The sequence below is a fragment of the Streptomyces sp. NPDC044921 genome (assembly GCF_056432865.1).
Genome location: NZ_JBWKIF010000036.1, coordinates 1 through 52363, shown reverse-complemented (window position 1 = coordinate 52363; position 52363 = coordinate 1). Strand labels below are relative to the sequence as shown.

Sequence of the window (52363 nt, the reverse complement as noted above, 5' to 3'; positions counted from 1 at the left end):
CCGCCCACAGCCTGACATCAGCAAGGTCCCCACCCATAACCACACCAACGACCGACCTGGCCATCAGTCACGGCAAGGACCGTTGCAGTACTAGGACCAGCCTGCCGTCCGCCGCTCTCGGCAACGGCAGGCCGGCCAGGGTCCGACGGAGTCGGCCGAAGTCGATCCGCCCCTGGTTGAGCCCGGCGTACAGGGCTCCGTGACCCCGCCGGTGTTCTGGCGCGAGCGCGAGATCCACCAGCGTTTTGACCAGGCCCTCCGTGCAGAGGAGGGCGTCCGTCAGCTCGAACAACGCGTCCGAGCGACCCGTGAGACACCCATAGAAGTCCGCCCGGAACTGCGACAACATGGCCAGCGCCTCACCCCGGCCACCGGTCAGAGGACTCACTCCGCGCGGCCCTGCCCAACCTCGGCCTGGAGCAGGCGCGGAGAGGCTGCAAAGCCATGGCGGGAGTACGCCGAAACCGCCCGGTCGCTGGAGTGAACGGTCACCCGCTCAAGACCGAGATCCCTCGCCCATGCTAAGACTGCCTCGATCAGCTCGCCGCCGAGGCCGTGGCCGCGCTCATCGGGCAGGACATACGTGCACTGCACGTCACCCGACATCCGCTCGAACGCGCGCGGATGCGGCACACGCTGCGTGATCGCCAGCCAGGCCATGCCGATCACAACGTCGTCACGGGCCATCACCATGCACCGATGTGAGGACTCGGTCTCCCGGGCCCATGCCACGAACCGTGGAACGAACTCCTCCAGCGTGGTGTCGGGCGTTCCGTAGAACTCCTGCACCCACTGCCACCGCAACTCAGCTACGGCGGCTAACTCACGGGGCTGGGCAGGGCGGCACACGATGTCATCCACGGCTTCATCCTGGCGCAGAATCACCAGCACGACAGCCGCTTCCACCACTCCCGCACCAACAGAGCGGCGGCCCAGCGCCCCTCTTCGTTAAATGACAAGCTCAGGAGCTGGTCGTAGTGGGCCACCGACGGCAGCGGCCGGGTGTCGGGCGGGAGGTGGGACAGCCGCCAGTCGGACAGGAAGGTGACCGTGCCGCCGGTCCCCTCCTGCGGCTGGACGGGATGGGCCCGGGTGGGCTTCGGGGGCTCGGTGAAGTTCTCGCCTTCAGCTGCCTTGCGGGCCTCCAGCGTGACGGCGTCCGCGGTCAGGGCGCCGGCTCGGTGGGCCGCGGCGAGTCCGGCGACAACGTGTTCGTGTTCCATGTGGCGTCCCAGCAGCAGCACCTCGATCAGGGCTCTGGTGCCGGCCGCCTCGCCGTGGGCGGCGCGGGCCGCGGTCCACCAGGCTTCGTGGACGGGGGTGAACTTCCCTGCGGCTTTGGCCTGTTCCAAGGCGGTCGATCCGGGGAAGGCGCCCGGCTTGCGCAGGAGTGCTTCCAGGTAGTGGTCCAGGACCAGGCGGGATTCGCCCCGGCCGCTGAGGCGTTCGTGGTGGGCGACCACGGTGCGGCCGTCATAGACGACCAGGTCGTTGGCGTGCAGCAGCACCCGCAGCTGGCGGCCGATGAAACGGACCGGGACCGAGTAGGAGTTGCAGCGGACGGTGACCTGTCCGAAGCGGTTGACCCGCGGAGTGAACCAGCGTCCGGTCTCGAACACCTCGCGGGGCAGGGGCCGCAGCAGCGGCTGTTCCTGGGTGAAGTACTCGCCGATGGTGCGGGTCGTCGACCGCAGGCGGCGGCCTTCGTCAGTCACGCACATAACCAGACGGTGGAGATCGTCTTCGCTCTGGTGACTGCCGCCGTGCTGGCTGGGGTCGTTTTCGCTGTCGCCTGGACTCTCGTCCAGGCCCTTGACCTCTCCGGCTCGGCGGAGAAGCGCGTGCTGGTGGTGGGCGCACTGTGCTCGGAGCAGTTGCTGGAGTGTGGCGCCTGGTACGGGTGCTGCTCCGGTTCGACAGGCAACGCCGAATGGGGCACTGACTACGGAGCTAGCGCCTTGCGATCGGTAGCCTCCCGGCGTGGGGAGCGTTGAGCGGCTGGTGCCGGATGAGTTGTGGCAGTTGTTCCAGCGCGTGGTTCCGGAAGCGCCGTCGCGGCCGCAGGGCGGCGGCCGTAGGGCGGCGGCCGCAGGGCGCCACGGCGACCGCGAGGTGCTGGCGGCGATCGTGTTCGTGGCAACATCAAGCTGTACGTGGCAGCAGCTGCCCGCGGCCGCCTTCGGGCCGTCGGGCGCGACGGCCCACCGCCCGGTTCACCGAATAGACGAAGGCCCGGGTGTGGGCCAAGCTCCACCGCCTGGTCCTCGACGAACTCGGCTCCCGCAGCGACCTGGACTGGTCCCGTTGCGCGATCGAATCGGTGAACATGCGAGCCCTGAAAAGGGGGACCTGACAGGTCCGGAACCTGTCGACCGGGACAAGTACGGCTCAAAGATCCATCTGATCACCGAGCGGACCGGTCTGCCCCTGTCCGTCGGCATCTCCGGTGCCAACATCCACGACAGCCAGGCCCTGGTCCCGCTCGTGAAGGGCATACCCCCGATCCGGTCCCGCCGCGGACCCCGCCGACGCAAGCCTGGCAAGCTCCACGCCGACAAGGGCTACGACTACCACCACCTGCGGCGATTGCTGTCGTAGCGCGTCATCCGGCACCGCATCGGCCGCAAAAGTGTCGAGCCCTCGCAACGACTCGGGCGGCACCGATGGACCATCGAACGAACCATGGCCTGGCTCGCCGGCTGCCGACGACCCACCGTCGCTATGAGCGCAAGGCCGAGCACATCCTCGCCTTCACCAGCCTGAGCGGAAGGAGAACAGCCAGTCGGGGCTCGGTCCTAATTCCTGCGCCGGAACTGGACCAACACCGAAGCTGTTGCGATCACGCCTACGATACTAAGGACGAGGAGGCCCCAACGTTCAGCCGCAAGAGAGGTTCCTGAAGAAAGCACGCACAGAGCGAGTACCGTCCAAACGCAGGCTTTCCAGATTCGGCTCTCTCGCAAGTCCCCTGAGCCTCGCATACATACTCCTCTCGCTCTTACGACGTAAGGCTGCAACTCAGTGGGGTGGAGACGATCGTGCGCCGCCTCCACCCAATGGCTTTAGTCTGCGATGTGCCGCCCGACTACCACCCCGACTCCGAAGGCACCGCCGATGAAGCCGCCGATGCCGACGCCGACTCCGCAGGCCTGGGGGCCGAAGAAGCACGCGCCTCCCCCGAGACCGGCTCCAGCTCCGGCGGACCCACCGATGATGCTGATATCAGTCACCAGGTCGTCGATGCCGTACAGGCCGGTGGGGTCGCTGTTGTTGATGGGGTCGCCGGCGGCGTAGAGGTAGGCGTTCTTCTCCTGCCCCGACGGGTCCGGCTGGGTGAAGCGGCCGAGGGTGGGGTCGTAGTAGCGGTGGCCCATCTTGTACAGCCCGGTCGGGTCCAGATACGTGCCCGCGTAGCGGTACGGCTGGGAGACGGCCTCGGTCGGTGTCGTACGCGGGAGGCCGGTGGGGCCGTAGGCGTAGGTGTGCGTGCGCTTGCCGGTGTCGTCGACCAGGCCGAGGACGTTTCCCGTGGCGTCGGTGAGGTAGTAGTAGGACTTCCCCCCAGTCGTCATGGAGTTCAAGGTGCCCGCCGGTTCGCGGATGAATCCGGTGTCCACGCCGTTCGTTGTCGTGGAGGCCAGGCCGAGTGCGGTGTGGTGGAACCAGGTCGAACCCAGTTTGGTGCGCTCGGAGTTGTCTGTGCCGGCGTGGACCAGGTCGTAGCTCTTGCCGCCTGCGGTGATGGTGGAGAGCTGGCTGTGGTCGGTCCAGGTTTCGTTCGTGCGGGGGGTGGTGCTCGCAGCCGCCGTCTCGTTGCCGAGTTTGTCGTAGAACCAGCCGGTGGCGGAGCCGTTCCTGCCGGTCAGTTCGCTGGCGTCGTCGTAGGTGTAGGTGGTGGCGCCGGGGCAGGTGTTCTTGGTGCCGTCCTGGCTGGTGAGGTTGCCGGCTTTGTCCCAGCAGTACAGCCACGACGCCTTGCGGGCTCCGGCGGAGTCGGCTTCCAGGGCGTAGCGCAGGCGGTCCTGGGAGTCGTAGTCGTAGGTGGTTTTGTACTTGGTGAGGTTGTCGGTGCGGGTGCGGATCTTGGTGGTGTCCTTGCCCGCGGTGTTCTTGTAGTCGTAGGCCAGGTCGATCAGGGTGGTCGTGCCGGAGGTGGTCTTGACGGCCTGGGGGCGGCCGTTGTCGTCGATGCCGACGGCTTGGGTGGTGCCGCCGGGGTAGACGGTCTTGGTGCGCTTGTCGTTGTTGTCGTAGTCGAAGTCGGTCTTCTTGCCGTCCGGGGCAATCAGGTAGTCCAGGCGGCCGGCCTTGTCCCAGGTGTAGTCGGTCTTGCCGGTGGGGTCGGTGTAGTGGTCGACCTCGCCGCCCGGGGTGTAGGCCAGTGCTGTCTGGGCGCCGTTCTGCAGGGTGCGGACGCTTTCGCGGTTGAGCTTGTCGTAGGTCCAGATGGTGGTTCCGGAGGCGTCCGTACGGGACTTGACGTTGCCGTCGCCGTCGTAGGAGTAGGTGACCGTGGCGTTGGTGGAGGACACCTTCGTCACGCGGTCGCGGTTGTCGTGGACGTAGACGGTCTTGATGCCGCGTCCGTCGGTGACGGTCTGCACCCGGCCGAGTGCGTCGTAGGTGTAGGTCGTCGTGCCCAGCGGGGCGGGCGGGGTGACCTTCTTGAGGTTGCCCTTGGCGTCGTACTCGAAGGAGGTGACCTTGCCGCCTGCGTCCTTGGCGGTGCAGCGCTGGCCCTCGAAGCCGCCGCAGGCCGGGGTGTCCTTGTTGTAGGTGTACGCGCGGGTGCCGCCGGCCGTGCCGGAGGTGGTGACCGACATCGTGTTGCCGTTGGTGTCGTATTTGAAGGTGTCCTTGCGGCCGTCCGCGGTGGTGAAGTCGTTGGGCAGGTCGGTGCCGGCGATCGTCTGGTAGGCCGTCACGGACGCGGTGGCGCCGAGTGGGAGCTTCTGGGAGAGGGCGTTGTTGCGGCCGTCCCAGCCGTAGGTGGTGGTGTTGCCGCCGGTGCCGTCCGCGCCCGTGCCCATCGCGTCGGTGGCGGTCTGCAGAAGGTGGCCCGTGTACTTGGCGTGGCGGGAGTGATCCAGGGGGTCGGTGACCTTGGTGACCTCGCCGTCCGCGTTGTGCAGGTACTTGGTGGCGTCGCCGTCGGGGTCGGTGACCGTGGTGGTGCCCGCGTCGGAGGGGGTGGCGGCCGTGTAGTCGTAGCGCCAGGTCGGGCCGATGTGGCCGGTGCTGGTCACCTCGGTGGCCCGCTGCATGGACCTGACGCGGTTGTGGGCGTCGTAGGTGAACAGCGTGACGGTGCCCTCGGGGGTGGTCACCTTCGTCAGGCGGCGTGAGGAGTCGTACGCGTAGGCCGTGGCCTTGCCGTCGGTGTCGGTGACCTTCGCCAGGTTGCCCGCCGGGTCCAGGTCGAGCACGGCCGTGCGACCCGTGTGGTCCTTGGCCTGCCACTGGTTCGGGTAGGTCTTGACCAGGTCGATCCAGCGGCCCGAGCGGGTCTCGGTCAGCTTGAAGCCCTTGTGCTCGCCGCCCTCGTCGTGCTGGTCGACCGTGATCACGCCGTCGTTGTTGTCCGTGACCTTGGCCAGCGTACCGTGCGCGTCGTAGGTGTCCTTCGTACCCGACTTGCGGTCGGTCAGGGTGTAGGTGCCGTCCGCGTTCTTCTTCAGGTCCTTGGAGTAGCCCGTCGGCGTGGTGTAACCGCCGGTGGACGTCTGCTGGAACCGCAGCGCGTCGCCGGTGGCGTCGTAGACGATCACTTCCCCGTCACCGAACTGGAGGTAGCGCTCGTACGCCTGCCACCAGCGCTGCGACACCTTCCCCCAGGGCGCCTCCAGGGAGTTGTACGTCCGCGCCAGCTGGAGCTTCTGGCCCACGCCGGCGATGTCGAAGTCCGTCGCGGCGAGCATCAGGTTGCCGTTGGAGACGTTCACCCGTGCCACGAGCGCGTCGTTCAGGCGCGTGTCGGTGATCCGGTGCCAGGGCACCTCGCCCTGCCCCTCGGGAAGGAAGGGTGTGGACTCGGCTGCGGTCGCCGTGCGGGATGCGGGACTCTTGGCCTTCCCGCTGGTCGCGCGCGTCTTCTGCGCTGCCCGCCAGGCCGCGACTTCGGCGGACGGCCTGGCCTCAACCTCCGAGTCCGGCGCTTTGACCGACCCGGCCGGCGTCGCGGGAGCCTCCACCTTGGTCGGCTTCGTCCACGGACTCTCCGGCTCCGGCAGCTGCGGCTTCGGTGGAGCGGCCAGACCAGGGGCCGCGGCGATCGCCAGAGCGGCCGTGGTGATCGCAGCGACGAGAGCGGTTCTGTGCGTTCTCCGGGCACGCCGAGACGGCGTGCCTGCAGCACGTAAATGCATCAGCTTCCCCCCACAGGAAGTCAGACAGACAGGCAGAACCGGTGACCCACACGGTCACCTCAGCCACACAAGCTGTCACAAGACGCACACAAGCCGACCAGCCGTGCCCCGCAACACCCCTCTCATACGGGCTGGAATCAGCCCCACCACTTCGACCGGGCGAATCCGGACACGGTAGAGCAACCCACCATCCCTTGAACGGGGAACTTTGCATTCCGTGGTCAATTCCGGCGGACACACTGACCGAAATACTTCGACTGCATCTCAATCAGTGCATCCCGACCGGAAACTGGCTACTTTTCGGTCAGATTCAGACCGAGCCGAGAAGTGCGCAGAGAGCGCTTACCAGCTTCTGAATGCGAAACCGCACCGGCACAACTTGTCTCAGAGCCAGTGACTAGCTGGCGGGGGTGCTACGGGCACAACGGCACCCCCATGCACACTGACGGCGTCCGGCACCTTCCGACGCCGTCCACCCTCTTGTGAAGGACTCCCCCGCGATGAGCGAACCGGGCAGAACCCTGCCCTCCTCCCGCCCCCACTCCGCCTCCGGCCGGCTCACCCGAGGGGTCCGGAACGTCGGCCGCCTCACGTGCTGGAGCCTGGCCACCGGTATGGCAGCAGCCGCCACCGACCTCATCCTCGAACCGCAGAGCACCTGGTGGACCGCGCTCTGGCTGATGCCCTGGTACCTCGTAGGCCTCTCCCTCCCGCTCTGGGCGCTCCTGCGTGCCCGCGAGAAAGCCGCTCAGCAATCCGACCACGACGACGACCCACCCCGGCACTGAGACAAAGTCGGCTGACCCACCAGATCCGCCGGGGACCATGAGGACGCACAGATCGCGATACCGCGCCTCCCGCTCCACGGCTCCGCCTTCCTCACGGCGCCGCTCCTCTTCCCGGGCGGCCTGCCGTCGGCAGGCGATATCGGCGTACCTGCGGGCATTGCCGATGACGTAACGAAGTCGATGGACAGCCTCCGTCGCAAGCTGCCCGAACGCTGACCTCTTGCCGCTATTTGTGAGCAGTGGCTGGCCCATGGTAGGTCTGACCGATCCGGAGGAAGCCGCCGTACCAGGCAGCCGCCAGCCCCGACAGGCACGGGAAGCGCTATGAACAGCCAGACCATTGGGTCGACATCGAGCAGCCCTCGCCAGAATTCCATGCCCGTGAAGCAACCCGAAGCCGTCTGCGCAATCAGGATCGCCACCGATCGCCCTTGCAACGCTCCTTAATCTTCGAACAACTGCAGGCTCAGGCCAACGCCGACGGACCGACCACCCAGGACGTCCCGATGGAATTGACCGTCGCCCACACCCACCAGCATGCGGCCGGGCCCGCAAAGAGGGGATCCGCAGGTCAAGCGCCCGGTGGCGTGCCTTCACCGAGCTCGGCGATCACGGGCTCGGTGATTCCGAGGCGGATTGACCACCAAGCTCCATCTGGCAGTGACCAGGCTCAGCTTGTTCATTATCTACCAAGATCTTCCGGGCGGCTTGCCGATGGCCTTCAGGGTCTCGGGGCGTTTGACGGTCTTGCAGCGGTGCGATCAACGGCCGGTGAAACCATCCGATCTGAAACCCGCCCGCCTCTACCGCACGTCCGTTCCCCCTGTGGTCAAAGATGCGATTCGGCGGCCGCATAGGCCTGCCTGACGCTGCCTCAAACCCGTCCCACGCTGCCCTGGGGGAGTGCACACCCTGGCTCCGACTTGACCAGTCGTCCCCGAACGAATGGCAGCTTCCCGGATACCACCCAGAGGGTGACCTCCGTCCATCCGACGCACCCAACGCTTTTACCGAGAACTCGGCTGGGCCAAGCGACGGTTGAACCCGGTGGACGGCATTTCTCCACGACCAGGTCCTCTCGTCGGTGACGCTGCATGGCCCGCGGGGGATGCTTGGGACCCCGGAGCAGCCAGTGTCTCCGTTTCGCGGCAGCGGCTCAGAACGTGACGGGCAGCGATCTGGGACCGCGGATGGGGCCTTGACGCAGAAACTCGACCTCGTCGGCGGGGACGGCGAGATCGAGCCGTGGAAAGTGTGCCAGCAGTGTTTTGATCATGACCTCGGCTTGCATGCGGGCCAGCATGGCGGCCAGGCAGTAGTGCGGTCCATGGCCGAAGCTGAGGTGGGCGATGGCTTGCCGGTCGAAGTCCAGGGTGTCGGGATCGGGGAACACAGCGGGGTCGCGGTTAGCGGAGAGGTAGGAGTTGTAGACGACGTCACCGGCCCGGATCAGTTGCCCGCCGACCTCGACGTCCTCGGTGGCGACGCGGGGGATGCCGACGCCGTTGCGGTGGGGCACGTACCGGAACAGTTCCTCAAGAGCCTGCGGCAGCAGATGCGGTTCACGGCGCAACCGCCCCAGGTGCTCGGGGTGGGTGAGCAGCGCATACATCATGGAGCCGCTGTTGTTGCGGACGGCGTGCCCGCCGCTGACGTAGACGGCTGTGGCCAGTGAGGCGGCTTCGTCGTTTGTGATCTCGCCTGTGGCCGCGGCCTGGGCGAGCACGCTTGCCAGGTCTTCGTCCGGTTCTTCGCGCTTGTGCTCGAGCAGCGCCAGGAGGCGGGCCCGTGTCACCTCACGTGCCACCCGGCTGCGTTCCTTGTCCGGCCCTACCGACAGGGCGGTCTCGGAGGTCTTGGCCCACTCACGCCAGTCACCCTCGCGCGTGCCGAGCAGGAAACACATGACCGCGATGGGCAAGGGGCCGTGCAGGTGCTGCATGAGGTCGGCCGGGACGCCGGCCTCTCGCATGGCCTGGACCAGTTCGGTGGCGGTGTGTTCGGCCATCGGGCGCAGCCGGCGCATGCTCTGCGTGGTGAACGCCCTGGCGACGACTTTTCGCAGCCGGGTGTGGCGGGGCGGGTCGATGTACTGCAGGGCGGCTGTCTGTGAGGCGACGGGCTGGGGGAACATGCTGGTCACATCGCGGCCTGCGACCAGTTCGCGGGAGAAGCGGGCGTCGGAGGTGACGAACCGGACGTCCTCGTAACGGGAGACCAGCCAGGCATGCCCCGATCCGTGCGGCAGTTTGATACGGGTGATCGGCGCGTTGCGCAGCGCGTCGTCCAGGAACGGATCGGGCGTGAGGGCGGGCAGGTCCTCGACGGGCCAGAACCTGACCTCGGGTGGGGTTCTTTCGACGGAAGCATCGAAGGTCATCGCGCATCACATCCGGACGATGCCGAAGGCCGACTGTCTGGCGTGCGTGGGTGTCTGTACAGCATGTGCCGTGCTCTTCCTTCCGCTCACACCAACTCCCCCGCTCCACGACTTCGCCATCTCGCCCTCTCCGTGGGCGCAGAGTCGGATGCCGCTTCGACTCCCCGGCCGGCTCGACGTTCCGACGTTCCGGGAGTACGCCCTCGCCCCTTACGACCGTGTCCTCGCATTGGATGTACACGTCGGCCTCGATCAGTTGGACGCTTCCTACCAGGACATCGCACGAACCCTAGCTCTGGTCGTCGGATGAACTTCGGCCAGAGGAAGCAGCTTTGGGACCTCCTGGCACACGGCAACGCACTACTTCCAGTGCGGCTTCGAGACACCCGGTTGTGCCGTCGTTCCCGGGGGAAGCTCGCTGCAGCGTTCTTCCGGCCCGGCAGTCGGGTGGGGGCGACGGCCGGGAGGAAGCCCGGCGCGGCGCCCCCTGCCACGCCGGTCAGCGGATGACGTCGATCTCGAAATTGACCGTCGTGTCAGAACGGGTGATCTCGGCTTCGCCTCGTGCTTCGCGGTAGGCGTGGGTTCCTCCGGTCACGGCCGAGACGCCGCTGAACGGCCCCCTACCGAAGCGGTCCATCATGGCGCTGAGGGCCAGTGCTCCTTCGTCGGTGCGCAGCAGGGCCTGGCACTGGACGAGGGCTCCGTCGTGCCGGACATGGGCGGCACTACAGCGGGCGCTGCCTTCGCCGATCTTGCTGCCGGGCTTGCCGCCGCGGTTTTGATGCAAGTGCAGGTAGACCGTCCAGCTGTCACCGACACGTGGGTGCTGGGGCTGGGTGTCGTGCTGCTCGATACCGATCCAGTTGAGCGTCTTGGACGTGGTGTTCGTCTGCTCGGGGGTGAAGGTGAAGGCGGTGGCGGCCAGAGCTGCCGCCGCGGCGGCAGCCGTCACAGCGGTGGTGCGCCAGGAGAGTGAGCGGAACATGTGAGCCTCCGATGAGCGGGGCCTGCCACGGATCATGGCACGTCAGGGCCCGCCCTCAGCACAGCGCTGCAGGACGCCCCCGGCAACGCGGGGAGGGTCCTCTCTACTTCCCCGGAGCGACGAATCACTCGCCAAGCCCCATGTCCGCGCCGCGCGGCGCGGGGACCGCAGCACCGCTGCGCAGGCGCTGCGCCTCGGAAAGCATCCTCTGGGTGCCGCTTGCAGCCCATGCTCGCCCCGGTGAGCGCCTGACGATATCGCTGAAGTTCCCACTTCGCCGCGCCGTTGGCCAGCGCGTGGAGGGATGGGGGCCGGGGTGCCGGTCGCATAGGGATTTTGACCAAGGTGTTCACGCCGGAACTTGTCGACGCAACCGTCGCCAAGCACGGACGGGGTGAGCTGCGGCGCCGGCTGCTCCCGGCCCGGCTTGTCGTGTACTTCGTGCTCGCGTTATGCCTGTTCGCTATTGGCGCTGGGGGCGACCTTTCCTTTCGCACGATCAGCCGCATCCCCTTGGGCCAGCCTTGGAGGCGGTCACCGTCGAGCTCGGCCGCCCCGGCGCCGTCGCGCACCCTGCGCGTCACCGCCGCCCCGGTCGCGCCAACGGCTCCACGCCCGATGCCAGCCGCTGAACGACTGATTGCTAGGCGTGCCCGTGTGCCCAGTTAGTAAAGCAACTGCATTGTCCCCCACATGCGCCCTCCGAGTCGCTGTGGGGCGCCGCCCGTGTCACAGTGGTGACGAGACGCGGCAGGCGACCGGGGAAACGGACCAGGGCGGCGGGGGCCTCGAGTGCGTACGGCCACGTCCGCGACCGTCACCGGCTCTTCGCGAGGACCATACGTCATGGACACCGCCCTGGACTATCCCGGCTGGCTGCGCGCCACACATTTCCTCAACTTCCTTTTCCTCACCTTGCTCGTCCGCAGTGGGCTCCAGATTCTCAGTGCCTCACCCCGTCTCTACCTCAACGACCACTGCCGGCCGGGCAGCGAGGTCCTGAAGTTCAGCCGCCGCGAAGTACCCAAGGACAGACTGTGGACGGCATCGGACCTGGAGGAGACCTGGTCACCCGTCATCGCCCTGCCCGGCCGGCCCCACGGCCTCGGGCTGGGACGGCACTGGCACTTCGCCGCCGTGGTGGGCTGGATTCTCACCGGAGCCGTCTACCTCGTCCTGTTGTTCGCCGCGGACGAGTGGCGCCGCCTCGTCCCGACGAGCTGGGGCATCGTCCCCGACGCGCTGCGCGCCCTGGGGGGTTATCTGACGTTCGACCCGCCGGCCGAGGGCGGTGCCTACAACGCGCTGCAGCAGCTCAGCTACTTCGTTGTCGTGTTCATGGTCGCCCCCTTGCAGATCGTCACCGGGGCGGCGATGTCACCGGCGATCGACGCGCGCTACCCGCGCTACGTGCGGCTGCTTGGGGGCAGGCAGCGCGCCCGGTTCCTGCACTTCCTCCTCATGGCTCTTTTCTGCCTCTTCCTGGTGGTGCACGTCGCGGTTGTCGCGGCGCACGGGCTCGGGCGGGAACTGGCCAAGATCGTGCTCGGCTCTGTGACGGCAGATCACACCCTGGCGCTGACGCTCGCCGGTGTGGGCGTCCTGGGCGTGATCGTCCTCAACGTGCTGGCCACGCTGGTGTCCGTACGCCACCCCAAGACCACCCGGCGTGCTCTGGGCACCCTCATCGCACCCCTCGAACTGGGCCTGACGCGCACCATGCGCCCTTCACTGCGCAAGCGCACCATCCCCGTGTCCGAGTACCACTGGGTCAACGGCCGTCCCCCCGCCGACGACTCCTACCTGCGCTCGGCGGCTAACGGCTTCACTGACTGGAGGCTGAGCGTGGAGGGCCTCGTGGCCAGACCGTGCTCGTTCGGCCTTGACGAGCTGCGCGCTATGCCCGCCGTGCAGCGTCGCAGTCTGCACCACTGCATCCAGGGCTGGTCCTCCATCGCCGACTGGCGGGGCGTCCCGGTCAAGGAGGTCCTGGAGCGCTGCGAGCTGCTGCCCGAAGCCCGCTTCGCCGTCTTCTGGGGCATGGACGACAAGTCCCGCACGGACACCTTCGGGCACGGCCTGTTCTACGAAGCGGTACGCCTGGACATCTTGCGAGACGGCGGCGCTTTCCTCGCGTACGAGATGAACGGCGAATCGCTGCCGGTCGAGCACGGTGCCCCGCTGCGGCTGCGTCTGGAGAACCAGCTCGGTTTCAAGATGGTCAAGTGGCTGGCCCGCATCGAGATCGTCGCCGACATCCGCGACATCGGAGAGGGGCACGGCGGCTGGCGGGAGGATCAGCAGGAGTTCGAGAACATCGTGGCCATCTGAGGCGGGGAGGGATCAGCCGAGGGTGATCACCGTCTTGGCGTCGTCAGCGTGATGGCGCCGGTTGGCGTTGACCGAGCCAACCACGACATTGTTCTCCAGCGCACCACTCACGGTTTTCCGTCCCGCTGTCCACGCTGAGTCGGCATCCGGCCCGGTGACACGGGCCGCCGTGCGGCAGCCGTAGACCGCGGGACAGCAGCAGGGAATTCCAGACCACCACGATGATCACGAAGTAGAGGCAGAAGTAGACGTAGTCGATGTAGGTGATTCCATGGGAGCCGGTCTCCTGTCGCGCGGTGTTGTGGTCAACGGTGAGGACCAGCAGCGTCGCCGCCGCGAACTCCACCATCGTCAATCCGTCGAATCCGGAGAGCGGGAACCGCCGGATGTTCTTCGTCGTGACGAACAGGGAGGCGAAGACGAGGACGGCGATGAAGGCCAGGGGGACGATCCGCCCGAAGAGCGGGGAGACGAACTCCCGGGCCATGTGCATGTTGAAGTAAAGCTCCGGATCAACCTGGCGGCGGAACTCGCGGCCTTGTCCGAAGTTGGCCGAATAGGGCGGAGTATCGAAACTGAAGGACGTGGTCTTGACGGCCCAGTTACCGGGGACGAAGTTCGCGTCCAGGCCGTAGGCGGCAGGGCCGTGCCACGGTGGGTAAGCTGCGAAGTCCGGGACGAGCTGTGCCCTGTGTTCGAAGTCGGGGTGCCACATGCGGAGCCAGACGTCCTGTTCGTCCAGGGGGTAGGTGCGGTAGTCGAACACCTGCCGGAGCTTGACGTTGAAATACCAGCCGATGACGTGTTCGCCGTCGCGGTGGATGTCGTAGACCTTGTCGGGTTCGTAGGAGTCGTCCGCCTCCGGCAGGACGACGCCGCGCTGGATCCCGGCCGGCACGGAGTCGGCGTACCGCTGCCAGATGTATCCGCACACCTCGACGTCGTAGGGCCCCGTGAAGCGCAGGGTTTGGATGAACACGCCGGTCGGAATGCGTACGCGGTGGGCGGGCGCATGGCGGGCCAGGTAAGCGTTATTCTCGGGCGCGTTGGTGACCGCTGTGCCACGGGTGAGACCGTGTGGCGTGTCGGTCACCGTCGCGAACCAGATCGGGACGGTGCCGGTCAGCAGCACGGTGGCGGTCCAGCCGCTGGCCAGTCGCAACCGGGGGTGGGGATTTCGACGTCGGGGTGTCGACGGTACCCGTCGCTGACGGCTGCGGTGGTTTAGGACATGACGGCCAGGATGGTGTCGCTGTAGGTGCGGTCGCTGTCGGCGGTCAGCTGGGCGACCATGCGCAGGATAGTGGCGGTGCTGGCCACGCATCCGTCGTCGGGGTCGGTGCCGGGGTTGTCGCCGGTCTGGCCGAGCCAGAAGTCGGCTGTCTGATGGTCGCCGCGGGCCCGGTGATGCAGGGCCAGGCAGTAGCCGGCGGTGATGAAGTCGGTTATCTGAGGTGTGCTGGCGTGGGTCACAGCGACCTCACACAGGGAACGCAGGTGCTCGGCAGCGGTGTCGTCGGCGAGGGTCTCTTCGGCGAGGATCCAGGATTCGTCGGGCGGGGAGGTGTCCTCGGAAGGGGTGCCAAGGCAGGGGATGGTGTCGGCAGGGATGCGGGGGTTCTTCAGCAGGGCTGAGCGAGCGAGGAGGTCGTCGATGGCACTCATGTCGGGAGGATCACTCCCGGGCTGTGGGACGGTGGTGGAGCAGTTCGAGGGCTCCTCGTGCATGGTGATCGAGGGTGTGGACGTGGGCCGGGTACAGGCCGGTGGCCTGATGGACCTCGTCGGGGGTGAACTCGCACGGGTAGCGCAGGACGACGACGTCGAACTGGTCGGGCGGCGGATGGCTGATCGTGTCGAAGAAGTCGGCGACTTCGCTGATCTCGACGAACCGGGGCCACCGGGTCCTCGATCCGGCTCTGGGCGACGGTCATGAACGCGGCCAGGCGCAAGTCGAGGCGGCCGTCGGGGTGCCGTCTGACGCGCAGCGTGACCCGGGAGCGCAGCAGCCGCCAGGCGTAGCGGGGGAGGGTGGGGCCGGCTGCCGCTTCTGCTTCGTCCCAGCCGGTCCACAGGATGTCGAAGACCTCGGCCACAAGTAGTGCTCCATCTACTCGATGAAGCCGCGGTGTTCCACGGGCCGCTCCTCGGGCCCCAGCGGCCGGACGGCCGCGATGCGTGGGTGGTCCACGTGGTGGATTTGGCGGCCTCGTAGGCGCCGGCGGTCCACAGGCGGCACAGGGGCCAGGGCGGCAGGCCCAGGGCGTGGATGACGCTGTAGGTGAGTTCCCAGCTGGGGCAGTACTCGATGTCGCGCAGGAGAGCGGAGATGCGGGTCTTGGAGAAGCCGGTGACCCGTGCGAGCTCGCCGGGGGTGGCCTGATGAGCGGATACTTGATGGCGCAGGCGCTCCGGCAGTAGTCGAGTCGGCGTTGCAGGCAAACTGGGCGAGTCCGCAGGAGAGGGCAGGGGCCTAAGTTCCAACGGGCGGCTCCGGGAGAGCCCGGACTGTCCCGTCGGATGCGACGTACGCCCTCTCACCGGTCCGCGACGAGGTGACGAGGACGGCGCCCTCCTCCGGTAGCGCGGTGACGGGGAACAGAGGGTGGGAGTCACCGAAGGCGGGCGGTCCTTCCAGGAACCGCCGGCCTTGCTCGGCGAGCTGCCGCTGCCGCGGCGTCAGCGCGGCCCAGGAGAGCCGTACCCGCAGCCACGCCGGCTGCCTGCCGGGCTCGCGGGGGAACCGCGCCAGATCCCGCTCGTACGCCTCCGGGACGACAGGAGGCAGGAAGCGCGGCTCGTGGTCATGGTCGAAGGCGGCCTCGGCGAGGTCGCCGGGGGTGACGGTGAGCCGCACGGTGAACCACGTCCCGGAGCCAGGGATGTACATGGCGGCGCGCAGTTCGGCGAGGGCTTCCTCGAACGCCGCTGTCGTCGCCACGGCCGCCGGCACGGGTGTTCCACTGTGCTCGGCCAGGCAGTGAGTCTGCGTACGGCCGTCCACCACGGAGGCGGTGAACCGGATGCGGTCCCACTCCCCCGGCTGGGCCGCGGCCAGCTCCGTCGCCAGCGTCTCGGTCAGCCGGTCCGGCACCGTGTACGGAGGCCGGGGCACGGGCCCGGGTACCGTCGCCGTCCCGGCCGGACGAAACTGCTCAAGGGGCGTACGGCGCCCGGAGCGGAAGACTTCGATCGCCTCGTGCGGCGATGCGGCCGAGCCGGCGAACAGCACGGTCTCGTCCGCGGCGACGTACACGCTCCCCCCGCCGCGCACGCGGTGGGCGACCACCACCGCGTCGTCCTCGGGCAGCGCGGTGACGGCGAGCGGCACGTCGCCGCCTGCGGCCCGCCGCAGGAGCGCACGGCCGAGGCCGGCGAGCCGCCGCTGCCGCGGGCCGAGCGCGGTGTCGGCGAGTCGTTCCCGCAGCCACGAGGGCTGCTTGTCGGCGTCGCGCGGGAACCGGGCCAGGTCGCGCGCGTACGCCTCCGGTCCCGGCGGGACCGGGAAGCCGGGTTCGTCGTCGTAGGAGAAGTCCGTGATGAAGCAGCCGGCCGCGGTGATCGTGAGCCTCATCGTGAACCAGGTGCCGGCTCCGGGGGTATGCATGGCGGCGCGCAGTTCTGCGAGCGAGTCGGCCGGTGGGCGGGGCGCGGGCGTGATCCGCTCGACCGTCCCTCCGTCGCGCACCACCCGGCACCGGGCGGCCGTGTACCGGTCCACCACGGACGTCTCGAACTCGACGCGCTCCCACTCGCCCGGCACCGCCGCCGCCAGCTCCGTCGCCACCGTCCCGATCAGCCGCGCCTGAGCGGGGAGCGGTGGTTCGCCCGTCATCGGGGGTCCTCCGTGCGGACGGTCCGTGCGCGTGGTGCGGGCGTCAGCCCGTCCTCGGGGCGGACGTACTCTGGCAGCTCCCAGCGCAGACCGCCGTCTTGGGTCAGGTAAGGAGCGGCAAGGCCCACCGTGCCGCCGTGCTCCAGCACGCCGGCGACCGCGGTCAGGTAGGCGCCGAGCGAGGGCCAGGTGTCGTGGAGTCCGCTTTCGTCGTGGTGGACGGTGCCGACTTGGCCGTACGTCTCACCGGGGCGCAGATCGACGACCTGGGCGTCGCCGTCGCTCTCCGCCCACGGTATCCACAGCGGGTGCCAGTCCGGTCCGTCCCCGTCTAGCGGGTGGTCCTGCCGTTCGGACCACTTCAGCAACGCCATACGCCTGCGCCGAAGTTCCACTATTTCGGCCACGGAGAGCGGCGGCTTCTCCGGCAGCGTCGTCCAGCCCTCCGCACCGTCGTGGCAGGCGAGGGAGTCCAGCAGGTCCTGTGGGAAGCGCAGCCCCATCTCCCGCTGCGCCCGCTCGACGTCGGCGGGGTCCGCGGGCGGGGAGAGTTCGGCGAAGGTCCGGGGCGCGTGGGCCGCGAGCCAGGTGTCGATACGGCTCCAGGCCGCACGCACGACCGACGAGTGATCTGTCATGGCCGGTATTGTCTCCCGGCCCACTGACAACCGGCCGACGCGGCGTCAGGCGCCGCCCCCGGCGAACCGTTCCCCCGGCTTCCGCTTCACCGCGTGCCTGGTCGTGCGCCCCGCCTCGAACAACGCCCGCGTGCCCTGGTCGGCCATCGAGCGGTCGTGTGGAACTGGTGGCGAGTGGGATCCGTCAGCCGTGCGTGATCAAGCGGAGGGCACCGCTGGTAGGGGGCGCCGGGGCTGTTGCTGGCGTGCTTCTTGGCACCGTGAGGCCGATGTCGGACGGTGGTGTCGGTGATCTCCTGTCCCGGCGTTCACCGTCATCTGCGAGCCCCAGCGCCTGTCTGATCGACAACCAGAGCGTCGAACCCTCCGCCACCGGCCAATTGAGCAGCCAAGGCATCGACCCGGCCAAGAAGATCATCGGCCGCAAGCGGCACATCGTCATCGGCATACTCAGCGTCATGCCGGCCGTGGCCATTACCGCCGCCAGCATCCATGACCCCGTCGCCGACACCCGACTGCCGACCAAAGTCCGCAAGAGCCACCCCACCATCACCGAAGTTCGAGCCGACAACGGCTACAAGACCAAAGCCGTCGAACACGCAGTCCACCTCGGCATGGACCTCAAAATCGCCCAACGCGACCCCACCACACGCGGCTTCCACGTCCAGCCCCGCCGCTGGGTCATCGAACGCAATCTCGGCTGGCTCATGCTCCTCCGCCGTCCGGCCCGCGACTACGAACCCCCACCCTCACCGCTCCACCGCCATCAACCTCATGACCCGCCGCCCCACCGACGAAGGCACCACCAACCGGCGCCACAGCTGAGCTAAACGAAACAGACAACCGAGAACCAAGCGCTCGCCAAAGCAGCCCTGACGCGTGCGAATTCCTCATGGTTCTCCCATCCTCACGGTCCGCTGCCATGAGGGTCGCGCAGGACAGGACTGGGTGCCCATGGCCTGTTACGTCCTGACTCCGGTGGCAGCGGCAGTGGTAGTGGTGGAAGACCGGTCGGTCCCTGCCCGGTGCCCACGTCTGTCACCTGGAGGAACATTGTCCTCGGTACAGCTCACACATCTGCGCCATGTCGACCTGGCGATTCCCGACCACGACCGGCAGCTCGCCTTCTACACCGACGTCTGGGGCCTGACCCGGACCGCCGACGACACGGGCGTCTCCTTCCTGGCGGCGGAAGGGTCACCCGAGCAGTACGTGGTCCGGCTGCGCGGAGCCGATGAAAAGCGCCTGGACCTGCTCTCCTTCGGTATCCCGACTCGGCGGGACGCCGACGTGCTGGCCCAGCGGCTGGCGGGCGCCGGTGTACGGCTAATCTGTGAACCGGGCGCCTTGCCGACCCCGGGGGGTGGCTACGGTTTCCGCTTCTTCGACGTGGACGGCCGTACCGTCGAGGTGTCCTCCGACGTGGCGCCGCGCCGGCACCGGCGGATCGAGGCCCGGGAACCCGTGCCGGTGCGCTTGTCGCATGTGGTTCTCAACGCGCCGGACATCGGGCGCACCCGGGCCTGGTACGAGCGGCATCTCGGCTTCCGGCTCACCGACACGATGCGCTCACCGCAGAACGGTGACCTCATGCACTTCCTGCGGATCAATTCCCACCACCACTCGGTAGCGTTCTCCAGAGGACCCCACACGTCCCTGCACCACATATCCTTCGAGCTGCGTGGCCTGGACGAGTATCTGCGTGCATCCGGGCGAGCCGTCCGGTCGGGCGCCACCAAACTATGGGGTCCCGGCCGGCACCTCGCGGGCGACAACGCCTTCATGTACTTCCTGGACCCGCACGGCAACACGCTGGAGTACACCACCGAGATGGAACAGGTGGAGGAGGACACCTGGCATCCCCATGTCTACGACGCCTCACAGGCACAGGTGACCGACCAGTGGGGCACGGCCAACTCCTGGGACGAGCTGGTGGCCAAGGAGTCGTTCAACGATCCGGACCGCGGCTGTTTCATCGCCCCTCCGCTCTGACCCGGGTCACGGCCCGCAGCGTCGAGAAGCACCACCCGGGCCGAGCGCTGGTGCTCGTCCCCTCGCGGGTCCTGCTCACCCAGACCGAGGCAGCGCGGCGCGAGGCAGGCAGCACGACCCGAGATTCGGGATGCCGTTCCTGCGGGAGGACAGGACAACTCCCAACGCCACGGGTCATCGAGGATGATACGCACGGGCCATTCGGCGCCCGCTGCTACACGCTGACGCTGTTGGAGGCGATCGATCGGCACATCTGTACGCCGCACCACGTGGTGGGCCTGGACAGCACCGACACGCAGCTCCAGCCTCGGAGCTCCATGGCCGCTCGGACCAGGTCCGCCGGGGGCCGGCCCGGCGCGCTCCAGACCGCAATGCTCAAGGCGTGTCGGATGAGAGTTTGGCCGTCGTGATCACGGGGGGTCTGGTAGTTGCGCACCGCATGCGTCTCCTACCCCTGCGAGCCTTGGCCGGCAGCCCGCGCTCAGCCGATGCGGGTGGTCTCCCTCCACACGACTTGGGCGAAGAATCCCGTCTCCTTGCCGTAACCAGGGCGTGCGTAGTCGTACCGGCGGCTCTCGTTGTACCAGCCGGTAACCACAGCCTTGCAGGTAGCTACCCACCCGGACACAGTAGTGACGGGCCAGTAATGGTCTCTCCGTGCTCCCTGTCGCTTCCGGCACAACCTACGCTGAGCCCTTCGCCCGTGGAGATCCGGTCGACGCGGCTCTTTGCGTAGTCGACGACTTTGGGGTCGATCTTCAGCGCCGGAACACCGCGCCGGGCCCGGTCGGTGTTGTGTGTCGTGAGGCAGTCCTGCCGGAAGGCGTCGTCCATCCGCAGCGGCAGCGGAGGGCGGGCCCAGGCCGGGCCGACTGCAGCCGCGAGCGTTGCGAGGGCTGCCGCGAACGCCATCACGGCATGTCGCCGGAGTCGGACCATGCCGTCTCTCTGTCCTTCGGTCACTACCACTCGGTATAACGCCGGGAGACCGCAGAGGACTCCGAGCCCGGCGTTCCCCCTCAAAAGCTCTGCCAAAAACCCCTATGTCGTTGACGCTGGTGGTCCCCTACCCCCGTTCAGCGAACAGTTGGGCAGCAGCTTCCAGCAGTGATCTGCGGGTTACCTTCGCCTGTTCCTGCATCGTTCCGTCCACCCTTGCTCTGTTCTCACGCCGGCCGCGAATTTTGTGCGCCAGCGTACGCCCGGAGCCCAAAGGGGCACTTTCGTACGGTAATTACGCACTCCTTTCGAATACCAACGCGTACGAGTTGCAACGGACGCAAGGCGCACCGGCTTCGCGCGACCAAGCGCGCAGGACAAGTGACGCGCGAGAACGCGGTGTTGACAGTCTCGCCGCTGCGTCGCGGCTGCCGACACCACACGGCCATACGCCTGTTTCCGACACCCGTCGAGTCACCAAAAAGGATTATTGCCCGATTCCCCTGGACGGAAATAACGTAGCGGAAGCTATCTTTCCGTTTCCTGCGGATGCGGAAATGCCGCATGCGTACATGCGAAGAAATGGGAGGCCCAAGTGACCACCTCGGACCACGATCTGCTCGACTGGTCACCGGAAGCCGTCGTCTTCGACTGCGACGGCACCCTGATGGACAGCGAACGCCACTGGCAGGAGGCGCGCAGCCGGGCCTTCCGTGAGCACGGACTCCAGCCACCGCCCGGGTTCGCGGAGCAGGCCGTTGGCCTGCACTACGAGGACTGCGGCCGGCTCATGGCGCAATCTGTGCACAAACCCGAACTGACCGAGGACCTGACAGCCGCGCTTCTCGACCACTTCCTGGCACTCGTCACCGACGAACCGGTGACGATGCCAGGTGCCGTTCGGCTCGTACGGCTGCTTTCCGGCCGGTTACCGCTGGCAGTGGCCAGCAACTGCCCAAGAGTCGTGGTCGAAGGCAGCCTGGAACGGGCCGGGCTGCTCGCGCACTTCCGGCACCTCGTCGTCCCCGACGCCGGGGACCGCGTGCGTCCCAAGCCGCACCCTGACGTGTACGCCGTGGCGGCCAGGCTGTGCGGTGTCTGCCCGTACCGGGCGCTGGCGGTGGAGGACTCCCTGACCGGTGTGGAAGCGGCCCGCCGGGCTGGCCTGCGGGTCTTGGGCGTCGGTCCCCGGCCGCAGGGTGACGGCGCCACCCGGGCCGATGGGTGGTTACCGGCGCTGGACGCTCCGGAACTGCTGGCCTGGGCCCACGCGCTTGGCCGCCCGCGGGGCACGCGAGGACCTTAGAGCCCGCCGAGGTCGGTGCCAGCGCGGTAGCGGCGTACTTGGTAGTCGTCCAGCCCGCACTCCTGCTTTGCGCTCCCGATGCACTGCCCGATGACCCGCCCGCTGCCCCCGCGACGCGGATCAGATCGTCAAAAGTCGTCCCTGGACGAGGCCGAACGGCCGACCCGGTCAAGAATGGACGGACGCACAAGCCAGAGCCCTCGCCTTCTGCGCCGCCCCCACAGGCTCACAGCGCTCGCAAGCCAGCCGCAAGTGGGCACAGCGCTCGGGTAGGCGAAGGCCGCACTGTGCCGATTACCGTGGTGACGAGGGCTCTGTCAAGGTCTCGCACACCCCATGGGCTGTGACCGAACCCGCTTCCCCCGCAGCGCCCAACCTGACCCGCCTGCCGTGGCCAGGGCGCTAACAGCCCATCTCAATTGGTGATCAGAGGCTGTGACAAGTGCTGGCCAGGCTCGTGCAGCGACGGTTGAATGCCGCCGTGGAGAACAACTGGACACCGGCCCACCAAGCGGTGGAGAACGAGGACGCAGAGACCCTGGCTCAGCTGCTGGCCTGGGGCGGCGACCCCAATGAGGTCTGCGGCAACATGACGCTCCTGACGCACGCCATCGACGCTGAAGGCGATGGCGCCTTGCAGAGCGGCAGCCCACTGACCGTGCACACCACCGCAGTGCTCTTGGCCTTCGGCGCTGACCCGCAGCTTCCGGGGCCCGACGGGCAAGCTCCCATGGACCTCGCCGCGCACTACGGCCATGACCTGGCCGTCAAGCTGCTGCAGCAGCACATCAGCAGGTCAGGCGGCGCAGGCAAATGATGGTGCAGGCGATGCTGGTGAACGCGAGGAAGCGTTCGGCCTTGCGTTCGTAGCGGCCATGGAGGCGGCGGCAGCCGGCCAGCCAAGCGACAGTCCGTTCAACGACCCAACGGTGGCGGCCCAACCGTTGGGAACTGTCCATTCCCTTACGGGCGATCCGGTGCCGGATGCCACGACCCGACAACCATCGACGCAGGTGAGCGTAGTCGTATCCCTTGTCGGCGTGCAGTTTTGCCGGTCTGCGACGCCGAGGTCCTCGACGGGAGCGAATTGGAGGGATGCCCTTCGCATGTTGACGGAATCGATCGCGCAGCGGGACCAGTCCAGTTCGCCGCGGGAGCCTAGTTCGTCGAGGACCAGGCGGCGCAGCTTGGCCCACACCCTGGCCTGAATCCACTCGGCGAACCGGCGGTGAGCTGTTGCCCCTGATGGCCCGAACGAAGCAATGGGGAGTTGCCGCCCCGTGCAGCCCGAAGTCGCCACGAACACGATCGCAGCCAGAACCTCACGATCACCGTGTCGACGCCGACCGCCGCCTTGAGGCCGAGTTGGCGCCTCTGGCACCACTCGCTGGAACAGTGCCCGCAACTCGTCCGGTACCAGCCGCTCAACGATCCTCACCACGTCCAGCAGCCTACCCAGCCAAATGAGATGACCTGTAAAGCGAGTCACCGGTTTGAGCGAGCATCTGCGGGTCAGCCATGTGCTCCTGGCACCATCCCGACGAACTCCACGGCACCTGGTCGGGGAACCTGTCCGCCGCCGGCAGCACCAATTGCGCATCATGCCCTCAAGGACCTTGTCGGTGATCGCAGAGACGGCTGCCGGGAGGCCTCGGCGCCATAGATCTCCGCCAGATAGGCCTGGACCTCGCCGGTGGTTAGGCTCTTCTCGGCCAGCGCGATGACCATCTCGTCACTCCACGACGAACGGTCGCTTCACCCCGCCGTTACCTCTCCAACGGGAGCACGCCCTCTGCACCGACACCCCGACCGTCCTGCCCGCCACAACAGACGACTGATCGCCTACACCACGAGAGGGACATGACCGCAGTATCGCGGCGGAGGCCTGCTCCAGCCGTTCATGCGCGGTCGAGAAGACGCCGCAGCGGAAGGGCGGTACGACAGCGCGCAGCCCGGACGACGGACTGAAGTCGAATGGACACTGCTGCGGATCGAGAACACCGCCAGCCAGCCGGCCGACGGCTGGACGTGGAGGCAGGGCAGCATCCGATGGAAGGGATCGATCTGGGGTCGACGCTGGCGGTGTCGGTCTTCGACGGCGTGATGGGCCCGGATCGCGCAAGCGCGGCACGCAGAATGTGACATCGCGCGGACGGGTCAATATCTGTGCCCGTCGGCTGAAATTTCAACGGAGCTTGCGGATAGATTCTCTTTCGCGTTAAGCAGGGTGGCATTGCTCACCGCACACTGGCTGCTGCGGCGTGCTACTGTCGGTCTCAGTTGCAGTTGTGGTTCCCGAACTTCAAGTGCTCCGGTCGGCTCTGTTCACTGGAAGCACTTTTGCATTTCCGGCTTTTTCCGGACGGGGTGATCATCGCGGCGACACGAGGTTCGCACGGTGCGAATCTTGTATGCACTGCCCCAAAGGAGAAAATGACATGGCTGCTGGTACCGTTAAGTGGTTCAACGCGGAAAAGGGCTTCGGCTTCATCGAGCAGGACGGTGGCGGCGCTGACGTGTTCGCCCACTACTCGAACATCGCCGCCCAGGGCTTCCGCGAGCTGCTGGAGGGCCAGAAGGTGAACTTCGACATCGCGCAAGGCCAGAAGGGCCCGACGGCCGAGAACATCGTTCCCGCGTGACGCTGACTGTCACATGATTGCAGCTGGGGCCCGCATCCCTCGGGGTGCGGGCCCCAGCTACATGCATCCCTGGGCATCCTCGCCCTCTCTCACTGAACCGCTCGACGGCGGTCAGCCCCGTTTCCCGTTCTGCCTGTGAGGCATCATGCGCTGTGTCATTGCCCGCTTCCCGTTCGACCTGACCAAGAGCGGCGTGCTGGAATCGATGAAGGGCATCAAACCCGAACCGGTCACCGGCGAGTCCGTGATCATCGGACGACGTCACTACCCCGTCAAGCAGGTCGGCCAGGTTGTCACCCGCCAGGACCGTCGCGATTTCAGCACCGGCGAGGTCCTGAGGGCCATGACCCTGCTCGGCTTCACCTGCCGCACCCTCCGCGAGGCCGCCCCCGCGCGCATCGAAAGCCCGTTGCAGCGGGCTTCCGCGATGTTCGGCGCCCCCCTGTCCGCCTGACCGGCGCGACAGGCGCGGACCACCAGAACATTGTGAGGGCCCGACCGGCGCGCCGGTCGGGCCCTCACCGCATGCCGCATGCCCCGATCGGTGCGCGAATAGGGCGACAGCGCCGTGATGACGGAGTGAATCCTGCTACTGGGTCAGTAGACGGCGGAAAGATGGCGATGTAGTGCGCAGTGAAGGCTGCCACGGTCAGAGCGTGGAAAACTTCGTGGAAATCGAACCAGCGGGGCGCGGGGTTGGGAAGCTGAACCGCGTACACCACCGCTCCCGTGCTGCGGTTTACGTAAGCGGAGGGCAGGAAGCCGACCGGGCCGCCTTCACGTGACCATCTCAGGCACATCGTCGTTGGACGGTATCCCCCCGGCACCAAGGCCCCGAAAACCTCGACGGCAGGCGCGGGGCCTGCCGGGTGGATCGACCGGGTGGCTGGGCGGCGGCCGCCGTTCGGGACGGCGGCCGCGTGCCCCTTCCAGGTGGTTCTCCCCCCGACGAGCCTCGGGAGCACTCCCTCCAGGCAGCCGGGCATGGAACTCTGCCCGGCCTCGAAGTCCCCCCGAGGGACAGGCCGGGGCTATGGGCGCTTCCGCGGGAAAGGAAGGCGAGCCCGGCGCTCATGGGGTGCGCCGCGGGCTCACTCTGCTGCGGGATAGGCCCTCCACGACGCGCTGGAGGACTGCCCCCACCCTAGTGGCCCGGCCGCGCAGCCCACGCCCGGCATGTGTTACGCGACGACGCGAAGAGCGGCGTATCGGTGACCGGAACAGGGTTCGGCCGGCCCGTCGAGCGCCACCGCGGCGATGGTCCGCCTCCTGAACGCCTCCTCGGCGCGTCGGCTGCATGGGAGCAGGGGGCGGAGATCGCCGGCACCCGGGAATGGCCTGTGCTTTTCTCGCATCGCTGCAGAGTGTGCGTGGTCGGGAGGTGCCGGCACAGCTGTCCGACACCGTGCAGCGCTGTGCCCGCACCGCGTGGTCAGCGGCCGGGGCAGGGGGAGCGGCGGGTGAGAACCGCCCACTCCTCTTCCGGTCGGCCGGGTACGTGCCTGCCCGTCGTTGGCCCCGCGTGCGGCGAGCGCGGTGAGAATCGGCTCCAGCTCCGGCCTGGGGGGAACATCGGTACAGCGGTTATCGGTGAGATTGGTCATGATCCCGGGGTCCCCGACTCGGCACTTGTCCGTGGCCTTCGCGTGGTCCCGCGGCAGCGCCTGTGTGGCCGGCCACGGAGCAGCGCCGCGTTCCTCCTTTCTGTGTGGCTGGGCGGCCCGCGATGATCGAAGCGCGGCCGTACGGCACCGTGCTGCGCCGCCCATGGATGAGGAGACTCGATATGGCCACTGGCACGGTGAAGTGGTGCAACGCTTCAGGGACGCGCACAGGCCGGGCACGCGTCCGAGTGGATCTCGCGGGATGCGGATCAGGCGGACGACAGCGGCGCGGATCGCGTCGTACGCCGGGTCGTCGACCAAATGCGGGTCAGCGGTGAGCGCGTCCATCTTCACCGCCCAACGACGGCCTTGCTGCTCGAGGCGACGAACACCGCGTGCCGCTGCTTGGTCTGTTTGTACGCGGCGTTGAACGCGTCGACGGCGGTGGCGACGGAAATCTGGTTTGCGGCGCACGGGGTGGGCAGCGGCTGCATGCCAGTCATCGTGTCAGGACGATGCCGGTGTGGCGTGGGTGTTGACGTGGCGCGTGTCCTTCGCAGGTGCGGTACGACACGTGCCTTGGTTCGGCGTCTCCCGAGTCCCGGGTGTCGATCTCCACCAGGTCGGCCAGGAACCCGGCCGTGCCCGGGAAGCTGTCCGGAGCGACCACCGCAGGGCGTGGCAGGCGGAGGAGGGTGGCGAGGTCGGGGTCGGGGAACAGCGGCAGCTGGTGCAGCGGCTGGGCAGGCAAGCTTGCCGTCGGCGGAGCCGCCCGGCAGTTCAGGACGGCCACCTGGTACGTGAAGCGGATTTTGCGGCGCGGGTGCGTCTTTCGCGCGCCGCGGCTGCTTCCACTCCCCAGCCGCCCGCCCGGCAGGCGCATGCCGTCTCTTCGACCGGGTGGCCTATTGCGTGGTTGTCCCGGCCCGGGAAAGGGGTACTCAGCGCTCCGGCACCGGTCAAGCAGTCCGGTGCTCATCAGCACGAACAGCCAACGGGAGGCGTTGTTTCATGCCGAAGGTTCAGCAGCCTGTGACCGATGACAGCATCAAGGTCCGCCAGCTCAGCCACTACCAGTTCAGCTGGGTCGCCGGCGAACCGGGCCGACGCGGCACTTTCACCCTGCAGCTCGTCCTGGACGAAGGCGCCTGGGAAGAAGTCCTGACCGTGGACGCCGAGGACGCCGACGTCCTGCAGGACCTGCTGGAGAACACCAAGACCGTCCACTACGACGTCTCCCGCCGCACCCTGATGTTCGGCGTCACCCCCGCGGGCAGCTGACACGCTGACCGGCTTCGCTCAGAACAGCAGCCAGTCTGCCGGTCCGGTACATACCGCGCCTGCCACACACGTCGTTGCGGCAGGCGCGCGTGTTCTGCCGGGTGCGATACGGCACCGGGCAGGCAGCTCTGGCGCAGCAAAGCGAACAACCGCCCAGAAGCCGGGCCACAGACTGATTCCCCGGCGGACAACCACGCCGCTCCAGCCGGACGTCGCTCACCGCGACCAGTGCCGGCGCGCCGCCCACCTCGGCCACAGCGATCGACCACCGAGCCAGCCTCGCAACAGCTCCCCCGCGCCGCCGAACTGACAGGCATGCACCAGCCCCTCTGGCGGTCCCGGAGCAAGGAGCGGCGCCCACCGTGCAGCTTCTGCTGCCACTACCAGCAGCGCACACCCGACACACCGATCCTGACCGCGGTGCGACAGGGCATCGGCGACCTGGGGACGACGGCACGCCGTGCTCATCGTGGTCACGGGTCCTCGGACCTCGGACGGTGGGACGGCCCAGGTCACCGCTTGGGCCCGAAGACCGGTCCCGGGCCCTCGAGCCACAGAATGCGGGACCTCGGCCGACAGGCGACAGCGGAACCCCGGCAGGACGCCACCTGGTGGCCGTGCGAGCCGCGGTCGACGATGTCCCGAAGGAATCACGGACGGGGTGGGATATGTAGCTGGGAGCGTTCTTCAGCAACGGCGACAGCTGGACCGAGTCATGGGTGCTCGACGTGGAGCCGATTCACTGCGGTTCGGCCCTCCCGGCGGTCACACCGACCTGGACGCGGCGATCGCGCTGACCCAGCTCCTGTGTAGCGACTTCTCCTCCTACGGGACCGACAGCCGGGACAGGCGCCTGACCAACGACACCGTTGCCCTCGTCATCAAGGCCCACACCGCGCCGTGATCGAGCGTCTCGCCCTCGAGCCGCCGGTGTGGCCGTTCCAGACGTTCGACGGCCCGCGCGGCTTCGGTTCGTACTGGCGTGACATCGACATGAGCGGCAGCTGGAAGGCCCGCCGCGACTGTATGGAGAAGATCCTCGGCCCGACCAGAGACGCGCTGGAGGAACGGCAGGAGCTGGAGTAAGAGAGCCGGTTCCGCGACGGTCCGGCGGGCAACTTCAAGAACCTGATCTCCGCCGCAGACGGCGAGAAGCCCGAGATGGTGCTGCGGGACGCGGTGAACAACAACGTGGAGATCGTCCGCAACGCACACGGTGCCTGGTGTTCACCGATCCGCTGCCGCCGCAGGGGCTCACCTGGCGGCAGATGGTCGCCTGGTGGGGGAAGAACCATCCAAGCGATGCGGACGAGAAGACCGCCGCGAGCCGCCTCTACCGGTCGCTGGACTCCGTGCCCGAGCGGCTGGTGATGCGGACGTACTGCGCCCGCTACGCCGAGGACGGCGGCTTCGTTGGCCCCGGAGATGCCGACAATCGTGCTCCTCGTTCGGATCACGGACGATGAGCCGACGCCAGTGCACGTGGCGGTGGTGACCAGTCTGAGCGGTCCAGGCACCGAGCGCGGCGAGGCGGTGCTCCAAGGGGTCCGCTTCCACGTGGAGCAGATCAACAGCACTGGGGGCGTGGCAGGGCATCCAATCCGGCTTCTGATCCACGATGACAAGGACAACCCTGAAACAGCCAAGCGGGTGGCCGGAGAAATCGTTCGAGATGGGCGCGCGGCGCTGGTCGTCGGTCATACCGTCAGCGCCACCGCGCTCGCTGCGGGGCCTGTCTATGCGAAGGCCGGCATCCCGGCCATCACTCCGACGGCTACGGCGGACGCCATCACGAATGACAACCCGTGGTTCTTCAGAACCACCTTCACCAATGGCTACCAGGGTGCCCACATCGCCGCATACCTCAACAGCGTCGAGGAAGCCAGCACGGCCTCTGTCATTTACACAGAGACGGAGTACGGGCGCACCCTCGGCGACGGTTTCACGCGGGCCTTCGCCGAGAACGGCCAGGTGCAGCGCTCCATTAGCATCGGCGCCACCGGGCAGGCCGGGGCGAGTAAACGCATCGCAGACGCCGTCGCTGCGGTGGCCGGCGACAAGAGGGCCGGCCCGATCCTGCTGGCCATGCACGAGGACGCCGCGCAGCGCACTCTCGCCGCCCTGCGTGATGCCGGTGTCCGCAACACCGTCGTCGGTGGTGACGCGCTGAGCAAGGACTCCTTTGTCACCAGGCTGAAGAGAAGCAGTCAGGAAAAGAAGCGGCCCGGCTCACTCACCCGCAACCTGTATCTGTCCTCCCCTTTGATGGCCGACAGCCTCAGCGGTGAGGCCCTGCGCTGGGCGGAAGCTTTCCGTAACGTACACGGCTCCCTGCCGTCCTGGCCGGCCATGGCCGCGCAGACCTCAATTGACGTGGCAGTCGAGGCCCTCAAACGCTCCCACATGTCTTCGGACCGGCCCGACTTCCGGGGACGCAAGGCCGTCCACCAGGCGCTCACCTCCATGAACAGCCCGCAGCGGGGCGTGAAATGCCTGCACGGCCTGATGTACTTCGATGCCTCTCGCTCCCTTCCGCAGCCGGTGACCATGGGCATCGTGCAAGGGAACAGAGTGGCCTCCGCCCCCATGCAGCTTATGCCGCTGGACACAGCCAGGGACCCGGACGCAGCCGCGCCGGCCGCGGCTGGCCGCTCCGTACACGCCGCGGGCCAGCAGCTTGTCCGCCAGCAGATCGTGTCCACTGGCTTCAACTTCAACGAGGTGTCCGCCCTCGACACCGAAGCCGAAACCTTTGACGCGGACTTCTTCCTGTGGTTCCGCTACCGGGGCAGCGACGATGCGACCGCAGTCCAGTTCGTCAACGCCGCCGATTCCGACGTCGCCCTGGGATCGCCCATCCGGTCCTCGGAGCACGAGGGCATCAAGTACCGCCTCTACCGGGTGAGTGGCACCTTCAAAACCTCCCTCGATTTCCACCAGTTCCCCTTCGACCGGCAGCACCTGACCATCGCCCTGCAAAACCAGAAGCACTCCGCTTCCCAGGTCGTCTACGTCAGCGACCGTAAAGTACTGGAGCAGGACCAGGCAGAGGCACTGCGCAGCGGCAGCGACGTCAACTCCTCCATCGACCGGCTCTCCGGGTGGCAGTCGTCCCGCCTGGATCTGTACAAGGCCACCGTGGGAAGCACCGCCGCGTTGGGCGACCCGGCCATCACCCAGGAGACACCTGGCATCTACTACGGACAGTACGTCGCGGACGTCACCATCCAACGCGACCTCGGATCCTTCCTGCTGAAAAACCTGCTTCCGCTGGTCCTGCTCGCACTGGTCACCTACGTCTCCCTGTTTTTCTCGCGGGACAAGCGGTACACCGGCAACAGAATCACCATGGGCATCACGGCGATCCTCAGCACCGCGGTCCTGCTGACCGCCGTTACCAGCTCCCTGCCGGACGTCGAATACACGGTGGCCATCGAATGGGGCTACTACGCGTTCATCTTGCTGGCCGCCATCTGTGTCCTCGTGGGACTCCTCAGCGGCCGCCTGGTGGAGAAGAACGACGTCGTCGGATGGCGCAACCTCAACATCGCCGCCCGCATCTTCTACCCCGTCTACTGTCTCTCGGTCGTGCTGGCCTTCGTCATCGCCTACAACTGAGCATGTCGGCCGACCTCGTTCGCGTGCCGGTGTTTCGGCGGAACCGACTTCAGGGCGGCGCCGACCCAGCCTGGCGCCGCGCCCGTTCCCTTCGGCATGGGCCTGGCCTCGCGTGGACCCCTGCGGGACATGACATACAAACGCAGGAGGAGCGAATGGCGTCGCTCCATGGCCACAGCTGACGCCCGGCACAAGCCGACGGTCACTTGACCAACAACTTCTGTCAGGGCCTCTCTAGCCCATCCGGCCAGTGGACTCAGCCATGCGCGGGGCACCGGCGCACGGTGCAGCCCTGTCGGCCCGTCCGAACCCGTCGTGGGCCCGGGCACACACGACCGCGCCGGTGGGTACTGCGGTGCCGATACATGTAGTGCTCAACCGTGGGGAGGCAAGGGGTCGTGTGGACAGATGTCAACTATGTGGTGGGGAGTCCCGCTGCTCGCCATGGTTTCCTCCTCGGATGGCCAGGTTGACAGCGGTTCGCAAGTGCTTGGCCTCGCGGGCACCAGCCCACAGTTCGTCGCCGAAGAACTGGCTGGCCGGATAGGGGGCCAGGGCGCAGTGGTAGTGCGGGTGCCATGCGTCGTGCAGCAGGGCGACCCCGGCGGGGGCGAGGAGGCTGAGGGCGACGAGCAGACAGCGTCGGCGCATCCGACCGTCGATGAGGATCACGTCGAAGGTGTGGCCGGTGGTTACGGGGTAGCGGACGTAGGCATCGAGATCGACGCGGCGGCCGGCACGGTGTTCGGGGTCGGCAGGGAGCAGACGGGTGCGGTTCCAGCACACCGCTTCGATCACGTGGCGGCCGTCGCCGGGCGGGCCGTGTGCGTTGTATTCGTCATCAATGCGGCGCACGATGGAGTCGGGACGTTCCAGGACGTGCGGAGCGACGCAACTGTCGAAGAACACACGGTCGTACTCCAGGGACAGCCAGTGGTAGGCGACGTTGTCATTAGCCAGTAGGCGGCTGAATTCGAGGGTGCTGCGCCCCGATCCCCATTCAAGGACGCGGATCGGCTCGGTGGTGTGATCTGCTGCGTGGCGCAGAATGCGCGCGACGTGTTCGCCGTCGGTGACGCTCATCCACGCGTACGGGCTTTCTGCGTCTCGCCAGGCGCCAGGGCGCAGGTCATCAACGCTCATCATGACTCCTTTCTGGCCGGTCGCGGAGGTTGAGGTGGTCGAGGAGCGGTGCTTGGGGCGGTGCGGTGTGCAGGCGTGTCATATGCGGCGTTCGTGCTCCGGTTCGGTCCGGATCGCCGAGAGCCACAACAGGCGCCTACTCCTGGTGATCATCATGGTGTCGGTGACCAACAGCGTTCCGCGCGGCGCGGCGAAGCCCCTCCCCACCAGGTCCGAGGCCAGTGTGGCCTTGGGGTTCGGGCGCCTGAAGCTGTCTACATGTCCGTGCCGCTTCCACCACCGGGGTGCGGTCGGCACGCGGGGTCTCCAGGCGCACCAGGTGCTGTTCATGCCGGTCACCTTGGTGCCCCTGCCGGGCAGGAGCAAACGCGCCGGTCACCCCCACGTGTCCCTGCTCGATCACAGCGACCCGCATGTCGTCTCCCGCCCGTCTGCGTCAGCTCGCTTGTTGCACCGCGGTCGGCCGTCCCGCCCCGGAGCTGACCCGGGCGGCCAGCCGTGCCGAGCACCTTGAGTGACGTGCGCGGGACGGCCGCCAGACGAGTGCGTGTGGGACGCGCGTAGGTTGAAGGCCGAGCTCAGTGGGCTGGGGCCTTTCCTTCGGATCACCTCGCTGACCAGATGAAGATGGCGGCGAGGTGAAGTCCGGCGAGGTAGATGGTGGCCGTCTTGTCGTACCGAGTGAGCCAGGCCGCGCCACTGCTTGAGCTTGCTGATGCAGCGCTCGACCATGTTGCGCTGCTTGTAGGCCTCGCGGTCGAAGGCTGGTGGGCGGCCGCCTCGGCGGCTGAGCCGCTTGCGGTTCGCCGCCTGGTCGGCGGGCTGCGGGATCACCGCCTGGATCCCGCGCCGCCGCAGATGACAGCGGATCGCCCGGGACGAATAAGCCTTGTCGGCCAGGACCGCATCCGGTGTGATCCTGGGGCGGCCGACCCGCCTGGGCACCCGCAAGCGGGTCATGACCTGCTCGAATGCGGGCACATCACCGGCCTGGCCAGGTGTGATGACGAACGCGAGAGGCCGGCAGCGGCCGTCAGCAGCGAGGTGGATCTTCGTGGTCAGTCCGCCGCGGGACGGTCCGAGGGCATGGTCGTCCGACTCGCTGGCCGGGACCGCTTTTTGCGGGCCTCGGCAGCGTGCTGGTGAGCACGGACGATGGTGGAGTGCACGGCGACGACCCAGTCGAGGCCGTCTTCGGCGTCGACCTGGGCCGGCAGGGCGGTGAACACCTTCTCCCCGGTGCCGTCGGCCGCCCACGTCCGCAACCGGTTGTGGGCGCCCTTCCAGGAGCCGAAGTGTTCAGGCAGGTCCATCCACGGTGTGCCGATGCGGTACTTGAACGCGATCGCGTCGATCACCTGCCGGTGATCACGCCACCGCCCACCTCTCTTCCGAGTCCGATCCGGCAACAGCGGCTCAATGCGGACCCACTGGGCGTCAGTCAACGACACACCGGACCAACGATCGGATGATCTGAAGGAAACGGCCTAGTGGCCGCAGTGCCTTGAGCTGCCGTTTGGTGGCTCGCTGCGACCGGGCTCGCGCGCCCCCCGTCCCCGGCTCCATACGTGTCTTCCCAGTGGCTGGAACTGTGTGGTCGAAAACTTCGCACGGCATGCTGCTGGATCACGACTGTGCCGTTTGGTCTCGAGGAAGGTCCGGAGGAGCCCGCGAAACTTCCCTTTCCAGACGGCAGCTGCGGCCGATCCTACCGAAGAAGCCCTTCACCTCATCTTCGATAATACTATTTTCGGATTACGCGATGCTACCATTCGGGCCATTCTGGAAACCTGGGAGAAACTTGGCGGCCGGTAAGGGTAATCCGGACAGCGTGGGGTAGATAAAAACACAAGGATCCTGGTGCACATCGTGATCCGCATGAGGGTTCGGCAGGCGGCAGGCATCGTTTGTGTACGACACGTCCTGGCGTCGGATGGCGACCTCGATGTCTGTTGGGCTCGTTGAATAGGTCTCTGGCCGTCATTGATGCCAGGTGAGAGCGCCCGAAAACAAATCCTCTACGACACCTTGAGGCAGTCACATACCTGCTCGATGCAGCGGATGTCGAGACGGTGTGGCGGAACGGGCCGCAACCTCCAAAACCAAGGTACTTAGAGGACTTCACAGTATCGGTGAAACTAGCGTCGCCAGTATGGGCTATCGCACCCGACGAGAAGGTACGAAGGGAATTCCATGTCGTTCAAGAACATCTTCGACAGCAGTGGAAGTGAAGCCAAGTCCGCCGAAGAGTCCGCTCGCAAGGTGAACGAAAAAATTCCCGGCGCCCGACCCGAACGGGAGGGTGTGGACCCGGAGCTCTACGACGGAATCCCCGAAGTTGCACGCGATCCGAAGATCGTGCGCGAGACGTCTCCAGAGGCGCTCGACATCATGAGCAACTTCATCACCCCGCTCTTCAAGAACACGCAGACGGCATCCGCCAAGCAGCGGGAAGCCAGCGAAAACCCTGCATCCACATCCGGTATGGCCTCGTCGATCAAGAACGAGGCGTCCAACAATGTAGAGGCAGAGATCAAGCCGGAAGATAAGCCGAAGTCCAACGATGAAAAGTAAAAAAGCAAAAACGGAGGGCGGGAAGCGAGACGAAGTAGATGCTCGAAGGCCTGGGGGACGGGCCTGCCGGGAGGCGGGTCGATGTGACAGCAGACAAGGGTCGAGGCCGGGTCCCCTCCCATCCCATGAGTTCCGTGTACAGCAACAACAAAGGCGCCACTCGGGGGCTGACAGGGCTTCCTCATGGTCCGCCAGGCAAACACGTTCGAACCAATCACACGCACGTCACTGAGTACCGCTACACAAGGAGGAAGAAAGATATGGGCGGCGCCACCAAGAACAACGTCAGTACGGCTCACCTCGGCGAGCGGTTTGTACGGCACCCGCTGACCGGCCGGAATCTGAAGGAACTCAAAGTAGCCGACAACGCCGTTAAAATCCTGAAGCGGGATAAGGACAAACTGAAGAGGAAAGCCGAAAGGAAAACATCAGACGGGCAGGACCGGTACATCAGCCCCACCGGGTTCTCTTTGAACAAGGGGCGATTCGGCGAGTTCCCCGAAGGAGAGGGGACCGCGCATCAGCGCGGGTGGATCGCCTACATGACGGTGGGTGTGCCGCTCATCGAGGAACGGGCAGACATCGCGCAGCCCCCTCCCGACGTGATCTCCAAGCAAACGTACGTTAACCGGACCGACCCAACCCCCACCAAGTGGACGCACTCGGTCGAATTTTCCATCCAGAACCAAATCAGCTGGACGCTCCAAGGGCAAGTGCAGCTCACCTTCGGGGCGAAAGCCATCGCGTCACTGCAGCAGCAGCTCCAAAAGAGCATGGCCATGAACCAGTCGCAGAAGACCACCATAAAGCAGAGCCCGAACAACTCGGGCACTGACACGGAGAGCCAGAAACAAAGCACAGATACAACAACAGCCACGAGTACCGCTACGGGGACCGGAGAGCTATCGGCGCAACTGATGCTTGGCATCACTGCGTCCGTCAGCGGTTCGCTGACCACTGCGTTCAAGACAACGTCGACATTGAGCGGCGAAGTCGCCAGCCGGGTGGACGTCCTGGCCACGCAACGACGTCAGGTGAGGAGGTTCGACTACGAATTTCCCATTTCCTTCGGTGGATGGGTCGCTCTGTACTACCCCGAACCAGTAGAGGTCAAGGAGACCAAGCCGGACGGCCCGCAGGCAAAGGAACCGAAATATTCTCAGGTGATCGCCTGGAAACTCGGTGAGAGCGGTACGGCTGCGGAATCCTTTGACCTGACCGACGACGGGAAGCCGTTCACGCAAAAAGGCGAAGCCGAGGTCGTCTCCACCCTCGCCGGAGTGCACGAAGTCTTCGAGCTTGAGAAACTCACCTTCGACAAGAAGTATCACCCTCTGCACAAATCAGAAAGCGAGAAGCAGGAAACATCGAAAAGGGATCCCGTCGAGATCGCCACTGGACTGGGGCAGGCCTACGGGCTCGCGCTGGACCCGGCGAACCAGAAGGCGTACGTCACCGACCGCGGTGGCAGGCTGCACAAGGTGGATCTCACCAGCCGCCGCACGGACTGGGTGGTGGCGAATCTCGGCGACGTCAACGATGTGGCGCTGGACCTGCCAGGCGAAAAGGCCTTCATCGCCGACCACAACGGCAGGCGCCTGATCACGGTGAACCTGGCCGACCCGTCGGCCTCCCCCGTCACGGTCATCCAGGACGTGTACGCCTTCGGCGTCGCCCTGGACCTGCCGGGCAACAAGGCCTATATCACCGACCTCGCCCGAGGGAAGCTGATCGAACTCGACCTGACCAGCCAGCCGGCGATCAGCCGCCGCACCTGGAATGTGCCGCGGGCCGCCGGGGTGGCACTGCACGGAGGCAAGGCCTACGTCGGCCAGTATGACCACGGCGAGCTGTACGAGATCAACTTGAAGTCGGACGGCGACACCGGGCAAAAGGTAGCCTCCGCACTCGGACGCAGCGTCCGCCTAGCCCTGGATGGCGCCGGTAACGCATACCTCTGTGACCCGCACGGCCACAAGCTGCGTGAGGTCGTCGTGGCCAACGACGAGACCAAGGGCCTTCAGCGGGTGGTGGCCGACGGCCTCGGCCCGGTCTGCGGTATCGGGCTGGACCGCGACAACGGCATCATCTACGTCACCAACGAATGGGGCAAACTTCAGCAAGTTCCCGACGTACTGCCCCAGGCCCCGGCGAAGCCGTAGCAGGCGCGACCAGTACGCGGTGGCAGCGTACTGCCCCATGGGTGCACAGTGGTGATCCGACGCCAGGCCAATGCGGTCATCACGCGGGCCCCCAGTACGAGTTGGCCGGCGTCCGGCTGCGGGATCAGCAGGGAGTCAGGCGCGGCCGCCTCAACCCGGCGCCGGGTTGAGGCGGCCAGGACAGCCCGGTGTACAGACGCAGCAGTTCGGTGCGACGTTCGACTGCGGTTGTCCTCATGAGTGGGATCCCTTCAACCGCAGAGCCGTCCCGACACAGCACGCGCCAGAGAGCCACGAAAAACATCCGGACGAACTCACGTCGAAACGACATCCGCGGAAGACGACACAGCCAACGCACCCCGCGGCCACTGACAGCCCGCCGCCCACCCCATGGTCCCGCGGCCGGAATACCGCACGGTCCAAATGACGCTCCCCACCAACTGGTGCCGGAGATCCCCTTCGCCGTGACCGCGCATCGTGATCAGGCGGGATGTTCGTAGACATGGAACCTGGACCGATTACCGCCGAAGTGAGACCACCGTTACGGTTCTGCCATCGATGTTGGATCATTGATGGCGCCCCTGACATCCCTGCCTCTCGCTCAAGATCTCCCAGAGCGTTTCCCACCGCCTTGCTGAGTTGGATCGACAGGCGCGAAGATTCGCGGGTTGTCGAAGCCAGGGGAGGCGCAATGAGTCTAGGAACGGTGGCGATAACGGGCCGGGGGGGACCATCGGCTCCGTGGCGCGGGAGGCGCTGCAAGGCAAGGCGGCGCGGTTGATCCTGCTCGACCGGGTGCCGCTGTGCCAGGAGGCCGAGAGCGAGGATGTGCGCACCGTGGACCTCCGGGACACCGCCGCCGTGGAAGCGGCCCTTGCCGGAGCCGACCGCGTGCTCCCACTTGGGCGGGATACCCGACGAGGCGCCTCTCCCCGATCTGCTCGCAGCCAACGTGCTTGGCACCCACCACGTCCTGGAGGCGGCGCGGCGCCCAGGGATCGAGCGAGTGGTGCTGGCCAGCAGCAACCGGGTGACCGGCTTCTACCCTGCCGCGCACCTCACCCGCCCACAGGAGCCGGTACGCCCTGACGGGCTCTACGGGGTGAGCAAAGCCGCTGTTGAAGCGCTCGGACGCCTGTATGCCGACAAGTCCGGTCCGTCCGTCGTCTGCCTGCGCATCGGCAGCTTCGAGCATCTGCCCACCGATCCCGGCACCTGGCCACCTGGCTGAGCCCGCGCGACGCCGTCGGCTACATCCGGGCAGGGCCGATGCGGTGTTCCCGCCGCAGCCGCAGGGGCTGCTGCTCGACTGCGGCCGGCGTCTGGCGCGGGCTGTGGTGCGGGCGGTTGGAGCGGTCGTGCATCCCGGCCTCATCCAGCTGCCGGTATCGGCCGGCCCAGCGGGCGGCGGTGGTGTGACTGACCCGGATGCGTTCCGCGGCCCGCCGCAGCGGCCAGCCGTCCTCCACGACACACCGGGCCGGACGCAGCCTCCCGGTCGGCGTCAGCAGGGCATCACGGCGGGACACGAGGGCCTCCCGAGCTTCGGCGGTACATGTCGCAATCCACACCGAACCCAGAAGGCCCTCACCCGTTCAAGCACCCATCACGCGTGTCACCAACGTCCCGGGGCAGCACAGCTATGGCGTGTCCAACGATCCCATCTCAACCCGAGGACGGCTATTCAGACCTCGTTGGGCTCAATGACGGCGTCGGGCCCTGAGTACACCAGTTGTTCATGACCATCATCGAAGCGGACCACGTAGGGCGGGCTCCCGTCCGGACCGCGTACTTCGATGATCTCTCCCTGTCGGTCGGCCTGGCCCACGACGTGGCCGTGGACAAGGAGGCGATCGCCCACATTCGCGTGCATCGGCATCAGATGTGCCCCTTCCTGCCACCTGTGAGTGGCGGGCGTCCCCCTTCCCTGGAAGTCCGACCTGCACGCGGCATTCCGGCACGAATAGCCCGGGCGGGTGATGGTCCGATGCTGTTGGGAATCCGGCTGGCGCTGCACCCACCGGACAGGCGCTAGGTTCTGTCGTCAAATGTCATGCCTACATCCGGAGTGAGGCGAGGGTGACGGCTGCTTTCCAGGACTGGGCGGTCTTGTCGTAGCGGGGGCATCACCGCCAGCACGAACGACGCCGCACTCCACCCATTGCCCGTCACCAACTGCAGCCCATCGAGCCCCATTCCGATCTCCCCCGGCCCAGGCACACGACCTTGAACCTCAACGGGCGGCCGACCGGCGCGAGCAGTCGGGCTCTCAGCCGTCGGAATCGTCCTGTTCACCTGAACGTGGGGGATCCCCGCGCCCTCTCGCGTACGCAGTCCGGTGAGCACCATGATGTCGTCAGAGCCGGTGTACCCGAAACTCGATTTGTGACAGGGGTCGTTGATGCTGGTGACGCGGGAAGCCGTGGCTGAGCCCCCCGCAGCTGGCGAATCGAAGCGGCATTGGGCTGTGGTTCGACGGTGGCCGATCGTGCTGGTCGCTGCACTCGCCGTACTCATGAGTCTCCCGGTGTCGCTGGGTCTGGGCGACCGGCTGGTCGATGGGGGGTATCTGGATCCCGCCGCCGAGTCGAGCCGCGCCGAGCGCTTGTTGGCCGATCGCTATGGGGCCGTACCGGCCAAACTTCGGCTGACCGCCCGGTCCACGCAGTCGGTTCGGGAGGGCGCAACGGGCGAGGCGGGCCGGGACCTCGTACGCCGTCTGGCCGCTGTACCGGGGGTTCTGTCGGTGGCATCCCCGTGGACCGTGCCTCAGCGGCAAGCCGACGAACTGCTGTCGCGGGACGGGCGCTCCGCGCTGCTGGAGGTAGGGATCGGCGGTGACGACGAGCAGGCCGGGCGGACGGCGTCCCGGGTCATTGAGCGGTACACCGGGAATCTGGGGCCCCTACGAATCGAAGCGTCTGGACGGCTCCTGGTCAACCGCTACGCGGAGGAGCGCAGCCAGCGGGATCTGATTACCTCGGAGATGATCGGAATTCCGTTGGTGGCCATCGCGCTGGTACTCATCTTCGGTTCGTTTACCGCCTGTTTGCTGCCGCTGGCCATGGGGCTGGTCAGCATCTCGGGGGCGCTAGCGGTGCTGTCTCTGCTTGCCGACCGACTCCAAGTGTCCGTCTTCGCCCCGAATATCGTCACCGCGCTGGGCTTTGGCCTTGCCGTCGACTACAGCCTGATCATGGTCAGCCGGTTCCGGGAGGAGATCACGAGAGGCGCGGGGACGGCAGAGGCCGTCGCCTCGACCGTGCGCACGGCCGGGCGGACCGTTGTGGTCTCCGCCGCCGTCGTCGGGCTCTCGCTGTCTGCCTTGCTGTTTTTCCCCGCGCCGTTCTTCCGGTCGCTGGGCGCCGCGTCGATGGCGGTGGTCGCGCTGGCCGGAGTCGGTGCCCTGGTCCTGCTACCGGCGCTGCTGGCCTTGCTGGGGAACCGCCTGGGCACAAGGGGTGGGATCCTGCGCCGACGCAGTCCAGTCCGCAGGCAGCATTCGTGGGAGTGGCTGGCAGGACAGGTGCTGCGCCGCCCCGCCGCCGTGGCTACCGTCGTGTCCGTCGTGCTGCTCGCGCTGGCTGCGCCCCTCGCGGGGGCGCGAACCGGTTTCATCGACGAGTCATGGCTGGCCCGCCAGGCGCCGCCGCGGGCTGCGGCCGAACGCGCCGCTGAAGACTTTCCCGCACTGCGGGGCTCCACCGTCACGGTGCTGTTCCCGAGCCTGCGACCAGGCACAGCCGCGGCCGCAGGGGTGGACGAGAGGCTGGCCAAACTCGACTCCGTAACCGCCGTGCTGGGGCCGTATCCGACCACCACGGCCGGCGGGCGGACGGCTGGCGTCGGCCGGGAGGAGGTCTCGAGTCGTGTCCCCGCCGACAACGACGTTCCCAGTAAGGTTCCCGGCCATGCGGACGCCCGTGCTCAAGCGGAGACTCCAGAGCGTAGAGAGGCCCCCGGCCATGCAGCCGCCCCCAATCGCGTGGCAACGGGTTTCGAGCGCGCTCCGCAAACCGGCGTCTGGTACACCGTCACCACCTCCGCCTCCCCGTACAGCGGCCCGGCACGGGACCTCGTCGCCGCGGTGCGCACGCTGCCCGGCCCTGGGCCTGTGATGGTCGCGGGCGAGACGGCTGCGCTGGTGGACATGCGGCGCAGCCTGGCTCTGCACCTGGGCTGGGCCGCCGTGCTGATCACGCTCGCAGTCGGCGTGCTGCTCTTCCTGTACACCGGAAGTCTGCTCGTGCCGGCCAAGGCCATCCTGATGAACCTGCTCACCCTGGCGGCCACCATGGGCGCGATGGTTGTGCTGTTCCAGGACGGGGAACTGTCCGCCCGGCTGGGAGGGTCAGCCACCGGGCATTTGGACCCGATGATCCCGGTGGTCGTGTTCTGTGTGGCGTTCGGGGTGTCCATGGACTACGAAATCTTCCTCGTGGCCCGGATCCGCGAGGAGTACCTGCGCTCGGGAGACAACGGCGCGGCCGTCGCGGCCGGGCTGCGCCGCACCGGTCCGCTGATGACCGCAGCAGCCCTCACTTTGATCATCGTGATGGGTGCCTTGGTCTCCTCGTCCCTGACAGTGCTTCAGCTGCTGGGTGCGGCACTGGCCCTCGCCGTGGCCATCGACGCCACGCTCGTTCGCTGTCTGCTGGTACCGGCCCTGATGGGTCTGGCTGGACGTTGGAACTGGTGGGCGCCCGCTGCCCTGCTGCGGGCCCGCGCGGTCCTGCTGCCACGGGACCGCATGGACCGCTGATGCAGGCATGCCGAGGACGGCGGGAAGGCTCAGGCCTCGGAACCCCATTCGATGGCCTGGGCCACCTCCTCGCGCCGCGCGGCCTCCTCACGCTCGAAGCGAGCCCGGTCCAGTCGCTCAGCCTGGTGCTCGTCGTCCGCCATCAGCAGCTCCAGACCGGTGCCGCCGAGGTCGAGCACGCCCAGGTCGGCGAAGGCTCGCCGTAGCCTTTCGCCCAGCAGTCCGATGTCCTTGACGCAGGGCACGATCCGCCGGAACAGCAGCTTGCGGAAGAAATGCGTGAACTCGGACTGCTCGGTCAGGCCGACGGCCTCCTGCCGGGGGATACCGAAGTTTTCCAGCACTTCGAGGCCCAGGAAGCGGTTCCGCATCAGGTAACAGCCCTCGACGACGAAGTCCTCGCGCTCGCGCACCTCGGCCTGACTGAGCTGGGCGTAATGGTCGCGCAGGGCCATCCTGCCGAAGGCCACGTGACGGGCCTCGTCCTGCATCACGAACGTGAGGATCTGACGGGGCAGCTCCTTGTCCGTGGTGTCACGCAACATGCCGAAGGCGGCGAGGGCCAGACCCTCGATCAGGACCTGCATTCCGAGGTACGGCATGTCCCAGCGCGAATCGCGGAGGGTGTCACCGAGGAGCGACTGGAGGTTGTCGTTGATCGGATAGACCAGGCCGATCTTCTCTCGGAGGAAGCGGCTGTAGACCTCTGCGTGCCGCGCCTCGTCCATGGTCTGGGTGGCGGAGTAGAACTTCGCGTCCAGGTCTGGGGCCGCCTCCACGATCCGGGCGGCGCACACCATCGCACCCTGCTCACCGTGAAGGAACTGGCTGAACAGCCAGGACGCGTAGTGGCGTCGCAGTTCGGCGCGCTCGCGCTCGGCCATGCGCCGCCAGTGATGCGTGCCGTACAGCGGGATCAGTTCGTCTGGAGTGCCGAGCGCGTCGTGGGGATCGACATCGATGTCCCAGTCGATACGCAGATCCGAGTCCCACTGCTTGTCCTTGCCCTTCTGGTACAGCGCCAGCAGCCGCTCCCGGCCCTGGCCGTACTCCCAGTTGAAGCGAGCCGCGCCGGAGGAGGGAACCTCCCAGGTGGACGGGGGCTGAGCATCTGTTGCCGTCATAGCTTCTCCTCCTGTAGGGGCCGCAGGGGATCGCCGCGGTCGGGTACGTCGGCGCCGGCATGGCCCAGGTCCCAGGCGTCCGTACGGCTGAGGTCCCAGCACAGCGGCAGCACCAGGGCGCGCGGCAGGTGCCGCATGGCCTGTACGACCGCCCGGTACCGGCGTCCGGGTACGCACACCACCCGGCCGCGCCGCAGGTCGCGCAGGGCCGTGGAGGCGATCCGGTCGGCGGGCAGCCACATCCAGGACGGGAAGTGCGCGGTGTCGACATCATTGCGCTCGTGCAGGGCTGTACGGGTGTAGCCGGGCAGTACCGCGAGCACGCGGACTCCCGCCTGGCGTACACCCTTGGACCGGCCGACGGACTCGCTGAAGGCGATGACCCATGCCTTGCTGGCCGGATAGCTGCTGGCCAGCCACGAGGGCCCGCACCCGGCGACCGAGGCCACGTTCACGATCGCGCCGCCGCGGGCCCGGAGCATGCGCGGCAGGGCGGCGTGGGTGAGCCGCATCACGGCCCTGATGTTGAGGTCGAGCAGGGCGCTCTCCTCCACCACGGACGTGGTGGGGAACGGGCGGCCCAACACCGTCCCGGCGTTGTTGACCAGGACGTCCACGGGCGGGCCGGAGTGCAGCCGCTCCTCCACCGCGGCGCAGCCCTCTGCGGTGGCCAGGTCGGCAGAAAGGACATCGACGTGTCGGCCGGTGTCCGCCCGCAGCGTGCGGGCGGTCCGTTCCAGCGGGTCCGGGGCGCGGGCGACGAGCACGAGGTCGTGCCCGTCCCGCGCGAGGTGGCGCGCGAAGGCCTCCCCGATTCCCGAACTCGCTCCGGTGACCAGTGCGAGGGCCATGGTCAGACCGGCTGCTCGATGTGGTCGGGACGGAAGTCCACGGAGGCGGCGAAGACATCGAGCAACCCGCTCAGTGGCTCGGCCGGCAAACCGGGTTTCCACAGCTCCACGGCCATCTCACCGTGGTAGAGCATCGGCCAGCGCACGTAGAGCCGGGCGTCGTCGGCGTCACGTACGGCCCGGGAGCGGCGTACGGTGTCGGCCGCGACCTCGCCCATCAGGTCGGTGCCGCAGCCGAACCCGTACGGATAGCGCTCCCGGTCCGGCGGCACCGTCTCGATGTGTGCCGAGTCGGCCCGCTCGACCCCCACGTGGGCGTGGATTCCGGCTCGGATCAGGGGCACTTCGCGCTCGCCGTCCGGGCGGGGCACCCACGCCCCCGACGTGGTACGGCTCACCCGGACTTTGGGCACCGCGTGCAGGAAGGCCCGTACCTCCCAGGCCTCCACCGAGGGACCCAGCGGGTGGCAGCCTTCCGGCGCGAGGACCCGCAGGGGGCTGTCAGGCGGGTCGAGCGCCACCATGGTGATGTCGTCGCGGCCGAGCGTCCGCTTGTCGACATCCCAGCTACCGGACGCGCTCACCACCAGGGCATCGAGCTCGGGGTCGACGAGGAAGAGCATGCCTTCGCTCAGCCGCTTCCAGCCCATGTACGCCTCGTACATACGGGCCAGTTCGGACGACACGTACCGGCCGATGTCGACAGGCTCGGGCAGAAGGTTCAGTTCGCCCATGACCCGGCCCGCGCGGGCGAGCTGCCCGGGCGCAGGACTGGCCTCCCAGACGCGGGCCGGTACGGCGTCGGGCACTACCTCGCAGGCATCGGCCACCTCGCGGGAGCAGGCCGCGGTCACGAGGCGGTCGCGCATCCGGTCCGGGATGTGCTCCCTCTCCGTAGGGTGCCCGCCTTCCAGCGTGCACAGGGTGGCCTCGGCGACCTCGCCGGGCTGCTCGCCCCGGGAGACGAACAGCACCTTGGGAGCCGCCATCCGGGCCATGGCGGTACGTGCGGTGGCGACGACCGCCTTGTGCGGCAGGCCGCTCAGTCGCTCCGGCACCTCGACGAGGACGACGACCTGCCGCGAACCGACCCGCAGCCCATGTTCCTGACACGCCGCCACAGCAAGCGGCGGCACCTGCTCAGGCAGCCGCTCGTGCAACGGAACAGGGCTCTCCGGGACACGGGCGGCCACCAGCAACAGGTCTACATCGCCGTGCGAGGTGTCGACCACGGTGTGGCCCTGCTCCTCGAAGGCGGCAACGAGCTGTTGTACGAAGGCCGCCAGAGTCGGGGCGGCGTGCTCGGCGCCGACGACCTGCACGAGGCAGGGGCGCCACCAGGGCAGCCCGGCCAGGTCGGGGAGGGCGGAGGCAAGGGGTGCGGCAGTCATCGGTCTCCTCGGATCAGGGGCAGCACCCGGCGGGCGAGGTCGTCGAGCGATCCCGCGGAAATCAGCTCCAGTACCGCGATGTCGCAGCCAAGCCGCTTGCGAACCATGACGGAAAGCTCGACGACCATGAGGGAGTCCAGACCCAGCCGGTCGAGCCTGCAGGTGCGGTCGACGCGTTCGGCCGACGTCTGTAGAACCTTCGCCACCAGTTCGGCCAACACTTCTGCGACCGCCTCGGCGCCCTCCTCCGGGGTGAGAGCCTCCAGTCGGGTCTGCACCTCCTCCACGCTCTCCGCCCCGGAGCGCGCACCGCTCTCGTCACCGCCCTCGAACAGGCCGGCGTCGAGAGCCGGGAAGAACTGCCGGATGCGCTGCCAGTCAAGACGGCCGACGATCGCCGACTCGCTGTGGCGAACGATGAGCTCATTCAGGACACGCCAGCCTTCCCGCGGGTCCAGAGCGCCCACGCCGCCGCGCTCCATCTTGTCCAGCAGGCCCGTCCGCTCAACGTATCCAGTACCCCGGATGTTGCCCCACTGCACGGCGAGGCCCGGCAGCGCGGCGCGGCGCCGCTCACGCACCACCGCTTCGCCGAAGGCGTTGGCGGCACAGTAGGGCCCCTGATGGCGGTTGCCGACCAACGCACTGACCGACGAGCACACGACGAAGAAGTCCAGCTCCTCGTCCCGGGTCGCGCGGTCGAGAGCCAGCGTGCCGGCGACCTTGGGGCGCAGGACCGCGGCGAACCGTTCCGGGGACAGCTCTGTCAGCGGGGCGTCGTCGATGTGCATGGCCGCATGGAGGACTCCGCGCACCGGGTGCCCGCTGTCCCGTGCCTCCGCCAGGATGCGGGCGACGGTTCCCGGTTCGGCGACGTCGGCCGCGTGGGCGCGCACCTCGACGCCCCGCGCGGCCAGCCGCTCGAGGAGACCGGCGCCCTCGGGTGTGGCGGCGCCGCGGCGGCCGACGAGCACCAGATGGCGGGCGCCCCCCTCGGCCAGGAACTCGGCGAACGCCGCGCCCAAACCGGAGAACCCGCCGGTGACCAGGTAGGAGGCATCGGGACGCAGGGACAGGACGCCCACGTCCGCGGCCGTGACCGGCGGAGCCTGGGCAAGGTCGACGACGACCTTGCCGATGTGCTTGGAGTGCAGCAGGTTCTGGAAGGCCTCCGTGACCCGGTCGGCTGCGTAGACCTGGTGGAGCAGCGGCTCGTACCGCCCGTCGCTGATACGACGGGTCAGCTCCGCGAACTGGCCGGCGGCCGTCTGCGGTGACTGCTCGGCCAGACTTCCCACGTCGACGCCGAAGTAGGCGATGTTGTTGCGGAACGGTCCCAGCAGCAGCGGGGAGTTGGCGTACAGGTCGCGCTTGCCCAGTTCGACGAACCGGCCGCCGGGACGCAGGCACTCCAGTCCGCGCGCGATACCCTCCCCGGCCAGCGAGTTGAGGACGACATCCACGCCCCGGCCCTCGGTGGCTACGAGCACCTCCTCTGCGAAAGCGAGGTCGCGGGAGTCGACGACGTGGCGCACCCCGAGGCTGCGCAGTAGCCGGCGCTTGGCGGGCGTTCCGGCAGTGGCGATCACCTCGGCGCCCAGGCCCAGGCCGTACTGGATCGCCGCGAGCCCCACTCCGCCCGCGCCGCCGTGGACCAGGACCACCTCACCGGAGCGCAGCCGGGCCATCTCCTCCAGCGCGTACTGAACGGTGAGGAACACGGCAGGCAGGGTGGCCGCCTCGGTCAATCGCATGCCCTCGGGCACAGGGCCGGCCTGGTCGGCGCGGACCACCACATGCGAGGCGAGGCAGCCGTAGCCGGATGCGTAGACCCGGTCGCCGGCGGAGAAGCCGTGCACGCCCGCCCCGGTGTCGGTGACGACACCGGCGCACTCCAGGCCAAGACGTGGTCCCCCGTGATCCGGGGCGTGCTCGTCCGGGACCAGTCCGGTGGCGACCATGACGTCGCGGTAATTGAGGGCGGCGGCCGCGACCTCGATCAGCAGTTCTCCCTGGCCCGGTCGTGGCAGGGCCTCCTCGACCCAGCTCAGCCGATGCCCGAGTCCGGGGTCGTGCAGCTGCAACCGGTAGCCGCCTCCCCCCGGGCGAGTGGGCGTCCTCTCGGTGATCAGCATGGGGCGGAAGCGGCCCTCCGCGGTCAGGACACGCTCCGAACCGCCTTCGCGGACGCCTAGTTCCCCGGCCAGACGGTCCGCGTCACGGTCAAGGTCACCGGTGGGTTCGAGGGAGATCCTGTGGACCCGTACGCCCGGGTACTCGTTTCCGAGCACCCGCCCGAGACCCCACATGGGTGCGTCGGCCGGGCTGAGGGGACGCTCCGGAGCAGGAAAGAGTCCTGCGGGCGGCGTGACGATCCACAGCTCGGCTTGCGCGGCGGCCAGTTCGCCGGTCAGGTCACGCAGCGCTCGAGCACGGGCGACGGTCAATCGGCCCACGTGCTCAGGGCTGCCGGAGTCCCGGGGAGCCTCGCCACCCGGCGTCTCCGGGAGGGATCCGGCGTCCAAGAGGACCACGGCGCGCAGTGGCGCCCCGGGCTCACCCGCGGGAAGCTCCGACAGGCGCAGCCCCTCGCGCAGCTCGGTCACCGGCGCAGCCAGTCGTGTGGCTACGGCTTCCCCGAGCGCGCGCGATGCGGATTCCGTGATGACGGCCCAAGTCCCCTCGGCCGGAGCAGGCGTCGGCGCGGGTGGCGAGGCATTCGTGCGAGGTGAGCGACAGGCGAGCAGGACGGTGTTGTCCGCACGCTCCGGATCCGGTACCACGCCCGTGTACCCCACCTCTGCGAAGCCCGAACTCGTCAGGCACTCCGTCCAGAGGTTCCTGGACAGCAACGGAGACCCACCCCGGCGCTCGTCGGTGCAGGCCCAGTACTCGTCGAGCAGCCCGAACAGCGAGCCGACCAAGTCCTCATCGAGGCTTTCCAGGCCGAGTAGCAGACCGCCGTCGGCGAGCAGACGTCCCACCCGCTCGGCGGAGTGCCTGACATGGGCGGTGGCGTGCAGCACGTTGGCCGCGAGAACAAGGTCGAACTGGCCTTCGGTGAATCCCTGCTCCTCCAAATCCTTGTCGAGGTCGAGGACGCGGTACGAGATGAAGTCGTAGTCCCGGAAGCGTGTTTCGGCGCGGGCGAAGAACGCCGAACTGACGTCGGTGAAGGTGTAACACGTGCGGTCGGCCGGGAGAACTGACAGGACAGCTCCCGTCAGGCCACCTGTACCGGCGCCCAGTTCGAGGATCCGCAGCGGGCGGCCCTGTGGCCAGTGGCGGACGATCTCGCGCACCAGGTCGCGGGCGTAGAGGTTGTGCAGCCTCAGCTGCGGCGAATCGCTGTACAGCTGGGTCATCAAATGCTGATCGGCGCCTGCAAGGAGCATCTCGCGCGGGTCGGCCTTACCGCGGAGGAGGTCAGCCAGCTGCGGACGACCCAGGTTGAAAACGACGCTTGCCGCCGCCCAGTCGGGCAGCTCCCGCAGCTGAGCCCGGACCTGTGCGTCGGGGTCGGGCGGGGTCTCGGTGAAGCGCCAGCGGGAGGGCGTCTGTGGCCTGCTGGGCGCGAGCGTGCCGCTGTCGCAAGCAGCGCGGACGAGCAGTTCCAGCAGGGGCATGTACGCGGCGCGCACCCCCGCCGCTCGAAGCTCCAGCGTGCCGAACTCCCTCTGTGCGGGCAGGAGCTCGGCAAAGGCGCGGGTTGCGTAGTGGCCGAGCGCAAGCCAGTTGCCCGCGGCGAATCGCGGATACCGGTCGTCCGCGATCTCGGTGAGCCGCCGCCGTTCCTCACGCGTGGCGGCCAGCAGGGCGTCAGGGGAAGGAAGGTGCACCGCGGCCGGCGAGGCGGTGGCCGGAGCTGCGCGCAGAGCGATCTCGTACCGTCCGAGAGCGGTCCCGGCCTGGTCGAAGCGGCGCAGACGACAGCCTGTGAGTTCCATGCTCACCTCGCCGTCCTCGTCCAGCACACGCAAGTCCCACACCGCTTGGCGGTCGCCGAGGGTGCGGGCGGTGACGTGGACGAAGCCGCTGTCCGCGGGACGGCGCCAGAACCGGACGCCGTCGATGCCCGCGGGCAGGAAGAGGTGCCCGTCCGCGAGGGCGGCCAGCAGCGGCGCACCGGTCTGGAGGGCGCCGTCCAGCAACGCCGGGTGGGCCAGGTAGCCGGAGGTGTCGGCCTGGACGCGGTAGGCGGAAAGGGCCTCGCCGCCCCCGGCCCGCAACTCGGTGAGCACCTGGAACGCGGGCCCGTGCACCATCCCGGCCCGGGACAGCGCCGCGTAGTGCTCGGCCACGGCTCCCGGCCGGGCCTCCAGGCGGGCCATTACGCCCGCGATGCCGATGCGCTCCGGGGCCGCCCGGTGCAGCCGCCGCACCCGGCCACGGGCGTGCGGCAGCCACGTGCCGGTCCGCCCGGTGCGACTGGCGACCTCGACTGCCCCGGTGTGCGGATGGAGGGAGGTCTGCAGCAGCAGTTCGTCGGTGCTGTCCTCGCCAGGCAGCACACAGGCCGCCGTGAACAGCAAGTCCGTCACCTCCAACACGTCCGTGCCGAGCGCCTCGCAGCCCGCCTCCAGTGCCGCCTCCGCGTAGGCGGTGCCCGGCAGCACGGGGGTGACGCCCACTCGGTGATCGTCCAGCCACGGAGTGCGGGCCGAGGTCAGCGGTCCGTGCCAGGTCGGTGCGGCCACCGCGGCGCGCTGGCCCAGCAGGAGTCGGGGCACTGTGCCGTCGCTCGTGACCCGGCCCCACCAGTCCGGTGCGCCGTTCCAGTGCCGCTCGCGTTGCCAGGGGTAGGCTGGCAGGTCCACCACGCGTCCCGCGCGCGGCAGGAGGGCATCCAGGTCGACCTCGGCACCCGCCGCCAGGGCGTGGGCGGCCGCCGTACGGACCGCCGCGGGCCCGTCCCCGCGCCGGGTGCACGTGCGGATCACGGCCACCGAGCGCTCGCGGCGGCGTAGCCCGAGGCGCTTGAGGTACGGACTGAGCACCGCGTGCGGGCCCACATCCATCAGGACGTCGGCGCCCAGATCCAGAAGGGCGTCCACGGCCGGGCCGAAGAGCACCGGACGCCGCACGTTGTGCCACCAGTACGCCGCATCCAGCTGCTCATCCTGCGTCAGCAGCGCGCCGGTGACCGTCGACGCGAACGGCAGTCGGGCCGGCTGGGAACGCACAGCAGCCAGGGACGCACGCAGCGGTTCCTCGATGAGGTCCATCTCGCGGCTGTGGAATGCGTAGTCGAGGTCGAGGGGACGGAAGAAGACGCCGCGCTTGCCTAGTTCGACGCCGAGCGCAGCGAGAGCCTCGCTGTCCCCCGCGACTGTGGTGTCGCAATGAGTATTGACCCCGGCCAGCTCAAGGCGGCTCCCGTAACGGAGGAGTTCCTTGAGCACGTCCTCCTCGGACAGGCCCACCGCGGCCATGGTGCCCTTGCCCGCGGTGACGGCCTGGGCGCGACTGCGGTAGGCAACCACCCGCGCGGCGTCCTCCAGCGACAGTGACCCGGCGGTGTACGCGGCGGCAATCTCGCCGACGCTGTGCCCGGTGACCGCCGCGGGGCGAATACCGCGGGCCGCGAGCAGTTCCACAAGACCGAGTTGGAAGGCGAACAGCAGAGGCTGGGCCACTCTCGTGTCGCGGATCCGGGACCGTTCGGCGTCAGCGGTCATCTCCTCGGCAACGGACCAGTCGAGATGGCGGCCGAGCTCGGTGTCCACCGCTTCGATCGTCTCCCGGAACACCGGCTCGGCGGCGAGCAGGTCGGCCCCCATACCCGCCCACTGCGAGCCATTGCCTGCGAAGGCGAAGATGATTCTCCCGTCGCCGACCGCCTGCGCGGAGGACAACCCGGGCGCCGGGCGTTCCGCGCGGGCCGCACCGCGTAGCGCCTGCGCCGCCTCCTGCGCAGTGGAGGCAAGCAGCGCTGTGCGGTATGGGTGATGGGTGCGGCGGCGGGTCGCGGTATGGGAGACGTCGTAGAACTCCCCGGCACCACAGGTCCCCAGCCGGTCCGCCATTCGGCTGCAGGAGTCGGCGAGCGCTTCGGGCGTACGCGCTGAGACGACCAGGGGCAACGGCTCCGTGACGGCTGTGATGCCCGGCGCCGCCGGGACGGGAGGGGGTGCCAGTACCACGTGAGCGTTGGCGCCACCGAATCCGAAGGAGTTCACACCGACAACGGACTCGGCGCTCACCTCCACGGATTCCGCTGTGACCGTCGGCCGGAGCTGGAGTTGGCCGAAGTCGATTGCAGGGTTGAGTTGCCCGGCATGAAGGGTGGCCGGCACCGTGCGGAGACGGAGCGTCAATAGAGCCTTCAGCAGCCCGGCTACACCCGAACCGGCCTCCAAATGACCCATATTGGACTTTACCGAGCCGATCAGAAGCGGCCCCGCAGTGCGGTGCCGCGCGAGGGCCTCGCCGATGGCGGTGCACTCGATGGGGTCGCCCACCGGGGTGCCTGTCCCGTGGGCCTCCAGGTACACGAGCCGGTCGGGCGAGATCCCGGCGTCGCCGTACACCCGCTCCAGCAGAAGCCGTTGCGCCTTGCCGTTGGGCAGGGCGAGCCCCGCAGTGCGGCCGTCGTTGTTGGTGCCGCTCGCCACGATCACCGCGTGCACGCGGTCTCCGTCCACCAGGGCCTGGGGCAGGGGTTTGAGCAGCAGCAGACCACCACCCTCAGCCCGCACGTAACCGTCGGCGTCGGCGGAGAAGGCTCGGCATCGCCCCGTCGGCGAGAGCATCGACGCGTCGGAAAACCCGCTGAAGACATGTGGATCGAGCAGCACGTTGACGCCGCCGGCCAGGGCCAGGGCGGACTTGCCTGTGCGGAGGTGCTCGCAGGCCTGGTGGACGGCGGTCAGGGCCGAGGAGCAGGCGGTGTCGACGGTCACACTCTGGCCGTGCCAGTCAAGCAGGTGGGAGATCCGGTTGGCGGTGTTGCCGCCGGCCGTCCCCGACATGGTGTAGGCGTTGCCCGAGTCGGGGCGTGTGGCCTGCAAAGCTCCGAAGTCCTTGCTGGAGCAGCCGATGAACACGGCGCCGTCCGCGCCCGCGAGGCGTTCGGCGTCCGCGCCCGCGTCGTCCAGGGCCTCCACGGCGAGTTCCAGCAGCAGTCGCTGCTGCGGGTCCATGCGGGACGCCTCGCGGGGAGAGATCCAGGAGAAGTACCCGCAATCGAAACCTGTGATGTCATCGAGGAAGCCCCCCGCCACGGTGTAGGTGCGGCCCGCTCTGCGACGGCCCCCGTCCAGGAATTCGGCGACGTCGAATCGGTCCGGCGGAACGCTGGAGACGACATCGCGGCCTGACATCAGGAGCGACGCAAGATCGTCTAAGCCTCGAACACGGCCCGGGAGCCGGCAGGCTACGCCCACAACCGCAATCGCCGCCGATGGCTCAATGGTATGGCCTTCCCGCATTCAGCTCTCCTCAGTGGAAGGGACTGGACGAACTAGCCGTCGGCAGCGCCCCGGTCGGTCCGCACGGACCAAGCGGAGCCTACGGGGACCTGCGGCTACGAGATGCCCGCTTTCACCCGTACGGCCTAGTACTGCAACGGTCCTTGCCGTGACTGATGGCCAGGTCGGTCGTTGGTGTGGTTATGGGTGGGGACCTTGCTGATGTCAGGCTGTGGGCGG

The 52363-nt window shown here is 67.9% G+C and carries 34 protein-coding genes and 10 pseudogenes; 20 read left to right on the top strand and 24 right to left on the bottom strand.

Going from position 1 to position 52363, the window contains the following annotated elements; genetic code table 11:
• Positions 1-85: 85 nt before the first annotated feature.
• The 3 genes and pseudogenes from AC07DA_RS35075 to AC07DA_RS35065 all read right to left on the bottom strand — a co-directional run.
• A pseudogene (locus AC07DA_RS35075) lies at positions 86-349 on the bottom strand (transposase); the annotation flags it as partial.
• Between the two features lie 35 nt (positions 350-384).
• Positions 385-891, bottom strand: coding sequence for a GNAT family N-acetyltransferase (locus AC07DA_RS35070; RefSeq protein ID WP_479132288.1), 507 nt, complete (start codon positions 889-891; stop codon positions 385-387).
• Positions 882-1715 (bottom strand): Mu transposase domain-containing protein, encoded by an 834-nt coding sequence (locus tag AC07DA_RS35065; RefSeq protein WP_479132287.1) that lies wholly within the window; start codon positions 1713-1715, stop codon positions 882-884. The genes AC07DA_RS35070 and AC07DA_RS35065 overlap by 10 nt, the downstream gene beginning before the upstream one ends.
• 15 nt (positions 1716-1730) lie before the next feature.
• Between AC07DA_RS35065 and AC07DA_RS35060 the strand changes: the two are divergent.
• Both AC07DA_RS35060 and AC07DA_RS35055 read left to right on the top strand, forming a co-directional pair.
• Positions 1731-1942 (top strand): annotated as a pseudogene (locus AC07DA_RS35060) (DUF6332 family protein).
• Between the two features lie 38 nt (positions 1943-1980).
• A pseudogene (locus tag AC07DA_RS35055) lies at positions 1981-2765 on the top strand (IS5 family transposase); the annotation flags it as partial.
• Positions 2766-3062: 297 nt separating this feature from the next.
• On the opposite strand, the gene AC07DA_RS35050 reads toward AC07DA_RS35055, so the two are convergent.
• Positions 3063-6365 (bottom strand): RHS repeat-associated core domain-containing protein, encoded by a 3303-nt coding sequence (locus tag AC07DA_RS35050; RefSeq protein WP_479132286.1) that lies wholly within the window; start codon positions 6363-6365, stop codon positions 3063-3065.
• A gap of 500 nt (positions 6366-6865) precedes the next feature.
• Between AC07DA_RS35050 and AC07DA_RS35045 the strand changes: the two genes are divergently transcribed.
• Positions 6866-7153 carry a hypothetical protein gene (locus AC07DA_RS35045; protein ID WP_479132285.1) on the top strand — a complete coding sequence of 96 codons (288 nt, stop codon included), beginning with the start codon at positions 6866-6868 and terminating at the stop codon, positions 7151-7153.
• Between the two features lie 1156 nt (positions 7154-8309).
• On the opposite strand, the gene AC07DA_RS35040 is transcribed toward AC07DA_RS35045, so the two are convergent.
• Positions 8310-9533 carry a cytochrome P450 gene (locus AC07DA_RS35040; RefSeq protein WP_479132284.1) on the bottom strand — a complete coding sequence of 408 codons (1224 nt, stop codon included), beginning with the start codon at positions 9531-9533 and terminating at the stop codon, positions 8310-8312.
• A gap of 499 nt (positions 9534-10032) precedes the next feature.
• Positions 10033-10521 carry a hypothetical protein gene (locus AC07DA_RS35035; protein WP_479132283.1) on the bottom strand — a complete coding sequence of 163 codons (489 nt, stop codon included), beginning with the start codon at positions 10519-10521 and terminating at the stop codon, positions 10033-10035.
• Between the two features lie 285 nt (positions 10522-10806).
• Here AC07DA_RS35035 and AC07DA_RS35030 point away from each other — a divergent pair.
• Positions 10807-10977, top strand: a pseudogene (locus AC07DA_RS35030) (transposase domain-containing protein); the annotation flags it as partial.
• Between the two features lie 390 nt (positions 10978-11367).
• Positions 11368-12852: a molybdopterin-dependent oxidoreductase gene (locus AC07DA_RS35025; RefSeq protein WP_479132282.1), complete on the top strand. Its 1485-nt coding sequence runs from the start codon at positions 11368-11370 to the stop codon at positions 12850-12852.
• A 43-nt stretch (positions 12853-12895) separates the two neighbouring features.
• Here AC07DA_RS35025 and AC07DA_RS35020 read toward each other — a convergent pair whose 3' ends face one another.
• On the bottom strand, positions 12896-13984 hold the full coding sequence (locus AC07DA_RS35020) for a hypothetical protein (protein WP_479132281.1): 1089 nt from the start codon (positions 13982-13984) through the stop codon (positions 12896-12898).
• Positions 13985-14076: 92 nt separating this feature from the next.
• Positions 14077-14517 carry a hypothetical protein gene (locus tag AC07DA_RS35015; RefSeq protein ID WP_479132280.1) on the bottom strand — a complete coding sequence of 147 codons (441 nt, stop codon included), beginning with the start codon at positions 14515-14517 and terminating at the stop codon, positions 14077-14079.
• A gap of 34 nt (positions 14518-14551) precedes the next feature.
• On the opposite strand from AC07DA_RS35015, the gene AC07DA_RS35010 reads away from it, so the two are divergent.
• On the top strand, positions 14552-14788 hold the full coding sequence (locus AC07DA_RS35010) for a hypothetical protein (RefSeq protein WP_479132279.1): 237 nt from the start codon (positions 14552-14554) through the stop codon (positions 14786-14788).
• 537 nt (positions 14789-15325) lie between these two features.
• Here the strand turns inward: AC07DA_RS35010 and AC07DA_RS35005 are convergent.
• Positions 15326-16687, bottom strand: coding sequence for a hypothetical protein (locus AC07DA_RS35005; RefSeq protein ID WP_479132278.1), 1362 nt, complete (start codon positions 16685-16687; stop codon positions 15326-15328).
• Positions 16684-17325: an SMI1/KNR4 family protein gene (locus AC07DA_RS35000; RefSeq protein ID WP_479132277.1), complete on the bottom strand. Its 642-nt coding sequence runs from the start codon at positions 17323-17325 to the stop codon at positions 16684-16686. Before AC07DA_RS35000 ends, AC07DA_RS35005 begins: the two co-directional genes overlap by 4 nt.
• 269 nt (positions 17326-17594) lie before the next feature.
• Here AC07DA_RS35000 and AC07DA_RS34995 point away from each other — a divergent pair, with 269 nt between their 5' ends.
• Positions 17595-18155: a transposase gene (locus tag AC07DA_RS34995; protein ID WP_479132276.1), complete on the top strand. Its 561-nt coding sequence runs from the start codon at positions 17595-17597 to the stop codon at positions 18153-18155.
• Positions 18156-18378: 223 nt separating this feature from the next.
• The gene (locus AC07DA_RS34990; protein ID WP_479132275.1) at positions 18379-19317 is read left to right on the top strand and encodes a VOC family protein; all 939 of its coding nucleotides are present in this window, start codon (positions 18379-18381) and stop codon (positions 19315-19317) included.
• Positions 19318-20386: 1069 nt separating this feature from the next.
• Here the strand turns inward: AC07DA_RS34990 and AC07DA_RS34985 are convergent.
• A pseudogene (locus AC07DA_RS34985) lies at positions 20387-20458 on the bottom strand (TetR/AcrR family transcriptional regulator); the annotation flags it as partial.
• Between the two features lie 393 nt (positions 20459-20851).
• Here AC07DA_RS34985 and AC07DA_RS34980 point away from each other — a divergent pair.
• Positions 20852-21562: an HAD family hydrolase gene (locus AC07DA_RS34980; protein WP_479132274.1), complete on the top strand. Its 711-nt coding sequence runs from the start codon at positions 20852-20854 to the stop codon at positions 21560-21562.
• A gap of 481 nt (positions 21563-22043) precedes the next feature.
• Positions 22044-22379 carry an ankyrin repeat domain-containing protein gene (locus tag AC07DA_RS34975; protein WP_479132290.1) on the top strand — a complete coding sequence of 112 codons (336 nt, stop codon included), beginning with the start codon at positions 22044-22046 and terminating at the stop codon, positions 22377-22379.
• On the opposite strand, the pseudogene AC07DA_RS34970 reads toward AC07DA_RS34975, so the two are convergent.
• Positions 22351-22994, bottom strand: a pseudogene (locus AC07DA_RS34970) (transposase). The gene AC07DA_RS34975 and the pseudogene AC07DA_RS34970 overlap by 29 nt on opposite strands.
• A 168-nt stretch (positions 22995-23162) precedes the next feature.
• Positions 23163-23296 (bottom strand): annotated as a pseudogene (locus AC07DA_RS34965) (transposase); the annotation flags it as partial.
• A 704-nt stretch (positions 23297-24000) separates the two neighbouring features.
• Here AC07DA_RS34965 and AC07DA_RS34960 point away from each other — a divergent pair.
• Both AC07DA_RS34960 and AC07DA_RS34955 read left to right on the top strand, forming a co-directional pair.
• Positions 24001-24204: a cold-shock protein gene (locus AC07DA_RS34960; protein ID WP_003973099.1), complete on the top strand. Its 204-nt coding sequence runs from the start codon at positions 24001-24003 to the stop codon at positions 24202-24204.
• Positions 24205-24349: 145 nt separating this feature from the next.
• Positions 24350-24658, top strand: a complete 309-nt coding sequence (locus AC07DA_RS34955; RefSeq protein ID WP_479132273.1) for an SCO5918 family protein — start codon at positions 24350-24352, stop codon at positions 24656-24658.
• 160 nt (positions 24659-24818) lie between these two features.
• On the opposite strand, the pseudogene AC07DA_RS34950 reads toward AC07DA_RS34955, so the two are convergent.
• From AC07DA_RS34950 to AC07DA_RS34940, 3 genes and pseudogenes are all read right to left on the bottom strand, one after another.
• Positions 24819-24938, bottom strand: a pseudogene (locus tag AC07DA_RS34950) (hemolysin III family protein); the annotation flags it as partial.
• Positions 24939-26158: 1220 nt separating this feature from the next.
• On the bottom strand, positions 26159-26302 hold the full coding sequence (locus AC07DA_RS34945) for a hypothetical protein (RefSeq protein WP_479132272.1): 144 nt from the start codon (positions 26300-26302) through the stop codon (positions 26159-26161).
• 5 nt (positions 26303-26307) lie between these two features.
• On the bottom strand, positions 26308-26691 hold the full coding sequence (locus AC07DA_RS34940) for a hypothetical protein (protein ID WP_479132271.1): 384 nt from the start codon (positions 26689-26691) through the stop codon (positions 26308-26310).
• Positions 26692-26840: 149 nt separating this feature from the next.
• On the opposite strand from AC07DA_RS34940, the gene AC07DA_RS34935 reads away from it, so the two are divergent.
• The 4 genes from AC07DA_RS34935 to AC07DA_RS34920 all read left to right on the top strand — a co-directional run bounded on the left by AC07DA_RS34935 (position 26841) and on the right by AC07DA_RS34920 (position 30707).
• The gene (locus tag AC07DA_RS34935; RefSeq protein WP_479132270.1) at positions 26841-27089 is read left to right on the top strand and encodes a hypothetical protein; all 249 of its coding nucleotides are present in this window, start codon (positions 26841-26843) and stop codon (positions 27087-27089) included.
• 900 nt (positions 27090-27989) lie between these two features.
• Complete coding sequence (locus tag AC07DA_RS34930) at positions 27990-28175, top strand: hypothetical protein (RefSeq protein ID WP_479132269.1); 186 nt, start codon at positions 27990-27992, stop codon at positions 28173-28175.
• A gap of 137 nt (positions 28176-28312) precedes the next feature.
• On the top strand, positions 28313-28555 hold the full coding sequence (locus AC07DA_RS34925) for a hypothetical protein (protein ID WP_479132268.1): 243 nt from the start codon (positions 28313-28315) through the stop codon (positions 28553-28555).
• Positions 28515-30707, top strand: coding sequence for an ABC transporter substrate-binding protein (locus AC07DA_RS34920; RefSeq protein WP_479132267.1), 2193 nt, complete (start codon positions 28515-28517; stop codon positions 30705-30707). The genes AC07DA_RS34925 and AC07DA_RS34920 overlap by 41 nt, the downstream gene beginning before the upstream one ends.
• 411 nt (positions 30708-31118) lie before the next feature.
• Here AC07DA_RS34920 and AC07DA_RS34915 read toward each other — a convergent pair whose 3' ends face one another.
• A complete protein-coding gene (locus AC07DA_RS34915; RefSeq protein WP_479132266.1) occupies positions 31119-31850 on the bottom strand; it encodes a hypothetical protein in 732 nt (243 codons plus the stop codon).
• Positions 31851-32455: 605 nt separating this feature from the next.
• Positions 32456-33301 (bottom strand): annotated as a pseudogene (locus AC07DA_RS34910) (IS5 family transposase).
• A 742-nt stretch (positions 33302-34043) separates the two neighbouring features.
• On the opposite strand from AC07DA_RS34910, the gene AC07DA_RS34905 reads away from it, so the two are divergent.
• The 3 genes from AC07DA_RS34905 to AC07DA_RS34895 all read left to right on the top strand — a co-directional run bounded on the left by AC07DA_RS34905 (position 34044) and on the right by AC07DA_RS34895 (position 37817).
• Positions 34044-34424, top strand: coding sequence for a hypothetical protein (locus AC07DA_RS34905; RefSeq protein WP_479132265.1), 381 nt, complete (start codon positions 34044-34046; stop codon positions 34422-34424).
• Between the two features lie 134 nt (positions 34425-34558).
• On the top strand, positions 34559-36586 hold the full coding sequence (locus AC07DA_RS34900) for a YncE family protein (protein ID WP_479132264.1): 2028 nt from the start codon (positions 34559-34561) through the stop codon (positions 36584-36586).
• An 874-nt stretch (positions 36587-37460) separates the two neighbouring features.
• On the top strand, positions 37461-37817 hold the full coding sequence (locus tag AC07DA_RS34895) for an NAD-dependent epimerase/dehydratase family protein (RefSeq protein ID WP_479132263.1): 357 nt from the start codon (positions 37461-37463) through the stop codon (positions 37815-37817).
• A 22-nt stretch (positions 37818-37839) separates the two neighbouring features.
• Here AC07DA_RS34895 and AC07DA_RS34890 read toward each other — a convergent pair.
• Positions 37840-38115, bottom strand: a pseudogene (locus AC07DA_RS34890) (leucine zipper domain-containing protein); the annotation flags it as partial.
• 155 nt (positions 38116-38270) lie between these two features.
• Positions 38271-38459 carry a DUF1918 domain-containing protein gene (locus AC07DA_RS34885; RefSeq protein ID WP_479132289.1) on the bottom strand — a complete coding sequence of 63 codons (189 nt, stop codon included), beginning with the start codon at positions 38457-38459 and terminating at the stop codon, positions 38271-38273.
• Between the two features lie 615 nt (positions 38460-39074).
• On the opposite strand from AC07DA_RS34885, the gene AC07DA_RS34880 reads away from it, so the two are divergent.
• Positions 39075-41348: an MMPL family transporter gene (locus tag AC07DA_RS34880; protein ID WP_479132262.1), complete on the top strand. Its 2274-nt coding sequence runs from the start codon at positions 39075-39077 to the stop codon at positions 41346-41348.
• Between the two features lie 29 nt (positions 41349-41377).
• Here the strand turns inward: AC07DA_RS34880 and AC07DA_RS34875 are convergent, their stop codons facing one another.
• The 4 genes from AC07DA_RS34875 to AC07DA_RS34860 are packed head-to-tail and all read right to left on the bottom strand — an operon-like array spanning position 41378 to position 52144.
• Positions 41378-42472, bottom strand: a complete 1095-nt coding sequence (locus tag AC07DA_RS34875; RefSeq protein WP_479132261.1) for a ferritin-like domain-containing protein — start codon at positions 42470-42472, stop codon at positions 41378-41380.
• Entirely contained in the window at positions 42469-43323 is an 855-nt protein-coding gene (locus AC07DA_RS34870; protein WP_479132260.1) for an SDR family NAD(P)-dependent oxidoreductase, read from the bottom strand. The genes AC07DA_RS34875 and AC07DA_RS34870 overlap by 4 nt, the downstream gene beginning before the upstream one ends.
• A gap of 2 nt (positions 43324-43325) precedes the next feature.
• A complete protein-coding gene (locus AC07DA_RS34865) occupies positions 43326-44714 on the bottom strand; it encodes a hypothetical protein (RefSeq protein WP_479132259.1) in 1389 nt (462 codons plus the stop codon).
• On the bottom strand, positions 44711-52144 hold the full coding sequence (locus AC07DA_RS34860) for an SDR family NAD(P)-dependent oxidoreductase (protein WP_479132258.1): 7434 nt from the start codon (positions 52142-52144) through the stop codon (positions 44711-44713). Before AC07DA_RS34860 ends, AC07DA_RS34865 begins: the two co-directional genes overlap by 4 nt.
• Positions 52145-52363 lie beyond the last annotated feature (219 nt).

Excerpts from the sequence above, each read along its gene's own strand:
- AC07DA_RS35050 (WP_479132286.1), bottom strand. The coding sequence starts at position 6,365 with ATGCATTTACGTGCTGCAGGCACGCCGTCTCGGCGTGCCCGGAGAACG.
- AC07DA_RS35045 (WP_479132285.1), top strand. The coding sequence starts at position 6,866 with ATGAGCGAACCGGGCAGAACCCTGCCCTCCTCCCGCCCCCACTCCGCC.
- AC07DA_RS35040 (WP_479132284.1), bottom strand. The coding sequence starts at position 9,533 with ATGACCTTCGATGCTTCCGTCGAAAGAACCCCACCCGAGGTCAGGTTC.
- AC07DA_RS35035 (WP_479132283.1), bottom strand. The coding sequence starts at position 10,521 with ATGTTCCGCTCACTCTCCTGGCGCACCACCGCTGTGACGGCTGCCGCC.
- AC07DA_RS35025 (WP_479132282.1), top strand. The coding sequence starts at position 11,368 with ATGGACACCGCCCTGGACTATCCCGGCTGGCTGCGCGCCACACATTTC.
- AC07DA_RS35015 (WP_479132280.1), bottom strand. The coding sequence starts at position 14,517 with ATGAGTGCCATCGACGACCTCCTCGCTCGCTCAGCCCTGCTGAAGAAC.
- AC07DA_RS35005 (WP_479132278.1), bottom strand. The coding sequence starts at position 16,687 with ATGACGGGCGAACCACCGCTCCCCGCTCAGGCGCGGCTGATCGGGACG.
- AC07DA_RS35000 (WP_479132277.1), bottom strand. The coding sequence starts at position 17,325 with ATGACAGATCACTCGTCGGTCGTGCGTGCGGCCTGGAGCCGTATCGAC.
- AC07DA_RS34995 (WP_479132276.1), top strand. The coding sequence starts at position 17,595 with ATGTCGGACGGTGGTGTCGGTGATCTCCTGTCCCGGCGTTCACCGTCA.
- AC07DA_RS34960 (WP_003973099.1), top strand. The coding sequence starts at position 24,001 with ATGGCTGCTGGTACCGTTAAGTGGTTCAACGCGGAAAAGGGCTTCGGC.
- AC07DA_RS34955 (WP_479132273.1), top strand. The coding sequence starts at position 24,350 with ATGCGCTGTGTCATTGCCCGCTTCCCGTTCGACCTGACCAAGAGCGGC.
- AC07DA_RS34945 (WP_479132272.1), bottom strand. The coding sequence starts at position 26,302 with ATGCAGCCGCTGCCCACCCCGTGCGCCGCAAACCAGATTTCCGTCGCC.
- AC07DA_RS34940 (WP_479132271.1), bottom strand. The coding sequence starts at position 26,691 with ATGCGCCTGCCGGGCGGGCGGCTGGGGAGTGGAAGCAGCCGCGGCGCG.
- AC07DA_RS34920 (WP_479132267.1), top strand. The coding sequence starts at position 28,515 with ATGCCGACAATCGTGCTCCTCGTTCGGATCACGGACGATGAGCCGACG.
- AC07DA_RS34915 (WP_479132266.1), bottom strand. The coding sequence starts at position 31,850 with ATGAGCGTTGATGACCTGCGCCCTGGCGCCTGGCGAGACGCAGAAAGC.
- AC07DA_RS34905 (WP_479132265.1), top strand. The coding sequence starts at position 34,044 with ATGTCGTTCAAGAACATCTTCGACAGCAGTGGAAGTGAAGCCAAGTCC.
- AC07DA_RS34885 (WP_479132289.1), bottom strand. The coding sequence starts at position 38,459 with ATGCACGCGAATGTGGGCGATCGCCTCCTTGTCCACGGCCACGTCGTG.
- AC07DA_RS34875 (WP_479132261.1), bottom strand. The coding sequence starts at position 42,472 with ATGACGGCAACAGATGCTCAGCCCCCGTCCACCTGGGAGGTTCCCTCC.
- AC07DA_RS34870 (WP_479132260.1), bottom strand. The coding sequence starts at position 43,323 with ATGGCCCTCGCACTGGTCACCGGAGCGAGTTCGGGAATCGGGGAGGCC.
- AC07DA_RS34865 (WP_479132259.1), bottom strand. The coding sequence starts at position 44,714 with ATGACTGCCGCACCCCTTGCCTCCGCCCTCCCCGACCTGGCCGGGCTG.
- AC07DA_RS34860 (WP_479132258.1), bottom strand. The coding sequence starts at position 52,144 with ATGCGGGAAGGCCATACCATTGAGCCATCGGCGGCGATTGCGGTTGTG.